Consider the following 57,082-nt stretch of genomic DNA (forward strand, 5'->3'; position numbering starts at 1 on the left):
CAGTCCGTTTCCGTCCCGGCCAGTCCGTCTGGCGTCCCCTTGGTGCATCTCTGCGCCGCCGGTGAAGGGGGTTCTACGGCCAGTGCACAAAACCCGCAAGCACTTTCTTATAGAAAATATGGATTTTTTATGAATTTTTCCATTTCTCTTTATTTTCAATGCGTTGTGTTACCAAAAACTAGCTCAATCTGCGGCGTGGGCGCACGTTAGTGTCTCGAGGGCGCGGAGAGCGACCAAATGTAGTGGTCTCTACTAGCCAAACCACAATCCGCCATGATTCTGCGGCGCGGCATTGGCGACTCGGCCGAGTCGAAACGCCATGTATTTGCCCTCTCCGGCCACTGAGAGTGATTCATCGATTTGCAGCTGCTTACGGGTCAGCTTGTTTGCTGACACAGCGGTGGGATTATACACAGCGCCAGACAAACCAGAACGCCGACAGAATACCCCGCAGGTAGACCGACCATAGCGGCAGTTTCCGTAGAAACCTGTTCACCAACCGACCGGACCCATCCTGGGCCTGCCAGAAAAGTTCGCTGGCATACCTGGTTTGCGCATCGTCATTGGTCAGAGCTTCTTCGACAAGCTCATGCCAGCATAAAGCGAGGCGACCCTATCCCTTTAGCTGCCGTTCCGGACGGCAAGCGCAACCGCTCTATATCTCTGACGCTTCATTGCATTCTCGGCCCGCCCTTCCTGCTTGATCCTCGCCCCGGCATCCTCGACAGTGACTATCGGGCTGGACAAACCCGAACCAGCGGACAAGCTTGTCAAATGTGCAGAATGGAAAGAGCCATGATGAACTTCAATACGCTTCTGTTTGCCGCCGCCGCTTTGGCAGCCACTTCTGCTTTTGCGCAGGATGCGGTGACCTACACAGTCGAGCAAAGCTTCGACGATGTGACCTTCGGATTGGAAAGCGCGATTCTAGATGAAGGGCTGGTGATCGATTCCGTCAGTCATGTCGGTGAGATGCTGGAAAGAACCCGCGCTGATGTCGGATCGGATGTCGTTCTTTACACCAACGCCGACGTCGTGTCGTTCTGCTCTGCCGCGCTGTCGCGCCAAGTGATGGAGGCGGACCCGATGAACATTCAGTTCTGCCCCTACGATATCTTCGTCATGCAACGACCCGAGAGTCCCAACGAGACCACAATCGGCTATCGCAGTTTTCCCGACGGCCCGATGAAAGAAGTCGAAGCGCTTCTTGATCGCATCGCGCGTGCGGCCGTGGGAAAAGACTGATCCCATGAACAGCACAGCCCGCCAAGCGTCTCGGCGGGCTGTGCGAAATTGGACGAAGCAGTGCGCCTCTTGTCCAGTCCTTCGCAGCAAGGTCCCGGCTCGGGGGCCGGGACGCGACGTTTCAGACCTGACCGGCGTGCCCCGGACTTGATCCGGGGCCTTGCAGCCAGTCGTCAGTGGATAACGGCATCGTCAGGCTTGGGACGATTGGATGCGCCGATCCGGTCACCTATAATCAAGCCGTCTGCCCCAGCGCCCACCGATATTGCTGCACCTTCCACCACATCTCCTGCCAGGATCATTTCGGCCAGCGGGTCCTGCAAGGCGCGCTGAATCACCCGCTTCAACGGCCGCGCGCCAAAGACCGGATCATAGCCTTCGTCCGCCAGCCACTTCTTTGCTTCCGCGTCGACGGTGAGCGTGATTTTTCGACCAACCAGACGCTTGAGCAGACGTCGCAACTGGATTTCCACGATTTCGGTCATATCCTCGCGGGCAAGCCGGTCGAAAATGACTGTTTCGTCCAGACGGTTCAGGAATTCCGGGCGGAAATGGGCCCGCACCGCATCCATCACATCACGTCGCGCCGCACCGCTGTCAGCCCCTTCGGGTAATTGGCTGAGCGCCTGCGACCCCAGGTTCGACGTCAGAATGATCAGCGTTTGCTTGAAGTCCACGGTCCGGCCCTGACCATCGGTCAGCACACCATCGTCAAGCACTTGTAAAAGCACGTTGAACACGTCCGGGTGCGCCTTTTCGACCTCGTCGAACAGCACCACCTGATAGGGGCGCCTGCGCACGGCCTCGGTCAGAACACCGCCCTCGTCATAGCCGACATATCCCGGAGGCGCGCCGATCAGACGGGCGACCGAATGCTTTTCCATAAACTCCGACATATCGATGCGGACCATGGCGTTGTCATCGTCGAACAGGAATTCGGCCACGGCTTTGGTCAGTTCGGTCTTGCCGACACCGGTTGGCCCGAGGAACAGGAACGACCCAAGCGGACGATTTTCGTCATTAAGACCCGCACGCGCGCGGCGCACCGCGTTCGCAACCGCCTTGACCGCAGTGTTCTGGCCAACAACCCGGCGATGCAGGTCATCCTCCATCCGCAGCAGTTTTTCACGGTCGCCTTCCAGCATCTTCGAGGTCGGAATTCCGGTCCAGCGCTCGACCACTTGCGCGATCTGCTCGGGCCGCACGGCCTCTTCAACCATGACGCCGTCTTGCTGTTGCGTCTCGGCCGTTTCCAACTGCTTTTCAAGCTGGGGGATCACCCCGTAGGACAACTCACCGGCCTTTGCCAGATCACCGTTGCGCTTGGCAATCTCCAGATCCGCACGCGCGCGATCCAGCTGTTCCTTGATATCGCGGGCAGAGGCAAGCTTGTCGCGTTCGGCCTGCCAGTTCGCAGTCATTTCGGCGGATTGCTCTTGCAGGTCGGCCAGATCCTTTTCCAGCTTTTCCAACCGGTCGCGCGAAGCCTGATCGTCCTCTTGCTTCAGCGCCTCCGCCTCGATCTGCATTTGCAGAATGTTGCGGTCCAGTTGGTCCAACTCTTCCGGCTTGCTATCCACTTCCATACGCAAACGGCTGGCCGCTTCGTCCATCAGGTCGATCGCCTTGTCGGGCAGGAACCGGTCGGTAATGTAGCGATGCGACAGCGTCGCGGCGGCCACCAATGCGGCGTCCGAAATCCGCACACCATGGTGAAGCTCGTACTTCTCCTTGATGCCCCGCAGGATGGAGATCGTGTCTTCTTCCGTGGGTTCTTCAACCAAAAGCGGCTGGAAGCGACGGGCAAGGGCCGCGTCCTTTTCCACATGCTTGCGGTATTCATCCAGCGTCGTGGCACCGATACAGTGCAACTCGCCCCGCGCCAAAGCAGGCTTGAGCAGGTTGGAGGCATCCATCGCCCCATCTGCCTTGCCGGCACCCACAAGCGTGTGCATCTCGTCGATGAACAGGATGATCTCGCCAGCGGCAGCGGTCACTTCGGACAGCACGGCCTTCAGGCGTTCCTCAAACTCACCACGATATTTCGCACCGGCAATCAGCGCGCCCATATCCAGCGACAGCAGGCTCTTGTTCCTCAGGCTTTCAGGCACGTCACCGTTGACGATGCGCAGCGCAAGTCCCTCGGCAATCGCGGTCTTACCGACGCCGGGCTCCCCGATCAAAACCGGGTTGTTCTTCGTCCGGCGGCTGAGAACCTGCATGGCGCGGCGAATTTCCTCGTCTCGGCCAATGATCGGATCAATTTTGCCCTCACGCGCACGCTCTGTCAGGTCGAGCGCATATTTCTTCAGCGCGTCATAGCCGTCTTCTGCCGAAGCGCTGTCGGCGGTGCGGCCCTTCCGAATATCGTTGATGGCTTCGTTCAGCCCCTGCGGCGTCACGGACCCCGCTTCCAGCGCGGTTTTCGCGGAAGATTTCACCATCGCCAGTGCGGTCAGCATACGTTCAACAGGCACGAAACTGTCACCAGATTTCGTGGCCAGTTTTTCGGCCTCGTCCAGAACCTTGCCGGTAGTGCTGTCCAGATAGACCTGACCCGCATCGCCGGAAACCTTTGGAATTTTTGACAGCGCCAGTTCCAAGGCTTCGACAACACGTTCAGGCGAACCGCCCGAGCGTTTGATCAGGTTGCTCGCCAGCCCCTGATCGTCGTCCATCAATGCTTTCAGAATATGTTCCGGGCTCAGCCTTTGGTGGCTTTCCCGCATCGCGATCGTCTGCGCGGCTTGAATGAACCCGCGCGCGCGTTCCGTGAACTTCTCCAAGTTCATCGTCTCTCTCCTTCGTTAAGCGCCCATATCTCACCATGCCTGCAAGGCAGCACATGGCCTGTTTGGGCCTTCCACAATAAGGTGGCGTTACCGCCTCCTCGATTCAAGTCCCTCGCCCCCAGACATTGCATTTTTTGAATGTCATTTGAGGCATCTGTGAAAACTGAAAGCGCCATCACGTCCCGGCCTTCACCTGCGTGCAGCCCCGGCGCACCGGACGGAACTTTGTTGCAGGAAGACTGCGCTGCCAATCGTAATATTCTGGTGTCGCAACACCGATCCTCGCCACTTTGTCAAAGCATGCTTGACCTTCGACCTGACGTACCGGAAAAGACCCAAACCCCCATGTGAAAGGCTTGCCCCATGTCCGATGACCGTTTGATCGTCGCCCTTGACGTACCCAACGCCCTGATGGGGCTGGAACTGACGAAAACCCTGGGGGACACCGTGTCGTTCTACAAGATCGGGCTGGGCATGCTGACAGGTGGCGGCCTGGCACTGGCCAACGAACTTAAACAGGAACACGGCAAACGTATTTTCCTTGATATGAAACTGTTCGACATCGGTGCCACGGTCGAGGCAGCGGTACGCGGACTGTCCCAGTTCGACCTCGATTTCCTGACCGTGCATGGCGACCCGCATGTGGTCTGCGCGGCGCGCGAAGGCGCTGCGGGCAGCGATATGAAGATCCTGGCAGTCACCATCCTGACGTCGCTTGATCGCGCCGATCTGGACGCCTCGCTTATCCGGGCGGGCGATATGTCCGATCTGGTGGCAGAACGCGCCGGGCGGGCCTTCGAGGCGGGTGCCGATGGCGTCATCAGCAGCCCGCACGAAGCGGCTGTGGTTCGTGCGTTGCCCGAAGCGAGCGGCCGGTTGATCGTGACGCCGGGCGTGCGGCCGACAGGCACCGACAAAGGCGACCAAAAACGCATCGCCACGCCGCGAAGCGCCGTTGACGCAGGGGCCGATCACATCGTCGTCGGTCGTCCAGTCTGGCAAGCCGAGGACCCAGCGAAAGCCGCGCGCAAGATCGTGGCAGAACTGGCCTAGGAAGGCCAAACCGACCGTATCGGGAACAAATTCGACCGAATGGGAGTTATTGCATCACAATCAAGGCTCAGGAGGCCGGTACGATGCAAAACCCTCTCGCCCAGATCAGCGAAGTGACCTACAACGCTGCCAGCCAGTGTTTCGAGGCTGTCGTGACCCTGCATATTGGCAGTGCCCTTGTCCACATCGCCAGCGCATTTCATGCGCCCATGAATACATCATTCAAAATTATTTCCGGCGGATTGACCCGTATCGCGTTACGCGACATGGAGAATGGAAATGCGCTTTTGTCGCGCCGCGTCGCCCGTGCCGCAACACGCTACGAACAGGAAACCCCACGCTGGAAGACCCAACTGTCGGGACAGCGCGCTGCCTGACTGCCACGCACCGGTCTAAGTCTTTGAGCGCCAGTCTAAATAACGCGCAAGTTGATCGCGAAAATGCGGGATGGCGTCGGAACGACTAAGAAATTCGCTCGGTTCAATCAGACCCCAGCCCAACCCCTCGTCGCCAAACACGATGTCGGCTGCGGCCTTAGCTGGCATGTGTGCAACAAAGAACCAGACCCGGCCATGGGGCCGCTGATGAGAATGACGCCACACAATTTCGGCCGGATCGATCATCAACCCAACCTCCTCACGCGTCTCGCGTAACGCGCAGGTTTCAGGTGCCTCCCCATCCTCTCGCCCACCGCCCGGCCAATCAAGGTATCCGGGCCAGGGAATCCCCTTGCTGTGGTCGCGGCGGATAACAAGCAATTGCTCTCCGATAAACAGGATAAGCTTTGCCCCACTGAAATTCGTATCGTCTGGCATGTCACTTCTGCTAAAAGGGCGCTGTACCGCTGATAGCAAACCCTACCCGGAAATACGACCATGCCCGCGCTATGCCGTGACTGTCTGACCCGTTTTGACGCCGGACCGCGCTGTGCGGCCTGTCACAGCCGTCGCGTTGTGCAGAATCCAGAGCTGTTCGAACTGTCGATCGCTCATATGGATTGCGATGCCTTTTACGCCAGCGTCGAAAAGCGCGACAATCCAGAGTTGGAAGGCAAGCCCCTTATTATCGGCGGGGGACGGCGGGGCGTGGTGTCCACCGCGTGCTACATCGCGCGGATCAAGGGCGTCCGGTCTGCGATGCCGATGTTTCAGGCATTAAAGCTCTGCCCCGAGGCGATTGTCGTCAAGCCCCGTATGTCCGCCTATGTTGATGCCAGCCGCGCAATCCGCGCGATGATGGATGAATTAACCCCGACCATCGAACCGCTTTCACTGGACGAGGCATTTCTGGACCTGACCGGCACCGAACGTCTGCATGGCGCTCCGCCTGCGGTTATGCTGGCCCGCCTGATCCGGCGGATGCGGAACGAACTGGGACTGACCGGATCCATCGGGCTGTCGCATAACAAATTCCTCGCCAAGCTCGCCTCTGATCTCGACAAACCGCACGGGTTTTCGGTGATCGACAAGGCCGGAACGCAGGCGTTTTTGCGGCCGCGCCCGGTGCGCCTGATCTGGGGCGTGGGGCAAGTTGCGCAAGCCGCGCTCGACAAGGCGGGCATCCAGACATTTGACGACCTGCTGCGCTGGGACCGGCGCGATTTGCACGCGCGGTTCGGTTCGATGGGCGACAGGCTTTGGCATCTGGCACGGGGCGAGGACCATCGTCGGATTTCGGCCCACAGTCCGATGAAGTCGATCTCGAACGAAACCACGTTCAATGAGGACACGTCCGACCCGGATATTCTTGACGGCCACCTGTGGAGGATGTCGGAAAAAGTGGCGGACCGCGCCAAGGCAAAGGCAATGGCCGGGCGCACTGTAACACTTAAACTCAAACGAGCGGATTTTTCGCTGATCTCGCGGCGGGTTACACTGCGCGACGCCACGCAAATGGCCGATACGATCTATCGCACCGCGCGCGGGCTGTTCGATCAGGTCGGCAGCGTCGGGCCCTACCGGCTGATCGGTGCAGGCATTTCAGACCTCTGCCCGGAAGCAGACGCCGACCGAGCGCCAGATCTGTTGGATCCGACAGCCGCGCAACGCGGACAGGCCGAGCGCGCAACCGACCGCATTCGCGCACGCTTTGGCCCCGACGCCATTGTCAAAGGTCGTGCGCTGCGCTGATCTGACTACATCACCTCGTCTTCCTCGTCGGTTGCCGAGATGCCTAGTGCTTCCAACCCGTTTTCCAGATTATCAGACAGATGCGGCGTTCCGATCAGGTAGTCGGCGGTCGGTGTTGTGGCCTCTTGTTTTGCGGTTTGGATCGCCTCTTGCAGATCCTCCACCTCGAAACTGCCGCGTCCTATCCACATGACCGCCACCAGTTCCGCCTGCTCATCCTCGTTCAGCGCGTCGATGAAGGCCCGCAATTCAGCTTCGGCGCGGCCAAGTTCCCGCGACATGACGATGATTTGCGCGACCTTTCGGGTGCTTATGTCCAACATGGCGCATCTCCTCTTTTCCTGCATCTACCCCAGACTGGTGCGCAAAGCCTGCGCCTGTCCTTGATCCTGCGCAAGATGAGCCTACCCGAAAATTCGGAAATACAGCCAATCAGGCATCAACTGCCTGCCGCGGAACACAATAGAGAACAGCCGCGGAAAGCTGCGCTTGAAGGCGCGGCTGTTCATATGCGCAAAGACCTGATCCGCCGCCTCGTCAGGCTCCATCAAGAAAGGCATGTCGAAATCGTTCTTGTCGGTCAGCCGCGTCCGGATGAAACCGGGATTGGTGACTTGCACCTCGACGCCCGTCTTGTGCAGATCGCATCGCATCGATTCCGCCAGCGCAAGGATACCCGCCTTTGACGCGGAATAGCCTATGGCACCCGGCAGCCCGCGAAAGGCCGACAGGCTGGCCGTCAGAACGATATGCCCCGCCCCCCGATCCACCATCTGCGGCACGACTCGGCCTAAAACGCGGAATTGTCCGGTAAAGTTCACATCCGCCATGGCAATCCCGTGATCGTGGTCCCACTCCTTTGCATCCATCGGCCAATAGACACCCGCCAGAAACACCAACCCGTCGATCAGCCCGATCGTTTCGACAGCGGCATCCACGGATGTCTGATCCGCAACATCCATGACCTGGACCTGCGCCACACCGGGCAGTTCGGCGGCCAGTTTCCGCAATGGCTCTTCTCGGCGGCCCGACAAGATCAGGTCTGCCCCTGCTTCACTCATCTTGAAGGCAAGCGCGCGGCCCAACCCTTCGGATGCACCGATGATCCAATAGCGTTTGCCCGCCCAATCCCGCATCAGGAGACCGTCCTGTCTTGATTGGGGTGCATCTGGGCAGACACATCTTGATCCGGCGGCGCGGGACGGTTTCGGTATCTTGCCCCTTTCCACCACAGTTTTAGAGCCTGCCAGTGGATCAGGCCCAGAACCCGCCGGGACCCGAACGGCCGCCGCAGACAGGCCGCGAGAATACCGCGATTGGTCAACCGTTGACGTGGGCCAGTCAAGGTCGCGACCAAGCCGCCATTTCCGGTCAGGTAGTCGATCCAGATGCCGATCCGATCTTCGCGGATGTCGAAGCGAAACGTATAGCTGCCCTCAACCGGCTGAAACGGCGAGACATGCAACAGCTTTGCCGCAGGCAATCGGTCCTGCGACGTGATCGCTGCACCGTCCTCGCGCCTGACCAGATAACTGTGTCGGTCGCCGAACGTGTTGGTCACCTCGGCGATAACTGCACATATGCCGCCAGATGCATCGTGGCACAGCCAAAAACTGACCGGATTGAAGACATGTCCCAGCACACGCGGCTGCGTCAGCAACAGCACCCGCCCCGGCAGGTCCAGATCATGCGCCGCCAACACCTCGCGGACCCATTCCGCACCCCGTCCCTGCTTGGGAACACCGCCATGATCGCTTGCATGCAACGACGTCAGGTTGCCCCGGCCCAGCGAAAACAAAGCAGGCATCTGCGCTGCGTGCTCGGGATCAAGAAGCACATAGTCCACCGAATATCTAAAGGCGTTCTCCACCCCGCCCTTGCGACTGTGGAACGTATGGCCGGGGATATGATCGACGTGTTTCATGCGGCCTGTTCGACCGCATCGCGCGCACGGATCGCCTCGCTGACATCAAGCGCGGATTTCAACCCGTCCTCATGGAAACCGTGCCGCATCCAGGCACCGGTGAACCAGGTTCTGCGGGCTCCGTTCATCGTGCGCACTTCTTCTTGAGCCTTGAGCGCGGCAAGATCAAAGACTGGATGGCGCAGGGTGGTCTGATCATAAATCAGTTCCTCGCGGATCGGGCGAGTTGAATTCAGCGTCACGAACATCGGATCGTCCTGCGGGATCGGCTGGAGGCTGTTCATCCAATAGGTCAGATCGATCCGGTCAAAGTCCCGACGGGCATCCTCGGCATAGTTCCACGAAGACCAACACGCCCGCCTACGCGGCATGATAGCGGTATCCGCGTGCAAGGTCACCTGATTGGGCTGATAGCGGATCGCACCCAAGGCCGCTTGTTCCTGCGGGGTGGCATCCGACAGCAGCCTGAGCGTATCGTCGGAATGGGTGGCAAAGATCACATCGTCAAAGATTTCCCATTCACCGCCTTCGGCACGAATCTCGACGCCAAAGGCGGTGCGCCTCACACCGGCAACCGGCGTGGACGGGCGCAGGGTCACGGCACGGCTGCGCAACGAGCGTTCGAGACGCCGAACGTATTCCACAGATCCGCCCTTCACCGTCCACCATTGATGCTGTCCGGTGTGGCTAAGCAAGGCATGATTCTCGAAAAACTGGATCAGCGCATGTGCCGGAAAATCGAGTATCTTGTCGGTCGGGGTGGACCAGATCGCGCCTGACAAGGGCAGCAGGTAGTAATCGCGAAACCAGTCGCCGGTTTTCAACTCTGTCAGAAAATCGCCCAACGGCTGGCTTCTGTCAGTGGCAGCGTCCAAAGCGCGCGCATTGAAGCGCATGATGTCGCGCACCATTCCGATGAAGCGCGGCTTCAAAAGATTCGATCGCTGAGCAAACAGCGCAGCCATATTGCCCAACCCGTATTCCATCGCACCGCCGTCCAGCGAGGCACCGAAGCTCATGTTGCTTTTCACGACGGGCACGTCGAGTCGTGCGAACAGCTTTGTCAGCGTCGGGTAGTTGGCATAGTTAAAAACGATAAACCCGGTGTCGACCGGCTGATCCCCGTTTCGACCGGCAACGATGGTCCGCGCGTGGCCGCCCAGTTTTTCACCAGCTTCGAACAGCGTCACCCGGTTATCGTCGGCAAGAAAATGCGCGGCCCCTATTCCAGAGATACCGGCCCCGATCACGGCGATGTTTCCTGGGCGGGCCGTACTAGCTTCGAAGGGCATCAAATTTCCTGTCGTTCAAGTTGTCTACAGGCTTGTTACGGCTCGCCTTCGCGATTGGATGTAAAGAAAAATCCGCAATGTTGATCCGACCGACACTGACAAGCGTATTCATGGCATGTTAAGCAACGCTGAACACTCAAGGCCGCAGCCAAAGCACGTCTGTTTCACGCAGATGCCACAAGCTGCGCATCCAGTTACGACGCCGGAGAAGATTTGCGTGAAAGGGACAAAGCGCAGCAACGCGACCGACTGGGTAGATCATGTGCGGCGCATTCGTGACCGTCAGGATCAGCAGGCGTTCCGCGAGTTGTTTGAGCATTTCGCGCCGCGCGTGAAAGGGTTCGTGATGCGGGGCGGCACCGATGCCGCCTTTGCAGAGGAATGCGCGCAGGACGTGATGGCCACGCTCTGGCGCAAGGCGCACCTGTTCGACCCCAGTCGCGCCAGCGTGTCGACATGGGTTTTCACGATTGCACGGAACCGCAAGATTGACCTGATCCGCAAGCAACGCCGCCCGGAACCCGAAGATCTGACCTGGGGTCCCGAGGCCGAACCGGACCAAGCCGAAGTTCTGGGACTGCAACAGGAAACCGAAGAACTGGGGCGCGCGATCGCCGCCTTACCCGAAAAACAGCGCAACTTGATCGAAAAAGCGTATTTTGGCGATCTCAGCCACAGCGAGATCGCAGAGCAAACCGGCCTTCCGCTTGGCACGATCAAATCTCGCATAAGACTGGCGCTCGACCGTTTGCGCCACGCAATGAAATGACCACGACGATGATAAAACACCATATAGCCGATGATCTGCTGATGCGTTATGCGGCGGGCACGCTGCCCGAAGCGTTTGATCTGATCATTGCCGCGCATATTTCTATGTGCGACGAATGCCGCGCGTCGGCCGAAAGCCTTGATGCCATCGGTGGAAACCTGATCGATAGCTGCGGCACGCAGGCCATGTCGGATGACAGCTTCACCCGGACGCTCGACCTGATCGGGTCTGACGCGTCCATCCCGCCCCGTCGCAACAGTGATCCGTCATTGCCTGTGCCATTGGCCGATTACGTTGGCGGGTCGCTCGCATCGGTGAAATGGCGTCCAGTCGGGATGGGCGTGAAGCAGGCGATTCTGCCTACAGGCCCAGAGGCTACGGCACGATTGCTGTTCATTCCGGCGGGCACGGCAGTGCCGGATCATGGCCATTCGGGGACAGAGCTGACCTTGGTTCTGCAAGGCGCGTTCGAAGATGCGACCGCGCGATTCGAGAAGGGCGACGTGGAAACTGCCGATGCTGATCTGGAGCACACGCCGATAGCCGACATCTCTGAGGATTGCATCTGCCTGGCCGTCACCGACGCCCCGTTGCGGTTCAAGGGTTGGTTGCCGCGCCTTGCGCAGCCTTTCCTCAAGATCTGATCCTGCACCGCCCGGCGTACAAAAAAACCGGCAAAGGACTATGCCCTTGCCGGTTGTTCTGTTTTTTGGAAAGCTGATTCAGCCTTTCATCGAATCCCAGAAGTTCTTGACCGATTTGAAGAACGTCGAAGATTCTGGGTTGTTCTCTTCGCTCAGGTTTTCAAACTCGCGCAGAAGTTCCTTTTGACGGCTGGTCAGGTTAACCGGCGTCTCAACTGCAAGCTCGATGAACATGTCACCGGCAGAACCGCCCCGCAAACCGGGCATTCCTTTGCTGCGCAACCGCATCTGCCGTCCGGATTGGCTGCCTGACGGAATTTTGACGCGGCTGCGTCCGCCGTCGATTGTCGGCACCTCAATATCCCCACCAAGTGCTGCTGCGGTCATTGAAACCGGAACCCGGCAAAACAGATTATTTCCTTCGCGCTGGAAAATATCATGCGCCGACACTTCGATGAAGATGTACAGATCACCCGGAGGCCCGCCGCGCAGGCCCGCCTCGCCCTCACCTGCCAACCGAATACGGGTGCCCGTTTCGACGCCCGCAGGAATATTGACGCTCAGCGCGCGCTCTTTCTGAAGACGCCCGTTGCCGCCGCATGTTGTGCAGGGGTTCTTGATAATCTGGCCCAGACCGGAACAGGTTGGGCAGGCGCGCTCGACCGTGAAGAAACCTTGCTGTGCGCGGACTTTGCCCATACCGGAACAGGTCGGGCACGTCGTCGGCTCTGCACCGCCTTCGGCACCTGATCCACTGCAAGACCCACATTGCACCGAAGTCGGCACATTGATGGTTTTCTGCAATCCATTGAAGGCTTCTTCCAGCGTGACGCGCAGGTTGTAGCGCAGATCCGCACCACGGGCCGCGCGCTGTCGACCACCACGGCCACCACCGTTGCCCATGAAATCGCCAAAGAGATCATCGAAAACATCCGAAAAGGCGCTGGCAAAATCACCCTGCTGGCCGGAATGGAAGCCGCCGGGCCGTCCGCCACCGCCGCCCATGCCACCCTCAAAAGCGGCGTGGCCGAAGCGGTCATAGGCCGCCTTTTTCTCGGCGTCCTTCAGGACCTCATAGGCCTCGTTCACTTCTTTGAACTGGCCTTCTGACTCGGGATTGTCGGCGTTGCGATCGGGATGCAGTTCCTTGGCCTTACTGCGATAGGCCTTCTTGATCTCGTCCGCAGCAGCGCCCTTCTTGATCCCGAGAACATCATAATAGTCGCGTTTCGACATTGTCGTTCTCCTTATCGCGGAACGAAACGGGCCGGCCCGATGTGCGGACCGGCCCCGAATGTTCCGCAGGCGCGGCCTTAGGCCCGCTTGCTGTCGTCAAGATCCTCAAAGTCGGCATCGACGATATCATCGTCGGCACCGCCTGCATCATCAGCAGCAGAAGGACCGTCTTCACCGGCTTCCTGACTGGCCTTGTAGATCGCTTCACCCAGCTTCATCGCAGCTTCGGTAACGTTCTGGATACCCGATTTAATCTTATCCGCGTTTTCGGTTTCCATTTCGTCTTTCAGCGCGGCAATGGCCAACTCGATCGCCTCGACAGTTGTCGGATCAACCTTGTCGGAATGCTCTTCCACCGATTTCTCGGTCGAGTGGATGAGGCTTTCTGCCTGGTTCTTCGCCTCGACAAGCTCCTTACGGGCCTTGTCTGATTCGGCGTTTTCTTCGGCTTCGCTCACCATCTTCTCAATGTCGGCATCCGACAAGCCACCCGATGCCTGAATGGTGATCTTGTGCTCTTTGTTGGTGCCCTTGTCTTTGGCAGACACGGACACGATACCGTTCGCATCGATGTCGAAGGTCACTTCGATCTGGGGTAAGCCGCGCGGCGCGGGAGGAATATCCTCAAGGTTGAACTGGCCAAGGATCTTGTTGTCGGCCGCCATCTCACGCTCGCCTTGGAACACCCGAATTGTCACGGCATTCTGGTTGTCCTCGGCGGTCGAGAAGACCTGGCTTTTCTTCGTCGGGATCGTGGTGTTGCGGTCGATCAGACGGGTGAACACGCCACCCAGCGTTTCGATCCCCAGCGAAAGCGGGGTCACGTCGAGCAGCACAACGTCCTTGACATCGCCCTGAAGAACACCGGCCTGAATGGCGGCACCCATGGCGACGACCTCATCCGGGTTCACACCCTTATGCGGCTCTTTCCCGAAGAATTTGGTGACTTCCTCGATCACTTTCGGCATGCGCGTCATACCACCGACCAGAACGACTTCGTCGATCTCGGACGTGGCGATACCGGCATCTTTCAACGCAGCGGCGCAGGGCTTCATCGATGCTTTGATCAGATCACCCACAAGGCTTTCCAGCTTCGCGCGGGTCATCTTCATCACCATGTGAAGCGGCTGACCGTTGGCGCCCATCGAGATGAACGGCTGGTTGATCTCTGTCTGGCTGGAGCTGGACAGTTCGATCTTCGCCTTTTCGGCCGCCTCTTTCAGGCGCTGAAGGGCCATCTTGTCTTTGGTCAGATCGACCTGATGCTCTTTCTTGAACGCATCCGCCAGATAGTTGACGATCCGCATGTCAAAGTCTTCACCACCAAGGAACGTATCGCCATTGGTCGATTTAACCTCAAACAGACCGTCGTCGATTTCCAAGATGGTCACGTCAAACGTACCGCCGCCAAGGTCATAGACCGCGATAGTGCGCGCTTCTTTCTTGTCGAGACCGTATGCCAACGCAGCGGCTGTCGGCTCGTTGATGATCCGCAGCACTTCAAGACCGGCGATTTTGCCCGCATCCTTGGTGGCCTGACGCTGGGCATCGTTGAAGTAGGCAGGCACGGTAATCACGGCTTGCGTGACGTCTTCGCCAAGATAGGATTCGGCAGTCTCTTTCATCTTTTGCAGAATGAAGGCCGAAAGCTGGCTGGGCGAATATTTCTCGCCTTTGGCGCGCACCCAAGCGTCGCCGTTACCGCCATCGATCACTTCGAACGGCATATTCTTGCGGTCTTTGGCCAAATCCGCGTCGTCATTCCGACGACCGACCAGACGCTTGACGCCGAAGACGGTGTTTTCAGGGTTGGTGACGGCCTGCCGTTTCGCGGACTGACCCACGAGGCGCTCGTCATCTGTAAACGCGACGATCGACGGCGTGGTGCGCGCACCTTCCGCATTCTCGATCACGCGTGGCTGCGATCCATCCATGATGGCGACGCAGCTGTTGGTGGTTCCAAGGTCGATACCAATAACTTTGGCCATGTTGCGATCCCTTTCTTATTCAAGGCGATGACACGAGGTCAGGACCCTTTATGGCATCCCTGCCCCGTTGGTTGTGTAACGCGCCAGAGTTGGCCACCCTGACCCGCGCTTCGCAGGGTATATAAGGAGGCACAATTGACGCTGCAAGCGCCGCAAACCCGGTCATCCAGCAAATTTTTCGGATTTCCGTTGCGCGAGAGCATCCAACGGGGCGAAATACCGGCATGGAACCCTCGCTCACCCTGCGCGGCATTGACGTCTATCGCAGCTATCTGGACCGCCCAGAGCAAGCGGCGCTCGTCGACGACATCCGCGGCATCGTCACAGCAGCGCCCCTGTTTTCACCGGAAACCCGCTGGGGCAAGAAAATGTCAGTGCGCATGACGTCAGCAGGGCGATTCGGCTGGATTTCCGATCGAAGCGGCTACCGCTACGCCGAAAAGCATCCGAACGGCGAGGCATGGCCACCGATCCCTGAACGCGTGCTGGACATATGGCGGGCTTTGGCGAACAACCACCGCCTGCCCGAATGCTGCTTGGTCAACTGGTACGGCGAGGGTGCACGGATGGGATTGCATCAGGACCGTGACGAAGCCGACTTCAGCTTTCCCGTCCTGTCAGTATCGCTGGGCGATGAGGGCCTGTTCCGAGTCGGCACCGATGCACGCAAAGGCCCGACAGAATCTTTCTGGCTGCGCTCCGGTGATGTGGTGGTGATGGGCGGAGCGGCGCGCCTGACATATCACGGCGTGGACCGGATACGCTTTGGTTCTTCGACACTTCTTCCGCAGGGCGGACGGATCAACCTGACGCTACGGGTCGTGACGTGATCGAGATGACCGCAGCCATGAAGAATTCCGATATGGTTACCTGCGTGCCGCCCAGGAGGCTGAGGCTTTCTTGCGAGTATAGAACTCTCCCATAAGGCCGATCACCATCAGCACAGCCCCAAGGATAAACGCGTATTCCCAGTTGGAGTTACGCGGATTGTAGTTGATGAAAGCATAGCCTCGGGATTGGTCGATGGCATGGAACAACGGGTTCCAGTCGAAAAGTTTCAGCATCGCTGGTGGCAGGGTGTTGGCCACGAACATCTTGCCCGAAGCAATCATGTTGGCGCGTTGGTAAATCGTGCTGATGATGCTGACAGGTGTCGGGAACCACGGTCGCAGCGCCAGAAACACCATGCCGATCGCCGCGCCGGTAAACCAGGCCAACAGCAACATTGCCATACACCCGACGGGATCGTGAATATCCTCAAGCAAGTCCGGATTGACCAGAACGTCATAGGCAAACAGTATAACGAACAGTGACAGAATCTGAATATACAGCGCCGAAACCATCGCTGAACAGATCACGATGGCGGTGTTCATCGGCGCATGCTGCATCATCGGACTTGTCGGTCCCTCTGCTCCCGATACCGCGCCCAGTGTCTTCACATGGGTCATAAACAGGAAAACCCCTGTCATAATATAGACCATGAAGTCGCCCGAGATACCGGCACCGCGCAATCCCAGGATGATGAACATGAAATAGAACGCCATCACGAAAATGATCGTCTGAAGCATGTTGATCAACAGCGCCATAAACGCATTGCCGTGCGTCTTGCGCACCGATCTGACGCTGCCGTGATAAATCAGCTCTGCAATATTGATGGCGGATCCGAAAGTGGACCGCGGCTTGGATTGTTGAAACATCGGCACACTGCTCCGGGTCGGGGGAACGCCAGCTGTCTGGACTTCTTGCCGTTCCGCCTGCGCGCTATCATAAAGGGCCAGACCCTGCTAATCAATTAATCCGCCCAACATTTGCATGCCGGTGGCCGAAGGAGACTGGAATTGAACTACGAAACCCTGACCCGCGTGATGCGCAAACTGTCGCTCGAAGCCGGCGATCTGATTATGGACATCTACAACGCCGACGATTTCGGCGTGAAGGTCAAATCCGATGACAGCCCGGTCACAGCGGCAGATGAGGCGGCGGACGCGCATATCTCTGCGGGCCTGCGAGACGCATTTCCCGACGTAGCGTTGGTCACCGAAGAACAGGCCGCAAGCCATTCTGTCGACGCGCGGACCTTTCTGATCGTCGATCCGCTGGACGGCACAAAGGAATTCATCAACCGCCGGGGGGATTTCACCGTGAACATCGCGCTGGTTGAAAACGGCGTGCCCACGCGCGGCGTCGTCTATGCGCCGGCAAAGGGGCGCCTGTTCTATACCGGCTCCACCGGTGTTTCGGTTGAAGAGACCGGTGCGTTCGACAAGGACGAGCCAGGCGAAACCACCCAGATGAGCGTTACAACACCCGATAATGACGGATTGATGATCGTCGCGTCTAAATCGCATCGTGATCAGGCAACCGATGACTATATTGGCAAATACAACGTCAAGGACATGACCAGCGCCGGATCCTCTCTGAAATTCTGCCTTGTCGCAACTGGCGAGGCTGACATTTACCCGCGCCTTGGACGCACGATGGAATGGGACACGGCTGCCGGGCACGCCGTTTTAGCCGGCGCAGGCGGGCGCGTCGTGCGTTTTGATGACCACACCCCGCTGGCTTATGGCAAGGACGGATTTGCCAATCCGTTCTTCATTGCCTACGCCCCCGGCGTGACCCTGCAAGACGCCTGAAAACAGAACGTCGGCGGAGCGCATGCATGTCCCACCGACGTTCTTTTGGGGCACCACGCGCTTGCCATGCCTGCGCATTTCATATCTTCACCTATGTGTCGTGACGCCGAAACAATAATCCCCGTTGCGTCAAATGCGCGCAAAATGCTCCGCAATTCCCCTGAAACCAAGGTAATTGCGGTAGTTTTTCAGTATGAATGTTAGGTATTTCTAGTCTAAGAAGTGTTCGAAACAATTTTTGACGTTATGTGACGTTGCCCAGATCAGGAGAAACGGTATGCGAAACAAGGTTACCAAAGCGATTTTCCCGGTTGCTGGACTTGGCACACGATTTCTGCCCGCAACGAAGTCTGTACCGAAAGAGATCATGACATTGGTCGATCGCCCGCTGATCCAATACGCTATTGACGAAGCGCGCGCCGCCGGGATCAAAGAATTCATCTTCGTGACCTCACGCGGCAAAGGCGCGCTGGAGGATTACTTCGATCAGGCACCGCAATTGGAAAGCGAGCTTCGCAAGAAGGGCAAGACAGAGCTGTTGGACGTGCTGAAAAGCACCAATATGGAATCTGGGGCGATCGCCTATCTGCGTCAACACAAGGCGCTTGGGCTTGGTCATGCTGTGTGGTGCGCCCGCCGCCTGATCGGAAATGAACCTTTCGCTGTGATGCTGCCCGACGACGTGATCGCTGCTGAAAAACCCTGCCTCCAGCAGATGGTAGAGGCCTATGAAGAGGTTGGCGGGAATATGGTCGCGGCGATGGAAGTTCCTCGGGACAAGGCCAGCTCCTACGGTGTGCTCGACATTCAGGAAGACATGGGCGCGATGGTATCGGTCAAAGGCATGGTCGAGAAACCCGACCCTGGCACGGAGCCGTCAAACCTTGCTGTTATCGGTCGTTACATTCTGACACCTAACGTGCTAGGTAATCTCAATAAAATGCGCGCAGGTTCCGGCGGAGAAATTCAGCTTACCGACGCCATTGCCCAGGAGATCGGGAACGACGACGGCGTCTACGGCTTCCGCTTTCGCGGGCAGCGCTTTGATTGCGGCTCCAAGGCTGGTTTTCTGCAAGCGACCGTTTCGTTCGGCCTTGCCCGTGACGATTTGAAAGACGACCTCCGCCGCTTCCTGACGCAAGTTGTTGCAACGGAGAAAGCCGCCGAGTAGCCCGTCTTGGCACCTGCCCGCATAGCCGGTGATGCGGCCGCGACATTATTCTCCCGCGATGGCTTTGGGCTTTGTGTCGCAGGACACAGTTGGGCTTGACGGCCGCGCCCCCAGAGGCTTGCGGACAAGTCACCTTAGGCAATCGGGCGATCCTGATTGTCCGCACCGAATTTTGAAAGCGGCTTTCATTCACTGCAACGCAGGGTGGCGGGATTATGGACGCTTACTTTTTTGTAAGCTGAGACGCACGACCCTCTCACGAGACAGTTGTTTGAACTAAACTGGTCCTTAATACGAAATCAGGCGACAGCTCAATGTGGTCAGAAGCGGTCGACAACAGGACGGAGCGGTCATCCGGAAAGGTGGAATGTGGGCCGACAGACGTGGCAAGATCTTTGGATGGGCTACAAGCTGCGCTGGAAACGCCGCAGGCTGCTGCTTCGGGCGCTGCGCAAAAGGCATCAAATGCGGTGCGTTGCTGACCGCACAGGCACCATGGTCTCCACCGACATTCTGCTATTTGCCACGGTGCGAAACGAAGCGCTGCGGCTGCCCTTCTTTCTGGAGCATTATCGTAAGCTTGGCGTCGCGCATTTTCTGATCGTCGACAATGGCAGCACCGACGAAACCCAAATTCTTTTGGCGGATCAGCCCGATGTGTCGCTGTGGCAAACCCCCGCCAGTTATCGTCTGTCGCGCTTTGGCCTTGATTGGCTGACATGGCTTATGATGCGTCACGGTCATCGCCATTGGTGCCTGACTGTCGATGCCGATGAACTTCTGATCTATCCGAACTGGCAAACCCGCCCACTGCCCGCGCTGACGGAATGGTTGGACGAATGCCAAACTCCATCATTTGCTGCGATGATGTTGGATATGTATCCAAAAGGCCGCGTTGATACCTACAGTTATGCGCCGGGGCAGGATCCGTTGGAGATTGTGCCGTGGTTCGACCACGGCAATTACCGGATCCAGATGCAGCCGCATTTGAGAAATCTGTGGATTCAAGGCGGTGTCCGCGCGCGAAAGTTCTTCGCCGACACACCGCAACGCGCGCCTACAATGAACAAGACGCCGCTTGTCCGCTGGCACCGACGCTATGCCTATCTGAACTCGACTCATGCGCTGTTGCCGCGCCGTCTGAACCAGGTCTATGGCGAGGCGGAAATCCTGTCGGGGCTGCTGCTTCACACCAAGTTTCTCGATACGATCGTCCAGAAGTCCGAAGAAGAGAAGGCGCGCCAGGAACACTTCAACAACAGCGCAGTCTATGAAGATTACTATGAGGCATTGATGCAGGCCCCTGATCTTTGGTGCGAGCATTCAACCCGCTACATCAGTTGGCGCCACATGGAGGCACTGGGCCTCATGTCGCGCGGCAACTGGATGTGAGACGCAACAGGTTTACGATCCGTCGCGATATGCCTATGTTTTGAATTAACAATACCAGAATGGCCGTTCTGCCCCCAACCAAAGCGGTTCTTAACTTGTTAAGTCAAATACGACAGTGCGTTAATCAGTGCAGAGTAGAAGGAGAGCGGCGGCGTGAAACTGTCGCCATGAGGGGCATGAATTGAAGTTGATCAATTCATATCGGCGGCGATTGAAGCGCAAACAATTTCAGATGCGCGCGCGCCGCAAAAGCCTTGGCTTGACGATTGCAGCGGACCGAACCCGAGCGATCCGGGACAACGATATGCTCTTGGTCTCAACGATGCGCAATGAACTGGTCCGGCTGCCGTATTTTCTAGAATATTATCGAGATCTTGGCGTTCTCCACTTCCTGATCGTCGACAATGACAGCAGTGATGGCACGCGCGAGTATTTGCAGGATCAGCCCGACATCTCTCTTTGGACCACGAAAGACAGCTACAGGGCCGCCCGGTTTGGCGTTGATTGGACGAATTGGTTGCTGCGCAGATATGCCCATGGTCATTGGGCATTGGTGGTGGATCCGGATGAATTCTTCGTCTTCCCGTTCTGCGATACCCGACCGATCCAGGCGCTGACCGATTGGCTGGACAGCTCCTCGGTGCGGTCTTTTGGCGCGATGCTTCTGGACATGTACCCCAAAGGACCGCTGAAAAAACACCCCTACACTGCCGGGCAGAACCCGCTGGAAATCGCGCCGTGGTTTGATGCCGGGAACTACACCATTCAACGTAACCCCGACTTTTGGAACCTATGGATCCAGGGTGGGCCGCGTGCGCGTGTGTTCTTTGCGGACAAGCCGAAACAGGCACCAGCGCTTAACAAGGTGCCGTTGGTCAAATGGGACCGACGTTACGCCTATGTCAGCTCCACCCATATGCTGTTACCGCGCGGGTTGAATATCGTGTACGATAAAAGTGGTGGTGAAAAAGCCAGCGGCATCCTGATGCATATGAAGTTCCTCAACACCTTCGCTGCCAAAGCCGAAGAAGAGCTGAGCCGAGGACAGCATTCCGCCAAGTCAAAGGAATATATCGCCTATGCTGATCGGCTGCGGCATAATCCAGACATTTGGTGCGAATTCTCTGAGAAGTACATTAACTGGAGACAGTTGGAAGTTTTGGGTCTCATGTCGAAAGGTAACTGGGCATGACTGTCGGCATCATCATGCTTGTGCACACCGCATTCGATCGGGCCGAACAAGTGGCCCGTCACTGGGCTCGGGCGGGCTGTCCCGTGGTGATTCATGTCGATAAAGCGCTGCCGCTCGCTCGGTATGAAAAATTCGCTGCGGCCCTGTCTGACGTCGCAACGCTGAAATTCGCGCCGCGCCACCGTTGCGAATGGGGCACATGGGGTCTTGTTTCTGCCGTTCAGGATGCCAGCGAGATCATGCTGTCCTCTTTCAAGGAAATTCGGCACGTCTATCTGACCTCCGGTGCGTGCCTGCCATTGCGCCCCGTCGAAGACCTGATCTCTTATCTGGCAGAGCGACCTCAGACCGATTTCATCGAAAGCGCGAATGTCGCGACGGTGCTTTGGCCAGTTGGTGGGCTGGACGAGGAACGCTTCACCTTAAGGTTCCCGTTTTCGTGGAAAAGGCATCGCTATCTGTTCGATAAGTATGTCGATCTTCAGCGCCGTATCGGGTTCAAGCGAAACATACCCGACGGAATCGTGCCGCATATGGGAAGCCAGTGGTGGTGCCTGACGCGACAGACACTATCAGCCATTCTGCAAGATCCCAAACGGCCCGTGTTCGACAAGTATTTCAAACGGGTCTGGATACCGGACGAGAGTTACTTTCAAACACTTGCGCGCCGTTATTCCGTTGCGCTGGAAAGCCGCTCTTTGACACTGTCCAAGTTTGATTTCCAGGGCAGACCTCACATCTTTTACGACGACCATTTGCGGCTTCTGCGGCGGTCGGACTGTTTCGTTGCACGCAAGATCTGGCCGCGCGCGAATAAACTCTACGATGCATTCCTGGCCGCGCCCCGCAACGACATGAACAGAATCGAGCCAGATCTTGGCAAGGTTGATCGCATCTTTGCCAAAGCGGTGCAGCGCCGGACCCGCGGACGTTCCGGCCTATATATGCAAAGCCGTTTTCCGCGGAGTGGTTACGCCAGCGGCACCGCTGCAAAATATTCTGTTTTTCATGGGTTTTCCGACCTGTTCGAAGATTTTTCAGACTGGATGAACCGGACAACCGGAACCCGTTTGCACGGCCACCTGTTTGCACGAGATCGCGTTGAATTTGCGGGTGGGAAAACCATCGTGGCAGGCGGCCTGTCTGATAGCGCCGCATTGCGCGATGCCAATTGTGCCGCCTTTTTGACCAATCTGCTGTGGAACACGCGCGGCGAACGGCAATGTTTCCTGTTTGGACCAACCGACGATCAACGGATTCGCGAAACCATCGCTTTCGATCGCAACGCGCAAGTGTCCGTCATCAGCGGCGCATGGGCCATTCCGCTGTTCAAATCCAATGTCGATTTCGCCGACATCCGCAAAGATGCGACCAAGCTACAGCAGGTCGAAGCCGAACATCTTGCGATCTTACGCAGCCCGGAGGCCAAAGCGCGGGTCAGGATTTGGACCTTGGCAGAGTTCATCGATGCGCCAATTAGCTTATTGCAAACCATCATCGATGAGATGAGTCAGAAACCATCGCGACAGCTGGCAGAAGCGCCCCGGATGGCCGACCTGACCGGATTTGGTCAATTCCTTCAAAACTTGAAAAATCAGGGTGTCCAGCCCAACTTGACAGGCAACTTTCCGGTAAATCCTGAACCGATGAATGCACAATCTTTGCCTCAAAAACCGTATCTGGTACGATAGAGGATGGCCGCGCAATTCGACTATTTCGTGGTGTTTGCAGAGATGCGCACCGGGTCCAATTTTCTCGAGGCAAACCTTAACCAATTCGACGGCCTCACCTGTCATGGCGAAGCCTTCAACCCCAGTTTCATCGGCTATCCAAATTCGGAAGACATGCTAGATGTCACCCTTGCTCAACGCGACCGTGACCCCGGTCACCTGATCGAGGTCATCCGCGACCAAACCAATGGGATTGGCGGATTTCGCTTCTTCCACGATCATCATCCCGGCGCGCTTGATCTGATCCTGAACGATCCACGATGTGCAAAGATTGTTCTGACACGCAACCCGATCGAAAGCTACACAAGCTGGAAGATCGCCAAAGCCACCGGCCAGTGGAAGCTGACCAATGTCGAGAAACGAAAAGACAGTCCTGCCTGGTTTGATGCCGAAGAATTCAAAGAATACCTGCCCCGCTTGCAAGCATTTCAGGTTCGCCTGCTTAAGGCGCTGCAAACGACGGGCCAGACCGCCTTTTACGTCGCGTTTGAGGATTTGCAGGACATTGCGGTGATGAACGGGCTGGCAGCGTGGCTGGGCGTGGCTGACCGTCTTGAAGGGTTGGACAAAAAGCTGAAGCGTCAGAACCCCGAACCGCTTGCCGACAAGGTTGCGAATTTCCCGGAGATGGAAGCTGCCTTGGCCAACCTGGATCGCTTCAACCTGACGCGTACGCCGAATTTCGAACCGCGGCGCGGCCCGCAGGTTCCCCGTTATGTCGCCGCGCCAGCCAGCGCGCTGCTTTACCTGCCGATCCGGTCGGGCCCGGAAGAAGTGGTACTGGACTGGCTGGCATCGCTGGATGGCGCTGGCAGGAACGCGTTACAGACTCGGTTCTCGCAAAATAGCCTGCGCAAATGGATGAAGGCAAAGCCCGGCCATCGCAGCTTTGCCGTGATCCGGCATCCGCTATTGCGCGCCCATACCGCGTTCTGCACGAAAATCCTGGCCCGCGGACCGGGCAGTTTTGCGAAAATTCGGCGGGCCCTGCAACGTGTCCACGGATTAGACCTGCCGGATGATCCGTCAGATCCGCGCTACGACGCCAACGCTCACCAGACCGCGTTTGCTGCGTTTCTGAAATTCTTGAAGGCCAACCTGAATGGTCAGACCGCTATTCGTGTGGATGCCCATTGGGCCAGTCAGGCGCAATGTCTACAAGACATGAGCACTTTTGCCCTCCCTGACATGATTGTACGAGAGGAGGAAATGTCCGTTTATCTTCCTGCCCTTGCCATGCAGGTCGGCCACCATGCGCCACACGACACCGAAGACGCCAGCCCGGATGTGCCTTTCACCCTGCAAGAAATCTACAGTGCCGAGCTTGAGGCACTGGCACGCGACGCTTACTACCGTGATTATTTGATCTTTGGCTTCAGCGATTGGAGCCCCTGAGAACCATCGTCAGCAACGACTCGCCCCAGCTAAGGAGCCGCCCGCGCAAGGTTTCAGTTATGTCTCTGGGCAGCTACGCGATAGCGACCGACTCGCCTTCGGTCAGGATCGTGTACAGCGTCGCAGCATCCGGATTGGCTCGCAGTTTTGCGCAAACTGACGCCTCCCGCAACGTCCGCGAAACCAACGCCAAAGCCTTGAGATGTTCAACGCCGGCATCCTCGGGCGCGAATAATCCAAAAACTACATCGACCGGTTGTCGGTCGACGGATTCGAAGTTGATCGGCTTGTCCAACAGGATAAAGACGCCGACCACGTCAGACAGTTCCGGAATGCGTGCATGCGGCAGCGCAACGCCTTGCCCCACACCCGTTGGGCCAAGGCTTTCACGCTCCATCAGCGCCTCGACCGCCGCCGGGGCGCTGATGCCGTAAGCAGCCTCTGCCAGGTCAGCCAGATCATGCATCAATCGTTTCTTGCTGGAAGCTGCGCCAATAACCTTGACCGCCTCCGGTTTCAAAAGCTTGAGAAAGTTCATTACATGCCTGTCTTACCGGCGCTTTGACACAGCCTGCTGGCGTGCTGCCGAAGTGGTCGATTACGGGTCGATCCAGCCGATATTGCCGTCTTCACGGCGGTATACGACGTTCACCCCGTCCTTCTTTTCGTTTCGGAACACAAGGACCGGCGCACCGGCAAGCTCCATCTGCATGACCGCCTCACCCACGGTCAGAGAGGGTATCTTGGTTTCCATCTCTGCCACGATGATCGGTTGCAACGTGTCTGTTTCCGACTCTTCCGACTCAGAATCGCTGGCGAGGATATACGAGGCCGCCCCGAAAAGTTCAACGGGTACCGAACGGTCCTTGTGATGGTCTTTCAAACGGCGCTTGTACCGCCGGAGCTGTTTCTCCATCTTCTCGGCGCAATCATCAAAAGCCGAATATATTTCAGTGGCATAGGCCTTGGCAGTCGCGGTCAGTCCGGTCGACAGATGCACCGTCGCCTCGCAGACAAATTCATGGGCGCTCTTGGAAAAAACGACATTCGCGTCGGTTGGGCGTTCTGCATATTTCTGAACAACCGAGTTCAGCTCGTTCTTTACATGTGTTTGCAGGGCTTCGCCGACGTCAATATGTTTGCCTGTGATCTGGTAGAGCATCCTGAGATCCTTCTTATCTGACACTTCGGACATGAGACGCATGGCGATGTCCATTATACGTCAGGTCCAAAGCGGGGAAAAACATCACTGAAAAGAGCATTGGCTTTCCTCCGGAGAAACCGAGATGCAGAGCATGATGGTCTTTCTCAGTGTTGTCATGGTCCCATTTGAGGCGAGACGCAGGTCAACTGTCAATCGAATCCGGCCCGGAACCGCGCAAATTTAGTTGAAAACTTGCCCTTGACGTTGGGCGATCGGCGACGTCATGAGATCTTGAAATTATCACCGAGATAGACGCGCCGCACGTTTTCATTCTGGACAACCTCTTCCGGCGTCCCGGACATCAGCACCGTACCGTCATGCAGGATGTAAGCACGATCAACGATTTCCAGCGTTTCGCGGACGTTGTGATCGGTGATCAGCACGCCGATGCCGCGTTTTTTCAGGTCGGCAACAAGATGACGGATCTCATTGACGGAAATCGGGTCGACGCCAGCAAACGGTTCGTCCAGCAGCAGATATTTGGGATCGGCGGCCAGGCAGCGGGCAATCTCGACCCGGCGACGCTCGCCCCCTGACAGGGCCAATGCTGGCGCACGGCGCAAATGCTCAATGGAGAACTCGCTCAGCAATTCCTCCAGGCGTTCGCGCTGCTTGTGGTGGTCCGATTGGCTGATGTCCAGAATTGCCGCAATGTTGTCCTCGACCGAGAGGCCACGAAAAATCGACATTTCCTGTGGAAGATAGCCGATGCCATATTTTGCACGGCGGTACATTGGCAGGTAGGTTGCGTCGCGCCCGTCGATCGTGACTTGCCCACCTTCCGGACTGACCAGACCTGCGATCGCATAAAATGTCGTGGTCTTGCCAGACCCGTTGGGCCCAAGCAGGCCCACAACCTCGCCGCGCCGTAAATTCAAGCTGACATCGCGGATCACCACGCGCTTGCGATAACTTTTCCGCAAGTGTTCAACACGCAATCCGTTTCCGCCCTCGGTCACTTTCAGTTCCGGGGGCGTCATTACTGATCGCCGTTTTGCAGAATGGTCTTCACCCGACCGCTCATCTGCGCAGTGCCCGCGTCCAGATCGACGCGCATACGCTCTGACGTGACGGCACTTGGGCCTTGTGTCAGCAGAACGTTTCCAGCCATGTCGATGGTTCCGCCGTCGATGTCATAATCGGCGCGCTCGGCCTCGGCCGCATCCTCTCCACTGACAAGGGTCACGCCGCCGGTCGCTTCAAGCCGGTCGATCTTGCTGTTGTCTTCCGCGAAGACCACCAGAACCCGCGGTGCCGCAAGCCGCATGTCGCCCTGACCGATGACGACGTTGCCGGTATAAAGTGCAGTGCCATCCGATTGATTGACTGAAAGGTTGTCAGCCGTGACCTCAACAGGGCCGGAACTGTCCTGACGAGACGCGCCAAACGCGACATTGGCCCCCTGCGCGTAAACCGGCAACGGCAGGATGAGAGCAAGCGCCAAAAGCGCGGGACGGATCGGCAACATGGGTCAGTTCTTTCTAGTTTTGCGGATCGTATACCAGTTTTACACCATCGGTGAACAGCAAACGGACATCCTCGCCATCGCCGATCGTTTCTATGCGCATTCGGCCAGCATTGAGTGTTCCGGCAGGGCCCGTCGCTTCGACCGGTCCGGTGCTTTCCGCCTCGATCCGACTGAGTGAGGCGGAAAGCTCTTGCGTTGTCATAACATAGCCGGTTGAGCTTTCGATCAACACCTCACCGGACAATATTGCCGTGTCGTCAAGATCGCTGAACGTGGCGCTGTGGGCGTTCAGCATGATCTGACTTTCGTCCTTCATCTTCATGCGCGCGATCACAGAGGACGCAAAGGCGCGGCCCGGCTCTTCCGGGTCGGGGCGCGCGCTTTCGGCGGTGATGGTCAACAAGGCACCGCTGCTTGTCGCGCCCGAGAAATAAGGTGCCGTCACCTGCTGCGATGACGCACGGTCGGCCATCTCTGCATCACTGAACGGCAGGTCCGCGCCTGGGTCGATTTCTGTCGACAGCAAGAACACCGTCGACAACAAACCCAACGCGATAAGCGGCAAGAGGATCTTCAACCAAGCGATGACGCGTGAATATGTGCCGCTTGACCGCGCCATTCCAAGGCCGATCAGTGCGAGAAGATGTCGATTTCGGGCCAGCCGGCAAGGTCCAGCTTCGCCCGCATCGGCAGGAAGTCATAACATGCCTGCGCCATTTCACTGCGCCCTTCGCGTGCAAGCATCATGTCCAACGCCTCGCGCAGACGGTGCAGATACAAGACGTCGGAAGCCGCATAGTCGATCTGCGCGCGGCTCAATTCATCAGCTCCCCAATCGCTCGATTGCTGTTGTTTGGAAATGTCGATGTTCAGCAGTTCTTGCAACAGGTTCTTGAGCCCATGTCGGTCCGTATAGGTACGCACCAGTTTGGATGCGATCTTGGTGCAGTAGACCGGTGCCGTCAGCGCGCCAAACGCATTGTATAATGCAGCGATGTCAAACCGCCCGAAATGGAACAGCTTCAGGACCTCTGGATCCTCCAGCATCCGGCACAGGTTCGGCGCTGCGTTTTGACCCTTGGCGATCTGGACCAAATGCGCATTGCCGTCGCCGGCAGACAGTTGTACGACACACAGCCTGTCACGATGCGGATGCAGGCCCATCGTCTCGCAATCAATTGCAACAACAGGCCCAAACTGCAGGTCATCAGGCAGATCGCCCTGATACAGAGTATTGGCCACGACTTCGCTCCTGCTTCATAATCCGGTTGATGCGAAATAGTCCTTCGCTATGCCGCTTGCAACCGCGGTGAAGGATCAAAAACTGACGCCATTACACGTCACATTGTCGCCGAATCGTGTCAGCGCTGTCGTGAAGTAGCAGCAGCGATTCGGAAAATTGGTCACGAAGCCGATCAACTTGACACATTTTCTGTAACATATCGTAAGATTTGTAGTGTCTCGCTGCATCTCTGGTTTTTCCCGGCCGCGTCCCTACTCGCCTTTTTGTAGAGTCCTTTTTGTCCATTTACCGTCAGCATGACGTGATCGTTACCACATGCGTCGTACCTACTCTCGGGACCTCCATGGCTCTGTTTTCGTCAGAGCTTTGGTAGCTAAGCGTCCACTTTACCCAAAAAATCAAAGGAAAGCGTTAGAAAACTAGACTGTTTATCCTCCTTTGGAAAAAACGGCGATCTCGCACTCGATCGGACATTCGGAAATCCGGCTTGAAAGCGAACGAAATCGTGACGCAAACCTACCGGATTTCCCCTTCAAGAAAGTGCGCCGTGCACCTAACTAACCCGTCCGGCAGTGGCCGTTTCGGCGGTGATTTTCAACCCAGAGATGTGTGATCGCTCGCCTGTTGATGGAAACAATCGTGGTCGCCATAAGTCCATCAGATGAACGAATTTAATGAGAAATTTTCTTAGTTCGTCTGAATGCACTTGGGGGCTGGTGTGTGTCGTTTGGAGTGAGGGTAAGTTTTGTAAAACCCATTGATGCCAAGATCGTCCAACATGCCGTTATACGGCGTCTTGTTGGTTCACTGTATCGCATGTTGCGATGCAATGATGTCGCTCTTGGTGGGTTCTACGGATGATTTGTTACCCATAGTTGTGTGCCTTCTGAGAGGACTTTTTTTGTGACCTTGCATATGAGAAATATGTTGCCGAACGCTGAACCTGAAGTGTTCATTGATCGGCCAATCGTGATCCGTTCTGCGCGCCGACCGTTTTATGAAACTTCCGGCAAACGCTTTTTGGACATCGTTCTGGCAATTATTGCCATCCTGCCACTGCTGGCGATCATGGTGATCCTTGTGCCCTTGATCCTGCTGGATGGCGGAAGCCCGATCTATTTTCAAAAACGCATCGGCCGGAACGGCAAGACCTTCCGGATGTGGAAGCTGCGGAGCATGGTGCCGAACGCGGATCGCGCATTGTCCGCCTTTTTGGACGAGAACCCCGCAGCGCGCGCCGAATGGGATCATAGTCAAAAGCTGGTCCATGATCCGCGCATCACTTTTGTTGGGCGCTTTATCCGCAAGACCTCCTTGGACGAGCTACCCCAGCTTTGGAACGTCCTGAAGGGCGACATGTCTTTGGTTGGTCCGCGGCCTATGATGCTGTGCCAGCGTCGCCTTTATCCTGGAACGGCCTATTACGCACTGCGTCCGGGTATCACCGGGTTCTGGCAAATTTCTGCTCGGAACAAATCGAGCTTTGCTGACCGCGCCTCCTTTGACGCGGACTACCTGAACGACCTTTCGATGCGCACCGACCTGAAGGTCATGCTGCGCACAGTAGGTGTGGTCCTGCGCGGTACTGGCTGCTGAGCTCTACCATCCGAGCCAACAAAGAGGGTCGCTATTTCGCGGCCCTTTTTGTTTCCGGTTAAGGTTTGCGGCGCAACGCTTCGGACCGCAACTCTTTCATCAATTCCTTTAATACCTTTTGATACAGCTCGTTTGGCAATTCACCATCTTCGGTGAATTCCCTTGTCGGGCCGGCAAGGTGCATCTCCGGACCAGGCAACACATGCGGCCGGAATGGGTTCAGGCACAGACGCAGCACCCATTGAGACCTTTCGCCCCCTGCCCGACCGGCCGCAGAGGACATCACAGCAACCGGCTTGTCCCTCCAGGGGTTGCCTTCCGTGCGGCTGACCCAATCAAGAGCATTCTTCAAAACGCCTGATATCGCCTTGTTATACTCTGGAGTAGAGATCACCACAGCGTCCGCAAAGGCGATCTGATCCGCCAAAAGCTGCACCTCGGGTGGAATACCCGGTCCATCCTGAATGTCCTGATCAAAAAGCGGCAGATGTAGATCGGCCAGCATGAATTGCGCTGTCCCGAAATGGCGCGCAGCCTGATGGACAAGCTTTGTATTGGTCGATGCGGCACGCAACGAGCCGGATATTCCCAGCAGGGCAAGTTCGGTCATATAAGTCCTCTGAACAGGTTGTCGTCCGAACGTAGCTGGGGTGCGGCCCAGTGCAAGACCCTTGTCGGCTTGCACTCGCCGGATCAGTGTCCCAAGGTTTGCCAAACCTTATCAAACTCGGAGCGGCAGATGAAACGGCACGGCGGTCAAATCCTCACGGATCAGCTTGTAAAACTCGGTGTCGAGCGGGTGTTCTCTGTGCCAGGCGAAAGTTTTCTTGCCGCGCTCGACGGGCTTCATGACAGTGGTATCCAGAACGTCGTGTGCCGACACGAGGGCGGCGCCTCAATGATGGCTGAGGCGCATGGCAAGCTGACTGGTCGACCCGGTGTCGCTTTCGTAACGCGCGGGCCGGGGGCTACGAACGCCAGCGCCGGCATACATGTCGCGCGACAGGACAGCACACCGATGGTGTTGTTTGTCGGCCAGATCGCCCGCGGACACCGTGACCGAGAGGCGTTCCAGGAAGTCGATTATCGCGCCATGTTCGGATCACTGGCGAAATGGGTCGCGGAAATCGAAGAGACCGCCCGCATCCCTGAATACGTCGCGCGGGCCTTCCGTGTTGCGACCTCCGGAAGGCCCGGTCCGGTCGTGTTGGCGCTGCCAGAGGATATGCTGTCAGCCGGCGCAGAGGTGCCGGATTTCTCCGGCACGGGTGCCGCCATCGGCCGACCGGCGCACGAAGACGTACAGACGCTGCTGGACAAGCTGCATCGCGCCGAGCGGCCCTTGGTCGTCGCAGGCGGTCCCGGCTGGAGCGCGGCGGCGGCATTGAATCTCGCGCGGTTTGCTGAAACGCAGAATATCCCGGTCGCTGTCAGTTTCCGCAGGCAGGGGCATCTTGACAATCGTCATGCCTGTTATGTCGGCGATCTGGGCGTCGGTGCCAACCCCAAGCTGTCACGGCGGGTCCGCGACTCGGACTGCTTATTGCTACTTGGTACGCGGTTCGGTGATATTGAAACGGCCGGCTATACCCTGCCCGACCCCGCCGACACGAACAAATCGCTTTTGCATGTGCTGCCTGATCCGGATGAGATCGGTGCCGTTTATGGCGTGGAAGCGTCGTTGGCCTGCGCCGCCCCTGCCGCCCTTGAGGTGCTGGCAGAACTGCCCGGCAATCAGGGCTGGCCCGAATGGACCGCCTCTGCCCGCGCCGATTATGAGGCATGGCGCGAACCTCAGGAAACCCCCGGCGCAGTGAAACTGGAACAAGTGCTGCGCTGGATGTCCGACACGCTGCCCGATGATGCGATCATCACCAACGGAGCCGGTAACTATGCGGCATTCATCCACCGCTATTACCAGTTCCGCCAATATGATGCGCAGCTGGCGCCCACATCCGGCTCTATGGGATATGGCTTTCCGTCGGCGATCGCGGCCAAATTGCAGCACCCGGACCGGGTGGTGGTATGTCTGGCGGGCGACGGCTGCTTCCAGATGACATTGAACGAGATGTCGACAGCACGGCAGCACGGCGCTGCAGTGATCACGATTGTGGTCAATAACGGGCGGTACGGGACAATCCGGATGCATCAGGAAAAGACTTATCCCGGTCGTGTTTCCGGGACAGAGATGGCTAATCCAGACTTCGCGGCGCTGGCGCGCGCCTATGGCGGGCATGGCGAGCGCGTGGAGACCACTGAAGCCTTTGGAGAAGCATTTGCGCGCGCGCGCGCATCGGGCCTGCCATCTGTGATCGAGGTGGTCACTGATCCGGAGATGCTGTCAACGACGATGACAGTCAGCCAATTCCGGGCATTGGGCGAGAAGGCAAAAGGCTGACGCCCCCGCCTTCTCAGGAAATTTGCGCTTTACCGGACCACATAGACCGAGGATTTTGCAAATCGAACGACGCGCGCCGCATTTGGTCCCAAAAGGTAATCCTTGAGGTCCGGTTTATGCGCGCCCAGCACGATCAGTTCGGGCGTTGTCTCTCGGGCGACTTTGAGGATTTCCTCGTAGGCTTTTCCGGTCGACACGATGTGGCGCACGTTTTTTGCATTTTCCGCGCCCAGAATATTTTCAACGAACTTGTGCAGCTCCTGACTGACGTGCTTCACCGCTTTTTCGTGATGATGCGCCTCGAAGAAGCCAGCAACCATGCTGCTGCCGAAATCAGGCACCACGGTCACCACATCCAATGACGCGCCATCCAGAACCGCCAGCTGCGCCGCGCGCTCTAGAACCTGCACCTCCTGTCCGGTTTCGTTGATGTCCACCGCGCACAAAACAGATTTACTCATGCGATAGCTCCTTCGGTTTCGCGACCACTACGCGCATGTTGCAAATAGGCAATCAAACCCAGCAAGAGAAGTGTCGGAATGAAGATAAGCTCTTTCGGCCATTGGTCGGCGGGCACCCGAACGCGGGTGATTTCCACAGGATTATCACCGTAGAAATCGAAGCTGCCAAGCACATCAAAGAAAGGCGACGTCGGGAACGGCTCTTCCATCACGGTGCGCCCCTCCTCATCCTGGACCAGGACAATGCCCTTGCCGTCCAGACGTTCGGCACCTGTGCCCTCGCTTTCGATATTAAGAACCAAGGTTGTCTCCGACGCTTCCCCGGACAGGAAGTCCGGTCCGAAGACCCGGATCCGGGCGACATCGCCGACTTCGGCCTCGTCCAGAACCTGTTCAAGCTGCGACGCTTCGAAATCCGCGTAGGGCGGCTGGAACCTGTCCAGCACAATTCCCGGCCGGAACAGAACGAAGGCAATCAGCACCAGTGCGACGCTTTCCCAGATCCGCGACTTGGTGAGGAACCAGCCCATCGTACCCGCCGTGAAAACAAGTATGGCGATGGTCGCGACAATGAAGATGATGATGCCCTGCACCCATCCCACGTCGATCAGCAGAAGATCGGTGTTGAAGATGAACATGAAGGGCAGCGCCACGGTCCGCAGGCTGTAGAAGAAGGCGATGAACCCTGTGCGGATCGCATCCCCGCCAGACACCGCAGCAGCGGCAAAGCTGGCAAGCCCCACGGGCGGCGTCACATCCGCCATGATGCCGAAGTAGAACACGAAGAGGTGCACCGCGATAAGCGGAACGATCAGCCCCGACTGTGCCCCCAACTCCACCACAACTCCCGCCATCAGCGAACTGACGACGATGTAGTTGGCGGTCGTCGGCAGGCCCATCCCAAGGATGAGGCTGAGGATACCCACCATAACCAGCATCAGGATCAGGTTCCCGCCCGACAGGAATTCGACCAGATCGGCCATGACCTGACCCACACCGGTCAACGTCACCGTGCCGACGATCACGCCCGCAGTGGCGGTTGCCAGACCGATGCCGATCATGTTGCGCGCGCCGTCGATCATTCCGCTGATAAGATCCAGAACACCCAGCTTGAAGGCGTTGAATACTTCGCTTTCGCCGCGGAACATCGCTTTCAGCGGTCGCTGCGTCAGCAAGATGCCAAACAACAGGAAGGATGCCCAGAATGCGGATAGACCCGGCGATTTCTGCTCGATCATCAGGAAATAGACCAGCACGATGATCGGCAGCAGGTAATAGAGGCCGGATTTGTAGATTTCGCCCACCACCGGCAGGGTCACGTCTTCGGAATTGGGGTCGTCAGGTTCCAGATCCGGAACCTGTGCTGCGAGGTACAACAACACGAGATAGGCTGCAAAGGTCAGTGCTGCCAGAACCCATGCCGCGCCCTCGGGCATCAAGGATGTGACAAGGGCAACCGGATATTTCGTGCCGTAGCACAGCGCCGCGAAACCCACGAAGAACGCCGCCATACCGCCGACGGTCTTGCCCATGCTGACAACGCGATCGCCCAGCGTCGGCATGTTCAGCTTTACCGCTTCAAGATGCACGATATAGACCAGCGCGATGTAGGAAATCACCGCAGGCAGAAAGGCATGCGTGATGACCTCGACATAGGAAATGCCGACATATTCAACCATCAGGAAGGCTGCGGCCCCCATGACGGGCGGCATGATCTGACCGTTCACCGAAGAAGCAACCTCAACCGCGCCGGCCTTTTCAGACGAAAAGCCCACGCGCTTCATCAGCGGAATGGTGAATGTCCCGGTTGTGACCACGTTGGCAATTGAAGAACCCGAAATGAGGCCGGTTGCCGCAGAGCCGACAACAGCCGCTTTCGCAGGGCCACCGCGCAGGTGGCCAAGCGCGCCGAAAGCCATCTTGATGAAGTAGTTGCCCGCACCCGCCTTGTCCAACAGCGCGCCGAACAACACGAAGAGAAAGACGAATTTCGTTGAAACCCCCAGCGCGATCCCGAACACGCCTTCCGAGGTGATCCACATGTGGCTCATCGCCTTTTGCAGCGAGGCACCTTTCCAGCGGATGACTTCCGGGACGGCAGCGGACGCACCGAAGAAAACATATAGCAGGAAGATCGTGGCGATGATCGCCATGGCCGGGCCAAGCGCGCGACGCGCACCCTCGAACAGGATAATCAGTCCGGCCAGCGCGAACCACTTGTCAGTGTCGTCAGCCAGGCCACCGGACGAGACGATCTTTTCATAGAAGAAATAACCATAAAGCGCGAGGAACGCGCCGAAGAGGCCCATGGCCCAGTCCTGAATCGGAATATAATGTCTTGGGCTGGATTTCAGTGCCGGATAGGCCATGAACGCCAGGAAGACTGCGAATGCCAGATGGATTTGACGCGAATTGTTGATGATATCGCCCGGAAGCAGAAGGTTTGACACTGGTGATGCCAGGAGAACCTGGAAAAGAGACCAGACCAACGCCACAACAGCCATGAACAGTGCAACGCTGCCTTGCGGACTGCGCGCGCCGGAATCTGACGATGTAACGAGATCCTGTAGCTCTTCTTCGGACAAAGCCCGGTTCTTGGTATCGGCCATCCGTCAGCCTCCTATTGGCGAAAAATATACTCTAAACGAATTCGGGGGGCGCAATCGCCCCCCGATATGGTCAGCCAATCATTCGATCAGGCCAGCCTCAGTGTAGTATTTCTCGGCACCCGGATGCAGCGGCGCGGAAAGACCGTCATTTGCCATCTCTTCCTTGGTGAGATTGGCGAAAGCCGGGTGCAGCTGCTTGAAGTCGTCGAAGTTCTCGAAGACCGCAGATGTCAGAGCATAGACCGCATCCTCGGACACATCAGCCGAAGACACCAAGGTGGCACCAACACCGAAGGTTGTGACGTCCTCATCCGATCCACGGTACATACCACCCGGGATCGTCGCGACGCGGTAGAACGGATAATCCGCGACCAGTTTATCAACGGTTTCGCCAGTTACGTTAACCAGGACGGAATCGCACGCTGTGGTGGCTTCCTGAATGGACCCGGAAGGGTGACCGACCGTGTAGACCATCGCGTCAATCTGGTTGTCGCAAAGTGCTGCGGACTGTTCTGCCGCTTTCAACTCTGTCGCCAAAGCGAAGTCTCCAGCGCTCCAGCCCATTGCCTCCAACAGAACTTCCATCGTCGCGCGCTGGCCGGACCCGGGGTTGCCGATGTTCACGCGCTTGCCCTTGAGGTCCTCGAAAGAGGAGATGCCTGCATCGGCGCGCGCCACAACTGTGAACGGCTCTGGGTGAATCGAGAATACCGAGCGCAGACCTTCAAACGGTTCGCCGTCGAACTGCTCGACACCTTCATAGGCATTATACTGGATGTCCGACTGTGCGACGCCGAATTCAAGCTCGCCCGCGCGGATTGTGTTGACGTTGTAAACCGAACCACCCGTCGACTCTACAGAGCAACGGATGCCATGATCCTTGCGGCCCTTGTTGACCAGACGGCAGATTGCACCTCCGGTCGGGTAATAGACACCGGTCACGCCGCCGGTCCCGATGGTGATGAAATCCTGCGCCATCGCAGCAGGTGCCATCGCGACCCCCGCGACCATGACAGCAGCGCCCAGTCCCAATTTGTTAAACATAGATATACTCCTTTACGTTGGTTCCAGTTTCTTGATCAGATCGACCGAACTCTTGCAGGGTCCGGTTTTGCACTTCGATGTTTCGCGCACTCGCCAAGACATCACGGTTCATGTTGTCGTTCGACATAGTGAACATCGTCCCCTCGAACGCCAGGTTCGCGACGCATATGTGGAGGTCGTTTGGCATAACTATCCGAACGATGACCGCATGGATTGCAAAGGTCAACGCCAGAGATGCACTGTGATCCGTCGAGATGACGGCTACGGCCTCCCGGCGGTGATCCGGCATTTCAGCAAAAGCCACGCATTCGGCGAAAGAGGTTTTTGTCGCTTGCACCAGAACATTTTGCTTCTGAAAACGCCGCGCAAGCGGGCGACCAACCGCGCGCGGCCGTTCGGAAATTCGTGATGCGTGCTGGGCCGATCTGCGGCGCGGCGCGTTCTGTCGCGTCTCGCGACCCCGGCAAACCTGCTTCTTGGGCACCCGGAAAGAAGGCGACGCCATAAAAGTGCCGAACGTCGAGAGCGGGCGCACGGAATCGTTGCCCACCCCAAATCGGCGGCGGTCAATACCCTCTGCATGGCTATGTCCAATGACAAAGCTCGCAGTGCATTTTACAGTTCTTCTGCGAGTCCAACCTGTGCTTTCAGGCATGTCTTTTTTTCTCCCCCCAAGTCGAAATCTACGCACCCGGCTCGTCACCTGTCAACAATTAGGCCCATGCTATTTCTGCGTGAGTATGCGGGCATCCGACCCTTGATTCGTCCCCATGCCTCCGCAAGATCACCACCCGTCTTTGTCGAAAACGCTCTGGGCAGACGGGTGCCTTGGCCAGCTTTCGGCTTGTTTCGACACCGTTTTCCGAAAGTTGTCGAAGACGCAGGCAACATTGACCCCGAATTGCCAGCGCGCCCATGCACCGCGCGATGAACGACGCGCCCAATGTGCGATGTGTTATGCATCGGGCCCGTGCAACTGAATGTTCGTCGCACAACGGCGTAATTTGGTTGCAGGCGACCACTGGACCTTTATGCGACTTTCCGCTCTGCTGGGGGCGACGCAACAGGAGGCCCACATGCCAGAACTGGAAACCCGCATTGCCGCAGGACGTGGCGATCAGCCCGCAGATACCGTGTTGCGTGGCGGCAGGATTCTGGACCTCATCACAGGCGAATTGCTGGACGGCGACGTGGCCATTCTTGGCGACACCATCGTCGGCACCTGTGACAATTACGAGGGCCGCGAGGTGATTGACGTCAGTGGGCTGATACTGGTGCCAGGCTTCATTGACACGCATCTGCATATTGAATCGTCCTGCATCACGCCCTTTGAATTTGATCGTTGTGTTGCGCCGCGCGGTGTGACCACCGCCATCTGTGATCCGCATGAGATCGCCAATGTCGTGGGCACCGATGGCATCCGCTATTTCCAGCAGGCCAGCGAACACACGGTCATGGATATCAAGGTTCAGCTGTCCTCTTGCGTGCCCTCCACGCATATGGAAACCGCCGGTGCTGAAATCCTGGCCGAGGATCTGGCCGGGCTGATGGGCCTCCCGTCGGGCATCGGGCTGGCCGAATTCATGAACTATCCTGGCGTCATTCACCGCGACCCGCAGGCGATGGCCAAGCTGCGCCTGTTCGAAGGTGGCCATGTGGACGGGCACTGTCCGCAACTCTCGGGGCGCGACCTCAACGCCTATATCGCTGCGGGGATCGGCACTGAACACGAGGCGACCACGGCCGAAGAGGCCCGTGAAAAGTTGCAAAAAGGCATGCGCGTGCTGATCCGCGAAGGGTCTGTTTCCAAGGATCTGCACGCGTTGCAGCCCGTGCTGACAGAACGAACAGCGCCTTACATGTGCCTGTGCACAGATGATCGCAACCCGCTGGACATCGCTGAATATGGCCATCTTGATTACATGATCCGCACGCTGATCGCGCTTGGCACGTCGCCGATCGCGGCCTATCGCGCTGCGTCCCTGTCAGCGGCAGAGGCGTTCGGCCTGAAGGATCGCGGGCTGATCGCCCCCGGCAAGCGTGCCGATATCGTGGCGCTGAACAGCCTGGAACAGTGCGACGCCCAAATGGTGTTTTGCGGCGGGGTGCGCGTCGGCACCGCCGCTTTTGACGCACGAGGTCATGTCGAACCCGTCGGCCGCGCCTCTGTCACTGCGCCAAAGCTGACAGAGGCAAGTTTCCGCAGCACCGGAAACCGCGAAGCAACCGATGTGATCGGCATTGTCGAAGGCAAGATCATCACCCAGCATCTGACCGAAGACATTGCCATCGTCGATGGTGACAAGGCCCCCGATACCACCCGCGACCTGATCCGCATTGCGGTGGTCGAACGGCACGGAAAAAACGGCAATATCGCCACCGGCTTTGTCCGTGGATTCGGGCTTCAGAAAGGGGCAATTGCCTCGACCGTCTGCCACGATCATCACAATATCGCCTGTGTCGGCGCGGATTATGCCGACATGGCGGTGGCGGCGAACCGGCTGGCAGAGATCGAAGGCGGGTTTGTTGTCGTCTGCGATGGAAATATCCTGGCAGAACTCGCCCTGCCCGTCGCGGGGCTGATGAGTCTTGCACCATTCGAAGAGGTCCGCGACCGGCTGACGGACCTGCGCGCAGCGGCCAAAGAGCTTGGTGTCGTGCTGGAAGAACCCTTCCTGCAACTGGCCTTCCTTGCCCTGCCCGTCATCCCGGCACTGAAAATCACCGATCGCGGTATGGTCGATGTGACGAAGTTCGAAATCATTCCGGGCTGACCCACGAAATGACGGAAAGCCGAACCTTCTGTCAAAAATAAACCACAATCATTATTGAAGTTGTGACGCAATTCGCGTCAGGGCATATTCCACCACGACAAACATTCTTTAACGAGGCATTAATATGACGGTAACGGTCAGCGTTTCATCCCGCAATCTCGACTACTTCGACGATTTCGACCTCAGTGCGCTGGGGGCGCTGTCTTTCGACGACTCTTTGGCGTCGTTCGATCCGGTATTCGGCGATGACCCTGACGTCTCGCTGTCGTCAAACAGGCTGTCATTCAGTGATAATGGCTATGCGATGAACATCCTTGGTCGCGGCTTTGCACCGACCTCATCGATCGAGGCGCTGAGCCGCGCGTTTGAAGATGGAACCGTCCGGGGGACAGTCTCGGGATTGACCTTCACAGATCACGGGACCGAAGTTCTGGGCATCAGCCTTACACCGTCGTCCTTACAGGTCCGGTATGACGACATCAGACTGGACATCAGAGGGGCGCTGCCGACCAGCCTGCCAGACATACTTGAAACCATGTTTGCGATCATTTCACTGTCGGATTCAGAGTACCTGACCGATGCGGAAATCGCCGAACAGACCGCGGTGCTTGCCGCCTATCAGGTCACCAGCCTGTCACTTTCGCAATCCGGCACCGAACTGATTTCGGCAAGCTTCAGCCGGAATACAGTGAGCGTTAGAATCGACGATTTCACACTGTCGGTCAACGGACGGTTCCCAACCGATCTGGGAAGTGCAGTGCCGATGCTTAGCTTGTTTGGCGACGACGTAAGCGGGGACTCGAGCGCATTGAGCGGCCTTCGGATCGACAACGTGATCCTGCGTGCGCCTGACAATACCGAAATCCTCCGCGCGACCGGCGACTTCATTTCTGACCTCGACGACCCAAATGCGGACGAAATCTATCTGGTTGACGGGTTTGTCTTTGATCATATGGAAATCGACGTGCCGCTTGGGGCGCAGATCAGCAACTATATGCAATCTGACTATGGCAGAGCCTATATCGCCGGTCTTGCCGGAGACGACACCATCGTCGGCAGGGATGGCACGGAAACTCTGAACGGCAACAAGGGCGACGACGTCCTGACGTCGACGGGCCCGTCCACAACGCTTCTGGGTGGCCTCGGCAATGACCGCCTGAACGGATCACGCTTTGCCGACATCATGCTGGGCGGCGACGGCGAGGATACGATCATAGGCGGGGATGGCAACGACTCGATCATGGGCGGTGACACAAGCGGAGACCGGCGTGACGATGTGTTTGCGGGCCGTGGCAATGACCATATCGACGGCGGATATGGCAATGACAGATTGCATGGCGACGATGGCAACGACACCATTATTGGCGGCTTCGGCGCAGATACGCTCCATGGCGGCAACGGCGATGATGTCCTGAGCGGATCGGATTGGGGTGACAAGATCATCGGCGGCGACGGCGATGATTTCATCAATGGCGGCTTTGGTCACGATCGGCTGCACGGCGGCACTGGTGCCGACCTGTTTTTCCATGCCGGGATCAAACTTCACAACACGGATTGGGTGAAGGACTACAACGCCGCGCAGGGTGACGTTTTGCTCAGCGGCATCCGCGGATCTTCAGCCTCGGATTACGTTGTGAATTTCGCGATCACGCCAGGGGCGGACGATCCCAATGTCGCCGAAGCCTTCATCGGATACAAACCCACGGGGCAAAAACTCTGGGCATTGGTTGATGGCGGCGATCAGACCGAGATCAACATACAGATCGCCGGCCAGATCTACGACCTGCTGGCCTAAATCTGAGCGGACCATATGGCGCGGCTTGGGAACCCCTCCGGAACCGCGCCACGCTTGAATTGAATTTACAGACCGGTTTCCTTCGCGATCTGCGCGCGGGACTTGCGGGCCCGCTCTGTCGCGGATTTCAACTGGCCACAGGCGGCCATAATGTCCTCGCCCCGGGGGGTTCGGATTGGCGAGGCATATCCGGCCTTGTAGATAATATCCGCAAACGCGTGAATGCGGTTGTTTGACGACCGTTCATATGGCGCGCCCGGCCATTCGTTGAACGGGATCAGGTTGATCTTGGCGGGGATGCCCTCGATCAGCTTGATCAGCCGATGCGCGTCCTCGTCACTGTCATTCACCCCTTTCAGCATCACATATTCAAACGTTATCCGTTCAGAGTTCGAAAGACGCGGGTATTCACGCAGCGTGTTCAAAAGCGTCTCGATATTCCAGCGCTTGTTGATCGGCACCAGCTTGTCGCGCACCTCGTCCGTGGTGGCGTGAAAGCTGACGGCCAGCAGACATCCGATCTCTTCCGCCGTCTTGGCAATCTCGGGAACGACTCCGCTGGTTGACAGCGTGATGCGGCGGCGCGACAGCGAAATCCCCTCGGGGTCCATCGCAATCTTCATCCCGTCGCGGACGTTCTCAAAGTTATATAGCGGCTCTCCCATCCCCATCAGAACGATATTGGACAGAAGGCGGGGGCCAGCGTCGTTAGCACCGACACCGGGTTTCGGCCATTCGTCCAGGTCGTCTCGCGCCAACATGATCTGCCCGACAATCTCTGCTGCGGTCAGGTTGCGGACCAGCTTTTGCGTGCCGGTGTGACAGAACGAACAGGTCAGCGTGCACCCGACCTGAGAGGAAATGCACAGCGTCCCGCGATCCGTCTCGGGGATATAGACCACCTCTACTTCATGCCCGCCCGCAATCCGCACCAGATATTTGCGCGTGCCGTCATTCGACACCTGCCGTGTCACCACCTCTGGCAGTGAAATCACGAAGGTCCGGGCCAGCATCGCGCGGTAATCCTTGGACAGGTTGGTCATCTGGTCGAAATCGCGCACGCCCCAATGATAAAGCCATTGCCAGATCTGACCGGCGCGCATCTTGGCTTGCTTCTCCGGTGTGCCCGCCTCGATCAGCGCGGCGCGCAGCCCGTCCCGCGTCAACCCGACAAGATTCACCGGCCCTTCCGGCATCTTGCGTGGAATGGTGGCAACGTCTTGCGTGATCGGCGCGCTGGCGGGCATGGTCTACGTCCTTTGAAGGTGGATGCGGGTACATATAGGATTCGCGCGGCAAAGCCAAAGGGCCAAGTACGAAAAGGCCCTTCCGATGCGGAAAGGCCTGCTTCATTGTCACAGTGGCATACGGAAAGCGTTAGCTGGCGCAGCGCTTTTCGGCATCCTCGATCGCGGCGGTGAACCCCAGCAAGGAGAACGTATCCTTGGTCTGTGTCCCGCGCGAAGATTGTGCTGTCAGCACGGCATCGGCCCCGCGCTTCATCGCAGCCACGATCTTGCCATCATCCTGCGGCGATGCGGGCCAGGCCCATTCGCCATCGGTGATCAGTTCGAATTCCGTGCCGCCAATATTGACGTTAACGGTTGATCCGCCCGCGAAGGGATACCCGCCGGTAAAGGCCAGCTGTCCCTGCACTTCGGCACCGGGGCGGTAAAACACCATAAGCAGAATGTCGCCTCGGGTCACGGCCACAACGCGCCCACCCTTGGTGTTGACGCTTTCCTTGTAGGTCGTGACGGCCCAGCATTCGCGGGGGTCGTTGCCCTCAAAAACGCTCCAATCGGTGATCGCGTTGACCTGATTGGTGCTTTCTTGCTGCGCGGCAACGCCAGTCGCGGCCAGTGCCATGAAAGCCGCGGCTGCCAAACGCGCAAAACGTGAAATCATATGTCCAGCCTCCAGCTGTCCTAAGCCTCAATTACGTTCGGATGTCCCAACCGTCCAGCGGCCTTTGATTATTGCGGGAAACACCCGTTTCCTTCTCGATAAAAGCATTCTAGCCTGAATCGCGATACGGACGAAAGACCCCGGCGGCATAAATTCGCCGTGACCGCGCCCAGACTGCAAAGGCCCGCCTATGACCCAACCTCAACCAATCTGCGAAGCGTGGCGCGGCCCCTTGCTGGAAAGCCAGCATCTGGGGCACATCGTGGTATGCGATGGCTCCGGTCAGGTGGTTCAGGCGATTGGCGACCCCGAAGCCGTGATTTTTCCGCGCAGTTCGTGCAAGATGGTCCAGGCGCTGCCCTTGGTGACCTCCGGTGCCGCCGATGCGCTGGGTTTAAGCGAAACGCGTCTGGCGCTGGCCTGCGCCTCGCATTCCGGCGCGCCGCTGCATGTGACAGAGGTCAATCGCTGGCTTGCGGACCTTGGTCTTGGCGATGACGACCTTCGCTGCGGGACCGAGCCAAGCCGCGACAAGGCCCTGCGCTTTGAGATGATTCGCGACGGTCGGAAACCTTGTCAGGTACATAACAATTGTTCGGGCAAACATGCGGGATTTCTGACGCTGTCGCAGCATATTGGTGCAGGCGCTGACTATGTCGACCCGGATCATCCCGTGCAGACGGCCTGCCGCGACGCATTTGAAGAGGTCACCGGCATGACTTCGCCGGGCTTTGGCATTGACGGCTGCTCGGCGCCGAATTTCGCGACGTCAATGCATGCGCTTGCCCGTGCAATGGCGTTTTTCGCTACAGCCCACAGCCGGAACGACACGCTAAGCCGCGCCGCTGCCCGTCTGGCCGCCGCCATGCGCGCCTGGCCGGAACATGTTGCGGGAAAGGGCCGCGCCTGCACTTTGCTGATGCGGGCCGCGAAAGAGCCGCTTGTCGCCAAGACCGGGGCCGAGGGTGTTTTCATCGCCATTCTGCCGGGCCGCGGCATGGGCATTGCCGTCAAGGCGGCTGACGGTGCCACTCGCGCTGCCGAATGCGCCATCGCCGCGACATTGGTTCAGATGGACGTTTTGGATGCGGACCATCCGGATGTCGTGAACTTCATGACACCGACATTGCTGAACCGGCGCGGGCTGGAAGTCGGCTTTGTCCGCCCTCCGCACACGCTTTTTCCGGCCTGAAATCTACGACACAAATTCCGACTTTGTATAGCCTTGCAGGTAAAGCAGCGCTGTCAGATCACCGTGATTGATACGGAGATCGCACTGCGCCTGCACGCTTGGTTTGGCATGCAACGCCACACCGGTCCCGGCGCGGCCCAACATGCCGAGATCGTTAGCCCCGTCACCCACCGCGATCACATCCGCCTCTGCAATCCCCAGCCTTGCAGAGATCTGTTCCAGCGCCTCGATCTTGGCTTCACGTCCCAGAATGGGCCGCCCAACGTCGCCGCTCAGCTTCCCATCCGCGACAATCAACGTATTCGCGCGATTTTCGTCGAACCCCAATAGGGATGCGACCCGCTCGGTGAAAGCGGTAAATCCGCCAGAAACCAGCGCCGCATGGCCGCCCTGCGCCTTCATCGTCGCGACCAGTTGCGCGCCGCCGGGCATCAGCGTGATGCGCGCGTCCAATACCTTGTCGATCACCGCGACATCCAGCCCTTCAAGCAGCGCCACCCGTTCGGTCAGCGCGCCTTCGAAATCCAGTTCGCCGTTCATCGCGCGTGCGGTGATGTCCCTGACATGGGCACCGACACCAGCCTCTTCGGCCAGTTCGTCGATGCATTCCTGCTGGATCATGGTCGAGTCCATATCGGCAAGCAGCATTTTCTTGCGCCGGCCTTTTGCGGGCAAAACAACCAGATCGACACCCTGCTGTTGAAGATCCTCCCAGACCTGCCAGATATTGTCCGGCACCTGTTCCATCGCGAACTCCGCCGCCTCATCCGGTGCCAGCCAATTGACATCCGAACCGCCCCAGGCATTGCGCAACGCTTCTGCCAATGCCGGGTCCAAGCCACCCTGACGCGCGATCAAAACTGCTATATGCATGGTCGGCTCCGCTTAAACTGATGCCCCTGCTTAACCATGTGCTGACATAAACCTCCAGCCCCGAGCCCGATCCGGCTCCTGAATTTCCGTCTCCGTCACGCGGGCGCATGCAATGAACCCGCCATCTTGACGCAGAACTTCTGGTTCCGCGTCGGGACGGGGTTCTTTTCATCGCAGTTACCGCAATCCGGTCAATGGGTGCTTGACCCAAAACCCGGCAAATCGAACCCAAACTTGACGCAAAAGGAAAATCGCCCTGACTGAAAGGGACCTCTGTGATGATTACTCACATAAGCATTAAAGTGGTGAGCCGTGATGGGTTCGAACCATCGACCTACTGATTAAAAGTCAGTTGCTCTACCAACTGAGCTAACGGCCCACTAGGCGGCGTATCTAGAAAGAGAGATGGGGACCGTCAACCCCGAAAATCCTCTTTTCCTTTCGAAAGGTAAATAAGTTGTCCCGAACGACGACGGACCAAGGGGGCTGTGCTCGTGACAACGCTTCACCCCAAAAGCAAACTCATTCACGCAGATCCGATAAAGGGAGACCTTGTAAGCGATGATGCGGCTTATCCAGACACATACAGGACGGATATTTCGGGTTCTCCAGTCACGCGTCCATTAAAGCGGCATGGGCCATCATATCGCCGCCCCGATGCCCGCTGTTCTTGCTCCTTGCGCAGAAAGGTGCGATTTCATGGGCGCAACCCTCTGACGGCGCTTCCGATACCTTTCAGCAGACACGAGGACACGACAGAATGACTGGCTATATTTTTGACGCCCCGAAGGTAAACGCGATCCCTGTGATCGGGATGTCCGCGCGTTTTCCGATTCACCGGATCTTTTGTGTCGGTCGCAACTATGCCGCCCACGCGGCCGAAATGGGCAATGAAGTGGATCGCGACGCGCCGTGGTACTTTACCAAGACGCCTTCGGCTTATGTGGCAAGCGGCAGTACCGTTCCCTATCCGCCGGGCACCCAAGATTTCCATTACGAGATGGAACTGGCAATCGCGATCGGCGCACCGGCTTTCCGTGCCAGCCGTGACGAGGCCGCCCGCACAATCTTTGGCTACGGCTGCGCGCTCGACATGACGCGGCGCGATTTGCAGCAAGTGGGCAAGGACCACCGCCGCCCCTGGGATCTGGGCAAGGACGTGGAAAACGGCGCGGTCTTCGCGGCGCTCAGTCAGGCAGAAGATCTGGGTGCATTGGGCCCGCAGCGCATTCATCTGGAAGTCAACGGCGAGACGCGTCAGGACGCCACCCTCGCCGAGATGGTCTGGTCCGTTGACGAAATCGTCGCGCACCTGTCCACCTATTATCATCTGCGTGCTGGGGATGTCATTCTGACAGGAACGCCGGCTGGCGTGGGGCCGGTGGTTGCGGGCGACCGCATCACTGGCGGCATAGACGGGCTGGAGCCAATTGCGCTGACGCTGAGCGAACCTGAATGACCATCACAGCGGGGCATACCCCAACCGCCGCCTGTGCTAACGTCCTCTAGCGCTTTGATGTTTATTCAGAAATCGCTATGATCTAAAACAGGTTGGAAAGCCCTCGGCGCGCCGGGGAATGATGTCCGACGACGCAGGAGGGTTGCTTGGCCGACGAGATGCTGAAAATCGCGCTGGATGGCGACATCGCAACGCTGACGATAGACCGCCCCGACAAACGCAACGCCATGTGCGATCAGTTGTTAAGGGAGATGGACGCCTTCTTTTCCAACCCGCCAGAGCGGGCAAAGGTGGCGATCCTGACCGGGACCGGGGGGCATTTCTGCTCTGGTCTCGACCTGGAGGAACACACGGCCCGCAGTGGCGAAGATACGCTTTATCATTCACGGCACTGGCACAGCGTGATGGACAAGATCCAGTTTGGCCGCTTGCCAGTCGTTTCGGCGATGTACGGCGCTGTCATCGGCGGCGGGCTTGAGATCGCGGCCGCCACGCATGTGCGTATTGCCGAACCGTCGACCATGTTCCAACTGCCGGAAGGCCGTCGCGGCATCTTTGTCGGCGGCGGTGCCACTGTGCGCGTAGGGCGCATACTCGGGGCCGATCGCATGACAGAGATGATGCTGACCGGGCGCAAATATTCCGCCGACGAAGGCCTGGCGCTTGGCCTGTGTCATTACAGCGTGAGCGAAGGCGAATCCATGGCGCTTGCACGCGAATTGGCGGGCAAGATCGCGCGCAATGCACCAATGTCCAATTTTCTGATGATGAATGCGATCTCGCGGATCGACGATATGTCAAAGGCAGACGGGCTTTTTGCCGAGAGCCTTTGCGCCGCGCTGTCCGTGACCACGCCGGACGCGGCCGAAGGGCTTCGGGCCTTCCTGGACAAACGCGCGCCAAACTTTCGCTGAACGCCAAGTCGAACCCCCAGGCCGTCCCTTGTGGCAGAGAAATACCCGGCCCGGTCTTGGCCGGGGCCTCTGCACCCCTTACCTAAGCGACAACCGGAGGTTCTCATGCAGCAATTTTCCCTTCTCGACCTGTCGCCCATTCCCGAAGGTGGCTCCGCAGCCGATGCCCTTGCCAATACCGTCGATCTGGCGCGTGCCGCGGAACGTGCGGGCTATCATCGCTATTGGCTGGCCGAACATCACAATATGCCCGGCATCGCCAGTGCTGCCACGTCACTGGTCATTGGCCATGTTGCCGCCGCGACCAAAACGATGCGGGTGGGCGCTGGCGGGATCATGCTTCCCAACCATGCCCCGCTCGTGGTGGCCGAGCAGTTCGGCACGCTGGCCACGCTTTACCCCGGACGGATCGACCTTGGCCTTGGCCGTGCGCCGGGCACCGACATGGCGACCGCCCGCGCGCTGCGCCGCCACATGGCACCCGAGGACAGCTTTCCGCAGGATGTGCAGGAGCTACTGGGCTATTTCGCCGATCCGGCAGAGAACGCCCCGGTCAAGGCCATCCCCGGCGAAGGGACGCATGTGCCGGTCTGGATTCTAGGGTCCAGCCTGTATGGTGCGCAATTGGCGGCCTATCTGGGTCTGCCCTACGCGTTCGCGTCGCATTTCGCACCCGCGATGCTGGAGGAGGCGCTGGCCACCTATCGTGCCACGTTCCGGCCTTCAGTTCACCTTGACCGCCCGCATGTCATGGTCGCCGCAGGGGTCTGCGCCGCGGAGACGGACGAGGAAGCGGCATTTCTGAAATCCTCGCAGATGCTGGCCTTTGCCCGGCTGCGCACCGGCCGCCCCGGTAAGCTGCCGCGTCCGGTGACGGATGTCACGCAAGAGATCCCGCCTGCGATCATGGCGCAGGTCGGTCACGCGCTGTCTGTGTCGGCCACCGGATCGAAGGAAACCGTCGCGCGGCAGCTGTCAGCAATCATCAAGACGCATCAACCGGACGAGCTGATGGTCACGGGCATGATCCACGATCCCGCCGCGCGCATCCGGTCCTTCGAAATCGCGGCAGATGTCCTGAAAGGCCTGCGCGTCACCCCTGCGGCGGCGTGATTTTACCATCCGCTTGACCTTCCGCATCCCCTGACAGAATCTGCGCGCGACCGCGCAAGGAGATCTCCATGACCAAGTCCCCCATCGATCCACAACTGCTCGACCGGCTGGCAGAGGTTGCCGTACGCACCGGGCTGAACCTGCAACCGGGTCAGGACCTTGTGCTGACCGCCCCTGTAGAGGCCCTGCCGCTGGTGCGCCGCGTCGCCGCTGCCGCATATCGCGCAGGGGCCGGGCTGGTCACGCCGATCCTTTCCGATGCCGAGGTCACGTTGGCGCGGTATCACAACGCCACTGACGACAGCTTTGATCGCGCGCCCGGCTGGCTGTACGAAGGCATGGCAGCCGCCTATGACAAAGGTGCCGCGCGGATGGCCATCTCTGCCGAAGATCCGATGATGCTGGCTGACGAGGATCCCGAAAACGTATCCCGCGCAGGCAAGGCCAATTCGATCGCCTACAAACCCGCGCTCAGCAAGATCTCCAATTTTGACATCAACTGGTCGATCGCCAGCTACCCCTCGGTCGGATGGGCACGGCGTGTGTTTCCCGACCTGCCGGAAAATGAGGCGGTGGCCAGGCTGGCCGATGCGATCTTTGCAGCATCGCGGGTACAAAATGATGACCCCGTGGCGGCATGGGCCGACCATAACGCCGCGCTGCGGACGCGCACCGAATGGCTGAACAGCCAGCGGTTTGGCGCACTGCATTTCACCGGGCCGGGCGCGGACCTGACCGTCGGTCTGGCCGATGGTCACGAATGGCATGGCGGTGCCTCCGAGTCGAAGAACGGGATTGTCTGCAACCCCAACATCCCGACCGAGGAAGTCTTTACCACACCCCACGCCGCCCGCACCGAAGGCCATGTCCGCGCCACGAAACCGCTGGCGCATCAGGGCAGCCTGATCGAGGATATCGAGGTGCGCTTTGAAGGCGGTCGGATCGTCGAGGCCAAGGCATCCCGAGGAGAGGCCGTGCTGCACAAGCTGCTGGACAGCGACGAGGGTGCGAGACGCCTGGGCGAAGTGGCGCTGGTGCCGCATAGCTCGCCGATTTCGCAATCCGGCCTGCTGTTCTACAACACGCTATTTGACGAAAACGCCGCCTGCCACATCGCGCTTGGGCAGTGCTATTCCAAATGCTTCCTGAACGGGGCAGAGCTTTCGGAAGAGCAGATCACCGCGCAGGGCGGCAATTCCAGCATGATCCATGTCGACTGGATGATCGGCGGGGCAGAGACGGATATTGACGGCATCTTGCCCGATGGCACCACCGTGCCGGTGTTCCGCCAAGGCGAATGGGCGCAGTGATCCGACGAGTTCTCCGCAGGGAACCTGCTTTGCCGGATCGCATTTTAGAGAAAAGAGGGGCATAGAGGCGGCGCTGGCGCCTTTTCTTCAACGTCGGGGGAGCGGTCGGCACTTGCAGCCGCAACGCTCTTGACCGGTGGTGAAGCCTTGATAGGTTCGCGCGGTCTGCCCCGTGCGATTTGCGACGTGACGGCAGAACAAAGGACGATACAGACGATGACGCAAGCAGACTGGATCGCCGTCGATTGGGGCACCTCGAACGTGCGGGCCTGGATCTTTGACGAACGGGGCGAGGCGTTTGCCACGGCGTCCAGCGACAAGGGCATGGGATCGCTTGATCCGGCGGAGTTTGAACCGGCTTTGATCGAACTGGTCGGCCAATATCTTCCCGAGACTGGCAAAGTGCCGGTGATCGCCTGCGGCATGGTCGGCGCGCGGCAAGGCTGGGCCGAGGCGCCCTACGCCACATGCCCCTGCCCGCCGCCGGGTCTGGCGGATGCCGTGTCTGCAACCGCTGCGGACCCACGGCTGGACGTATCCATCCTCCCCGGCGTCAAACAGTCCGGTCCAGCGGATGTGATGCGCGGCGAAGAAACCCAGATCGGCGGATTTCTGGCGACAGAGCCGGGTTTCGACGGCATCCTTTGCCTGCCCGGCACGCATACCAAATGGGTGCATATCAGCGCGGGCGAGATTGTCAGCTTTCGCACCTGCATGACCGGAGAGATCTTTGCCCTGTTGTCGCGGCAATCGGTGCTGCGGTTCGCCGTGACGGGCGACGGCTGGGACGCGCAGAGCTTTCGCGCTGCGGTCAGCGATGCCATGTCATCGCCACAGAACTTCAGCGCGTGGCTTTTCGGCCTGCGCGCAGACTCCTTGTTGAACGGAACCGGTGTGGATGTATCGCGGGCGCGCCTGTCCGGCCTGCTGCTTGGCCTCGAACTGGCGGGCACCAAACCCTATTGGCTGGGACGTGATGTGGTGATTATCGGCGCGCCTGCGCTGACCGATCTTTACGTCACGGCCTTGGCGGAACAAGGCGTCTCTGCGCGGTTTATGGACGGCGCCGACCTGTCGCTTGCAGGCATCCGCGCCGCCCGCGCACAACTGGAGAGCAAAACATGAGCCGGGAAATCATTGCCATTCTGCGCGGCGTGCAGCCAGACGAGGTGTTGGAGATCGGCCGCGCGCTTGTCGATGCGGGGATTGACCGCATCGAGGTGCCGTTGAACTCGCCTGACCCACTGACGTCGATCGAACGTCTTGCGTCCGGTCTGGAGGGGCAAGCCACCGTGGGTGCCGGCACAGTGCTGACGCCAGAGCAGGTGACGGCGGTTCACGACGCGGGCGGCACGATCATCGTCTCCCCCGATTGCAACCCTGCTGTCATCGACCGGACGAAGGCGCTGAACATCCTGTCCTATCCGGGGGTCGCGACACCGACCGAGTGCTTTACCGCGCTGCGCCACGGTGCAGACGGGCTGAAGTTCTTTCCGGCCTTCCTGATCGGCACCAAGGGGCTGTCGGCAATATCGGCGGTACTGCCGCAGGGCACGAAAACCTATGCGGTTGGAGGCGTGGGTCCGGATAATTTCGCCGAGTGGTTCGCCGTTGGAGTGTCCGGTTTCGGTCTGGGCACAGGAATCTACAAACCCGATTTTTCCGCGAACGATGTCGCAGAGCGGGCGCGAACCATCGTTGCGGCCTATGATCGCGATGTGCCTGCCGGGTGAGCCAGCAGACAGACCACAATGAGAACCCGTCACACCGCATTGAAAATCGACCTTGGCATCACGAATTCCGCACGACCGCACCGCTCGGCTGGAATAATGCACTATCCTCCGGATCGCCAGGACGTTCATCTGTCAGAGCATTCCGTAGCGGACGTCAAGGATCTGAAACAGGAACAGCGCGCCCCATGCCCCTAACTACTGCACCCGGCCCCACTGCACTGATCGTGGCGCATGGAAGCCCCTCTGATCCGGAGGGACAGGAACGCGCGCTGGCCGATCTGGCCGCGCGCGCCGCAGCGCATTTGCCCGGCTGGCAGGTTTCCAGCGCGACGCTTGCCTGCAAAGGGCGGTTCGAAGAGGAATGTGCGCGGCTCGGCACGCCGATGATTTATCCGTTTTTCATGGCCGAAGGCTATTTCACGCGCAATGTGCTGGCCCAAAAATCCGCCGATTTGGGCCTGACCATGCTGTCGCCCTTCGGCGTGGACCCGTCCTTGGAAGACGTTGCCGAGACGGTCTTGCGTGATCGGCTTGGGGCGCTGGGTTGGGAGGTCGCGGAAACCGATCTGCTGATCGCAGCACATGGCAGCGCGGTTTCCAAAACCAGCCGCAACAGCGCACAACGCTTCGCTAAGAAAATGATGGCGCGATGCGGTTTTCGCAGCGTCGTGACAGGCTATGTCGAAGAGCCGCCGTTTCTCGCAGACGCGGCCCGAGATCTGGGCGCACAAAGCATATGCCTTGCACATTTTGCGCTCCGCTCCGGCCATGTCGAGATCGACCTGCCCGAAGCGTTCGAAGCCGCCAATTTTCGTGGCCCGGTATTGCCGCCGATGATCGAGTGGCCCGAAACGCCCGAACTGATCGCAAACAGCCTTCTGGCCGCGCATGCATCCTTGCCAGCGGGCCGACCGTCCTGATCGGGCGGGCTTTGACCCGCGCAATTCAAGCGTCTTTGCTGCGCTCTGTAGCTGGGTGACAAGATTTAGTCTTGAAGCGTGTTTCCCCTGCCCCGGCACGCGGTGCCTTGTGGCGGACTATCAGCGCCTCACGTCCTGCATGCAAGACGACCGGACGGCGATGAAAATCTGCGGATCCGGGACTTGAAATCGCCGATTGCCCCACCCAATTATTTCAGTGTCGGAACGCTGATGATCAGGTTCCGGCGCAACTCACGGCCTGTCCGCAATTGGAAGGCCGCTATAGGTATCGCTCAATGGAGGATGACCATGCGAAGCTTTGATCTTGCACCGCTCTATCGTGCAACTGTCGGATTCGATCAGATTGCCGACCTTATGGACCGCGCCCTGGCCAATGATGTCAGCCAGTCCAGCTATCCACCCTATAACATTGAAAAAACCGCCGATGACACCTACCGCATCTCCATCGCGGTTGCCGGCTTTAGTGACGCCGATCTGTCGGTCGAGGTAAAGGAACAGGCGCTTGTCGTGTCCGCCCGCAAAGCCGACGATGAGACTGCGCACAGTTACCTGCACCGAGGCATCGCCACCCGCGCGTTCGAACGCCGTTTTGCGCTTGCCGATCACGTCCGGGTCATTGGGGCCAGCCATGCTGACGGTATGTTGCATATCGACTTGCAGCGCGAAATCCCCGAAGCGCTGAAACCGCGACGGATCGAGATTTCCCGTCAGAGCAAGGCGATCGACAAGGACGTCGTGGACGCCCAATCGGTGAACTGACCTTGCGCTGAACCGGACAGGGCCAGCCTTTCCCGCCTAAGCATATGCTTATTGAAGGCCCGGCGCACCGTGACGCGTCGGGCCTTTTGGTTTTGTCCATCATGCGGCGGGCGCGGCAGGTTTCGCTTCTGTGCTGGACATGCGCAGAACAACCGTGCCTTTGCGATGGCGCGTTTCGACGGCACTGTGTGCCTCGACAAAATCAGCCATGGGATAGACCGTATCGACGACGGCGCGCAGATCGCCCGCAGACAGCCAACCTGCCAGCAGTTGCATGTGTTCACGACGATCGCCGCTAACCCCGATCCGGATGCGCCGACCTCCGTGAAACCTCGCCCAAAGCGCCTGCCATAACTCTTTCATGCCAAAGTTCAGCGGGATGAACTGGCCCTTGGGCTTCAACGCGCCGCGAATGCCCTTGAAATCTGTCGCTCCTACAGTGTCGAACACGACATCGTAGCGATTGGTCGCATCGGTGAAATCCTCGGCGCGGTAATCAATCATTTCGTCGGCACCAAGGTTCCGCAGCAAGAGATGGTTCGCCGCACTGGCGACACCGGTCACATGCGCCCCCATCCGTTTGGCAATCTGCACGGCATAACTGCCCACACCGCCCGAAGCACCGATAATCAGCACGGACTGGCCCGGCGTGATTCTGGCAAAATCGCGCAGGAATACCAACGCAGACAAGGCACCGAACGGGGTGGCTGCGGCCTCTTCATCGGTGATGGTGTCAGGCGTGTGGACGACCGCCCCATCCTGCGCAATGGTCAGAAATTCTGCGTGTGCGCCCTTGCCGGACACTCCGAAAACCCGATCGCCCGGCACGAACCCGTCCACGTCTTGTCCGGCTTCGACCACCTTTCCGGCGAAAACACCGCCAAGGATCTTGTTGCGCGGACGAAACAGCCCGAACATCAACCGACCCGGCACCGCCAGCACACCCGGAAATTCCGCGGCACGCAGCCGCCAATCGGCCGTGGTGACGCTGCTGGCCGTGACCCTCACCAAAAGCTCTTTTGCGTTTGGCACCGGCTGCGGCACCTCGGATATCCTTAGGACATCCGGGGGGCCGTAACGATCTTGGACAATTGCTTTCATCATATTCACCTAAGGTTAAACATCGCTTGCCTATGTAGTTAACCATGCGCAAGTACCGCGTAAATTGACCAGAAGAGCAGGTATGCTATGCATTATTGCATGGATTGGCGAAATGTAAACTTTGACTGGAATCGCGCGCGCGCCTTTCTGGTCACAGCCGAAGAAGGCTCTTTGTCGGCAGCCGCGCGTGCGCTTGGCGTGGCACAGCCGACGCTTGGCCGTCAGGTGACTGCGCTTGAGGAAGAACTGGGTGTTACTCTGTTCGAACGCGTGCCGCGCGGGCTGGAACTGACAACTGCCGGGCTTGACCTTGTCGAACATGTTCGCGCCATGGGTGATGCCGCAAACCGCGTATCGCTGGCGGCAACCGGTCAGTCGGTCACGGTCGAGGGGCAAATCACCATCACCGCGTCCGAAATTTATTCTGCCTATCTGTTGCCGCCCATCCTTGCACGTTTGCGCGAAATGGCACCGGGGATTGAAGTTGAAGTCGTGGCAAGCAACACGATCCGCGATCTCAAGAAACGCGAAGCTGACATTGCAATCCGCAACGCCCGTCCGACACAACCCGATCTGATCGGCAAATTGGTGGCAGAGGATCACGCGACGATTTATGCGACTCCCAGCTACCTTCAAAGCCTTGGCGATCCGCAAAGCCCCGAAGAACTAAAAGATGCCGATTTCATCGGGCTGGAGAATCTCGACCAGCTGATTGAGGGCCTGAATGCGCAGGGGTTCGATCTGGCGCGCCGCAACTTCCCGATACAGACCGAAAACCACCTGGTGCATTGGCAAATGGCGCGGCACGGTCTGGGCATCGGCATCGGGCCCTGCCATCTGGGCGACCGCGACCCCGGCCTTGCCCGTGTCTTGCCAGAGGCAGAGCCGATCAGATTTCCGATCTGGCTGGTCGCACACCGCGAATTGCAAACCAGCCGCCGCGTGCGACTGGTTTATGATTTGCTGGCCGAAGAGTTGCCGACGCTTTTAGGTGACTAGCATCCAAACTTTTCGGTAGATCAGCACATTTCCATTGAAGGCTTTGCACCAAACTCTTCCGGTTGAGCGTCTTCTGTCGTCTATCGAACGGATCTTTTCCAAGTATTTCAGAAGCGCGAGAATGGGCGGCGCAAGCGCCCCGCCCGCCCAAACCCGATCAGACCGACAGACAGACATATTTCATCTCAAGGTAGTCCTCGATGCCGTGATGGCTGCCCTCACGACCCAAACCGGACTGCTTGACCCCGCCGAACGGTGCCAGCTCGGTCGAGATGATGCCCGTGTTCACGCCGACGATGCCATATTCCAGCGCTTCAGCCACCTTGTAGACCCGGCTTAGATCCTTGGCGTAGAAATACGACGCCAGCCCGAAGATCGTGTCATTGGCCATGGCGATCACCTCGTCTTCATCGGTAAACCGGAAGAGCGGTGCCAATGGACCAAAGGTTTCTTCGGTGGCAAACGCCATCTCGCGCGTTGCCCCCGTCACGATGGTCGGGCCAAAGAAATTGCCCTCCATCCCATCTGCCTCACCGCCGAAGATGACCTCGGCACCCTTGGCCTTGGCGTCCGCAATATGTTCCTGAACCTTGTCGATCGCGCCGGCATTGATCAGCGGCCCCAGATCGGTGCCCTCTTCCAGCCCGTCGCCCACCTTCATCGCGGCGACCCGCGTGCGCAGTTTTTCGGCAAAGGCGTCATAGACCCCGTCCTGCACATAGATCCGGTTGGCACAGACACAGGTCTGTCCATTGTTGCGGAACTTGCACATGATCGCGCCTTCGACGGCTGCGTCCAGATCGGCATCGTCGAACACGATGAACGGCGCATTGCCGCCCAGCTCCATCGAGCATTTCATGACCTGATCGGCGGCCTGTTTCAGCAGGATGCGCCCCACTTCGGTCGACCCGGTAAAGGTCAGCTTGCGGATGCCGGGGTTCTCGCAGAATTCCTTGCCGATCTCCGAAGAGCTGGACGACGTCACGACAGAGAATACCCCCGCCGGAATGCCCGCACGTTCGGCAAGAACAGCCATGGCGATGGCCGACAGCGGGGTTTCCTTCGCAGGGCGCGCCACAAAGGCGCAGCCCGCGGCCAGTGCAGGCCCGGCCTTGCGCGTGATCATCGCGTTGGGAAAGTTCCACGGCGTGATCGACGCAGCCACCCCGATGGGCTGCTTGATGACCATCAACCGCTTGTCGCGCTGGTGGCCGGGGATCATCTCGCCGTAAATACGCTTGGCCTCTTCGCCGAAGAACTCGATGAATGCGGCGCCGTAGGCAATCTCGCCCTTGGCTTCGGTCAGCGGCTTGCCCTGCTCGGCGGTCAGGATCGTGCCCAGATCGTCCTGATGCTTCATCATCAGATCGAACCATTTGCGCATCACCGCGGCACGCTCTTTACCAGTCCACTGCGCCCAGGCCTTCTGCGCGCTTTCGGCCTGTGCAATGGCATCGGCCACCTGCGCACGGCTGAGGTCGGCGACCTGTGCGATCACATCGCCTCGGGCGGGGTTGGTGACGTCAAACGTCCCGTTATCGCCCTCGATCCATTCCCCGCCGACATATCCGCGCGTTTCCAGAAGGCCGGGGTCCTTCAG

The 57,082-nt window shown here is 58.5% G+C and carries 53 protein-coding genes and 1 tRNA gene (1 of these 54 cut by a window edge); 28 read left to right on the forward strand and 26 right to left on the reverse strand.

The window, feature by feature from the left end; genetic code table 11:
- Both ACN0WV_RS08775 and ACN0WV_RS08780 read left to right on the forward strand, forming a co-directional pair.
- Window positions 1-210, forward strand: a 210-nt coding sequence (locus tag ACN0WV_RS08775; protein WP_417605114.1) for a hypothetical protein, incomplete at its 5' end; no start/stop codon positions are given.
- Window positions 211-795: 585 nt separating this feature from the next.
- On the forward strand, window positions 796-1,245 hold the full coding sequence (locus tag ACN0WV_RS08780) for a DUF302 domain-containing protein (RefSeq protein ID WP_084352899.1): 450 nt from the start codon (window positions 796-798) through the stop codon (window positions 1,243-1,245).
- Window positions 1,246-1,418: 173 nt separating this feature from the next.
- Here the strand turns inward: ACN0WV_RS08780 and clpB are convergent, their stop codons facing one another.
- The gene (clpB, locus tag ACN0WV_RS08785) at window positions 1,419-4,037 is read right to left on the reverse strand and encodes an ATP-dependent chaperone ClpB (RefSeq protein WP_417605116.1); all 2,619 of its coding nucleotides are present in this window, start codon (window positions 4,035-4,037) and stop codon (window positions 1,419-1,421) included.
- Window positions 4,038-4,400: 363 nt separating this feature from the next.
- Here clpB and pyrF point away from each other — a divergent pair, with 363 nt between their 5' ends.
- Entirely contained in the window at window positions 4,401-5,090 is a 690-nt protein-coding gene (gene pyrF, locus ACN0WV_RS08790) for an orotidine-5'-phosphate decarboxylase (protein WP_417605118.1), read from the forward strand.
- 83 nt (window positions 5,091-5,173) lie between these two features.
- Window positions 5,174-5,467, forward strand: coding sequence for a hypothetical protein (locus ACN0WV_RS08795; protein WP_084352896.1), 294 nt, complete (start codon window positions 5,174-5,176; stop codon window positions 5,465-5,467).
- Between the two features lie 15 nt (window positions 5,468-5,482).
- On the opposite strand, the gene ACN0WV_RS08800 is transcribed toward ACN0WV_RS08795, so the two are convergent.
- Complete coding sequence (locus tag ACN0WV_RS08800; RefSeq protein WP_417605120.1) at window positions 5,483-5,905, reverse strand: NUDIX hydrolase; 423 nt, start codon at window positions 5,903-5,905, stop codon at window positions 5,483-5,485.
- A gap of 60 nt (window positions 5,906-5,965) precedes the next feature.
- Between ACN0WV_RS08800 and ACN0WV_RS08805 the strand changes: the two genes are divergently transcribed.
- Window positions 5,966-7,219 carry a DNA polymerase IV gene (locus tag ACN0WV_RS08805; protein ID WP_417605122.1) on the forward strand — a complete coding sequence of 418 codons (1,254 nt, stop codon included), beginning with the start codon at window positions 5,966-5,968 and terminating at the stop codon, window positions 7,217-7,219.
- 5 nt (window positions 7,220-7,224) lie between these two features.
- Here ACN0WV_RS08805 and ACN0WV_RS08810 read toward each other — a convergent pair whose 3' ends face one another.
- From ACN0WV_RS08810 to ACN0WV_RS08825, 4 genes are all read right to left on the reverse strand, one after another.
- Window positions 7,225-7,542 carry a DUF3775 domain-containing protein gene (locus ACN0WV_RS08810; protein WP_084352893.1) on the reverse strand — a complete coding sequence of 106 codons (318 nt, stop codon included), beginning with the start codon at window positions 7,540-7,542 and terminating at the stop codon, window positions 7,225-7,227.
- Between the two features lie 81 nt (window positions 7,543-7,623).
- Window positions 7,624-8,355, reverse strand: a complete 732-nt coding sequence (locus tag ACN0WV_RS08815) for an SDR family NAD(P)-dependent oxidoreductase (protein WP_417605124.1) — start codon at window positions 8,353-8,355, stop codon at window positions 7,624-7,626.
- Complete coding sequence (locus ACN0WV_RS08820) at window positions 8,355-9,143, reverse strand: DUF1365 domain-containing protein (RefSeq protein WP_417605126.1); 789 nt, start codon at window positions 9,141-9,143, stop codon at window positions 8,355-8,357. The genes ACN0WV_RS08815 and ACN0WV_RS08820 overlap by 1 nt, the downstream gene beginning before the upstream one ends.
- Entirely contained in the window at window positions 9,140-10,435 is a 1,296-nt protein-coding gene (locus ACN0WV_RS08825; protein ID WP_417605128.1) for an NAD(P)/FAD-dependent oxidoreductase, read from the reverse strand. Before ACN0WV_RS08825 ends, ACN0WV_RS08820 begins: the two co-directional genes overlap by 4 nt.
- 217 nt (window positions 10,436-10,652) lie before the next feature.
- Between ACN0WV_RS08825 and ACN0WV_RS08830 the strand changes: the two genes are divergently transcribed.
- The gene (locus ACN0WV_RS08830; RefSeq protein ID WP_417605130.1) at window positions 10,653-11,204 is read left to right on the forward strand and encodes a sigma-70 family RNA polymerase sigma factor; all 552 of its coding nucleotides are present in this window, start codon (window positions 10,653-10,655) and stop codon (window positions 11,202-11,204) included.
- The gene (locus tag ACN0WV_RS08835; protein WP_417605132.1) at window positions 11,201-11,848 is read left to right on the forward strand and encodes a ChrR family anti-sigma-E factor; all 648 of its coding nucleotides are present in this window, start codon (window positions 11,201-11,203) and stop codon (window positions 11,846-11,848) included. Before ACN0WV_RS08830 ends, ACN0WV_RS08835 begins: the two co-directional genes overlap by 4 nt.
- A 78-nt stretch (window positions 11,849-11,926) precedes the next feature.
- Here ACN0WV_RS08835 and dnaJ read toward each other — a convergent pair whose 3' ends face one another.
- Both dnaJ and dnaK read right to left on the reverse strand, forming a co-directional pair.
- A complete protein-coding gene (gene dnaJ, locus ACN0WV_RS08840; RefSeq protein ID WP_084352887.1) occupies window positions 11,927-13,084 on the reverse strand; it encodes a molecular chaperone DnaJ in 1,158 nt (385 codons plus the stop codon).
- A 77-nt stretch (window positions 13,085-13,161) separates the two neighbouring features.
- Window positions 13,162-15,072, reverse strand: a complete 1,911-nt coding sequence (gene dnaK, locus ACN0WV_RS08845; RefSeq protein ID WP_417605134.1) for a molecular chaperone DnaK — start codon at window positions 15,070-15,072, stop codon at window positions 13,162-13,164.
- A gap of 224 nt (window positions 15,073-15,296) precedes the next feature.
- Between dnaK and ACN0WV_RS08850 the strand changes: the two genes are divergently transcribed.
- The gene (locus ACN0WV_RS08850; protein ID WP_417605135.1) at window positions 15,297-15,902 is read left to right on the forward strand and encodes an alpha-ketoglutarate-dependent dioxygenase AlkB family protein; all 606 of its coding nucleotides are present in this window, start codon (window positions 15,297-15,299) and stop codon (window positions 15,900-15,902) included.
- Between the two features lie 36 nt (window positions 15,903-15,938).
- On the opposite strand, the gene ACN0WV_RS08855 is transcribed toward ACN0WV_RS08850, so the two are convergent.
- A complete protein-coding gene (locus tag ACN0WV_RS08855; RefSeq protein WP_084352884.1) occupies window positions 15,939-16,769 on the reverse strand; it encodes an ABC transporter permease in 831 nt (276 codons plus the stop codon).
- Window positions 16,770-16,910: 141 nt separating this feature from the next.
- On the opposite strand from ACN0WV_RS08855, the gene cysQ reads away from it, so the two are divergent.
- The 6 genes from cysQ to ACN0WV_RS08885 all read left to right on the forward strand — a co-directional run bounded on the left by cysQ (window position 16,911) and on the right by ACN0WV_RS08885 (window position 24,588).
- Window positions 16,911-17,708 carry a 3'(2'),5'-bisphosphate nucleotidase CysQ gene (cysQ, locus tag ACN0WV_RS08860; RefSeq protein WP_417605136.1) on the forward strand — a complete coding sequence of 266 codons (798 nt, stop codon included), beginning with the start codon at window positions 16,911-16,913 and terminating at the stop codon, window positions 17,706-17,708.
- Between the two features lie 277 nt (window positions 17,709-17,985).
- A complete protein-coding gene (gene galU, locus ACN0WV_RS08865; RefSeq protein WP_084352882.1) occupies window positions 17,986-18,879 on the forward strand; it encodes a UTP--glucose-1-phosphate uridylyltransferase GalU in 894 nt (297 codons plus the stop codon).
- A 399-nt stretch (window positions 18,880-19,278) separates the two neighbouring features.
- Entirely contained in the window at window positions 19,279-20,271 is a 993-nt protein-coding gene (locus ACN0WV_RS08870; protein ID WP_417605137.1) for a glycosyltransferase family 2 protein, read from the forward strand.
- A gap of 232 nt (window positions 20,272-20,503) precedes the next feature.
- Window positions 20,504-21,463 (forward strand): glycosyltransferase family 2 protein, encoded by a 960-nt coding sequence (locus ACN0WV_RS08875; protein WP_417605359.1) that lies wholly within the window; start codon window positions 20,504-20,506, stop codon window positions 21,461-21,463.
- A complete protein-coding gene (locus tag ACN0WV_RS08880; protein WP_417605138.1) occupies window positions 21,460-23,154 on the forward strand; it encodes a DUF5927 domain-containing protein in 1,695 nt (564 codons plus the stop codon). The genes ACN0WV_RS08875 and ACN0WV_RS08880 overlap by 4 nt, the downstream gene beginning before the upstream one ends.
- A gap of 3 nt (window positions 23,155-23,157) precedes the next feature.
- On the forward strand, window positions 23,158-24,588 hold the full coding sequence (locus tag ACN0WV_RS08885) for a sulfotransferase family 2 domain-containing protein (RefSeq protein WP_417605140.1): 1,431 nt from the start codon (window positions 23,158-23,160) through the stop codon (window positions 24,586-24,588).
- Window positions 24,589-24,661: 73 nt separating this feature from the next.
- Here ACN0WV_RS08885 and ACN0WV_RS08890 read toward each other — a convergent pair whose 3' ends face one another.
- From ACN0WV_RS08890 to ACN0WV_RS08915, 6 genes are all read right to left on the reverse strand, one after another.
- Window positions 24,662-25,126, reverse strand: coding sequence for a PTS sugar transporter subunit IIA (locus ACN0WV_RS08890; RefSeq protein WP_084352878.1), 465 nt, complete (start codon window positions 25,124-25,126; stop codon window positions 24,662-24,664).
- Window positions 25,127-25,186: 60 nt separating this feature from the next.
- Entirely contained in the window at window positions 25,187-25,750 is a 564-nt protein-coding gene (gene hpf, locus ACN0WV_RS08895) for a ribosome hibernation-promoting factor, HPF/YfiA family (protein WP_084352877.1), read from the reverse strand.
- Between the two features lie 263 nt (window positions 25,751-26,013).
- Window positions 26,014-26,772 (reverse strand): LPS export ABC transporter ATP-binding protein, encoded by a 759-nt coding sequence (gene lptB, locus ACN0WV_RS08900; protein WP_084352876.1) that lies wholly within the window; start codon window positions 26,770-26,772, stop codon window positions 26,014-26,016.
- Entirely contained in the window at window positions 26,772-27,260 is a 489-nt protein-coding gene (locus ACN0WV_RS08905; RefSeq protein ID WP_417605142.1) for an LptA/OstA family protein, read from the reverse strand. The genes lptB and ACN0WV_RS08905 overlap by 1 nt, the downstream gene beginning before the upstream one ends.
- Window positions 27,261-27,273: 13 nt before the next feature.
- Window positions 27,274-27,792 (reverse strand): LPS export ABC transporter periplasmic protein LptC, encoded by a 519-nt coding sequence (lptC, locus tag ACN0WV_RS08910; RefSeq protein ID WP_417605361.1) that lies wholly within the window; start codon window positions 27,790-27,792, stop codon window positions 27,274-27,276.
- A gap of 98 nt (window positions 27,793-27,890) precedes the next feature.
- Window positions 27,891-28,502, reverse strand: coding sequence for a ribonuclease D (locus tag ACN0WV_RS08915; RefSeq protein ID WP_417605144.1), 612 nt, complete (start codon window positions 28,500-28,502; stop codon window positions 27,891-27,893).
- A gap of 925 nt (window positions 28,503-29,427) precedes the next feature.
- Here ACN0WV_RS08915 and ACN0WV_RS08920 point away from each other — a divergent pair.
- Complete coding sequence (locus ACN0WV_RS08920; RefSeq protein ID WP_417605146.1) at window positions 29,428-30,099, forward strand: sugar transferase; 672 nt, start codon at window positions 29,428-29,430, stop codon at window positions 30,097-30,099.
- Between the two features lie 58 nt (window positions 30,100-30,157).
- Here the strand turns inward: ACN0WV_RS08920 and ACN0WV_RS08925 are convergent, their stop codons facing one another.
- A complete protein-coding gene (locus ACN0WV_RS08925; RefSeq protein ID WP_084352871.1) occupies window positions 30,158-30,709 on the reverse strand; it encodes an NADPH-dependent FMN reductase in 552 nt (183 codons plus the stop codon).
- A 129-nt stretch (window positions 30,710-30,838) separates the two neighbouring features.
- Between ACN0WV_RS08925 and ACN0WV_RS08930 the strand changes: the two genes are divergently transcribed.
- Window positions 30,839-32,497, forward strand: coding sequence for a thiamine pyrophosphate-binding protein (locus ACN0WV_RS08930; RefSeq protein ID WP_417605148.1), 1,659 nt, complete (start codon window positions 30,839-30,841; stop codon window positions 32,495-32,497).
- Window positions 32,498-32,526: 29 nt separating this feature from the next.
- Here the strand turns inward: ACN0WV_RS08930 and ACN0WV_RS08935 are convergent, their stop codons facing one another.
- The 4 genes from ACN0WV_RS08935 to ACN0WV_RS08950 all read right to left on the reverse strand — a co-directional run bounded on the left by ACN0WV_RS08935 (window position 32,527) and on the right by ACN0WV_RS08950 (window position 37,161).
- On the reverse strand, window positions 32,527-32,958 hold the full coding sequence (locus ACN0WV_RS08935) for a universal stress protein (RefSeq protein ID WP_084352869.1): 432 nt from the start codon (window positions 32,956-32,958) through the stop codon (window positions 32,527-32,529).
- Window positions 32,955-35,567 carry a TRAP transporter permease gene (locus ACN0WV_RS08940; protein WP_417605150.1) on the reverse strand — a complete coding sequence of 871 codons (2,613 nt, stop codon included), beginning with the start codon at window positions 35,565-35,567 and terminating at the stop codon, window positions 32,955-32,957. The genes ACN0WV_RS08935 and ACN0WV_RS08940 overlap by 4 nt, the downstream gene beginning before the upstream one ends.
- Before the next feature lie 78 nt (window positions 35,568-35,645).
- Window positions 35,646-36,611, reverse strand: a complete 966-nt coding sequence (locus ACN0WV_RS08945; RefSeq protein WP_084352867.1) for a TAXI family TRAP transporter solute-binding subunit — start codon at window positions 36,609-36,611, stop codon at window positions 35,646-35,648.
- A complete protein-coding gene (locus ACN0WV_RS08950; RefSeq protein WP_417605152.1) occupies window positions 36,604-37,161 on the reverse strand; it encodes a hypothetical protein in 558 nt (185 codons plus the stop codon). The genes ACN0WV_RS08945 and ACN0WV_RS08950 overlap by 8 nt, the downstream gene beginning before the upstream one ends.
- 526 nt (window positions 37,162-37,687) lie before the next feature.
- Between ACN0WV_RS08950 and ade the strand changes: the two genes are divergently transcribed.
- Complete coding sequence (gene ade / locus ACN0WV_RS08955; RefSeq protein WP_417605154.1) at window positions 37,688-39,385, forward strand: adenine deaminase; 1,698 nt, start codon at window positions 37,688-37,690, stop codon at window positions 39,383-39,385.
- Window positions 39,386-39,509: 124 nt separating this feature from the next.
- Window positions 39,510-41,180 (forward strand): calcium-binding protein, encoded by a 1,671-nt coding sequence (locus tag ACN0WV_RS08960; RefSeq protein ID WP_417605156.1) that lies wholly within the window; start codon window positions 39,510-39,512, stop codon window positions 41,178-41,180.
- Window positions 41,181-41,245: 65 nt separating this feature from the next.
- Here the strand turns inward: ACN0WV_RS08960 and rlmN are convergent, their stop codons facing one another.
- Together rlmN and ACN0WV_RS08970 are read right to left on the reverse strand one after the other, a co-directional pair.
- Entirely contained in the window at window positions 41,246-42,427 is a 1,182-nt protein-coding gene (rlmN, locus tag ACN0WV_RS08965) for a dual-specificity RNA methyltransferase RlmN (protein ID WP_084352863.1), read from the reverse strand.
- A 130-nt stretch (window positions 42,428-42,557) separates the two neighbouring features.
- Complete coding sequence (locus ACN0WV_RS08970) at window positions 42,558-43,088, reverse strand: invasion associated locus B family protein (RefSeq protein ID WP_412780699.1); 531 nt, start codon at window positions 43,086-43,088, stop codon at window positions 42,558-42,560.
- A 190-nt stretch (window positions 43,089-43,278) separates the two neighbouring features.
- On the opposite strand from ACN0WV_RS08970, the gene ACN0WV_RS08975 reads away from it, so the two are divergent.
- Window positions 43,279-44,280, forward strand: coding sequence for an asparaginase (locus tag ACN0WV_RS08975; RefSeq protein WP_417605158.1), 1,002 nt, complete (start codon window positions 43,279-43,281; stop codon window positions 44,278-44,280).
- Between the two features lie 3 nt (window positions 44,281-44,283).
- Here ACN0WV_RS08975 and serB read toward each other — a convergent pair whose 3' ends face one another.
- Window positions 44,284-45,153, reverse strand: a complete 870-nt coding sequence (gene serB, locus ACN0WV_RS08980) for a phosphoserine phosphatase SerB (protein WP_417605160.1) — start codon at window positions 45,151-45,153, stop codon at window positions 44,284-44,286.
- 303 nt (window positions 45,154-45,456) lie between these two features.
- Window positions 45,457-45,532, reverse strand: a tRNA-Lys gene (locus tag ACN0WV_RS08985).
- Window positions 45,533-45,913: 381 nt separating this feature from the next.
- Here ACN0WV_RS08985 and ACN0WV_RS08990 point away from each other — a divergent pair.
- The 8 genes from ACN0WV_RS08990 to ACN0WV_RS09025 all read left to right on the forward strand — a co-directional run bounded on the left by ACN0WV_RS08990 (window position 45,914) and on the right by ACN0WV_RS09025 (window position 53,382).
- Window positions 45,914-46,612, forward strand: coding sequence for a fumarylacetoacetate hydrolase family protein (locus ACN0WV_RS08990; RefSeq protein ID WP_084352860.1), 699 nt, complete (start codon window positions 45,914-45,916; stop codon window positions 46,610-46,612).
- A gap of 158 nt (window positions 46,613-46,770) precedes the next feature.
- A complete protein-coding gene (locus ACN0WV_RS08995; protein WP_417605363.1) occupies window positions 46,771-47,526 on the forward strand; it encodes a crotonase/enoyl-CoA hydratase family protein in 756 nt (251 codons plus the stop codon).
- 105 nt (window positions 47,527-47,631) lie between these two features.
- A complete protein-coding gene (locus tag ACN0WV_RS09000; protein ID WP_417605162.1) occupies window positions 47,632-48,639 on the forward strand; it encodes an LLM class flavin-dependent oxidoreductase in 1,008 nt (335 codons plus the stop codon).
- 68 nt (window positions 48,640-48,707) lie between these two features.
- Window positions 48,708-49,949, forward strand: a complete 1,242-nt coding sequence (locus ACN0WV_RS09005) for an aminopeptidase (RefSeq protein ID WP_417605163.1) — start codon at window positions 48,708-48,710, stop codon at window positions 49,947-49,949.
- Window positions 49,950-50,165: 216 nt separating this feature from the next.
- Window positions 50,166-51,074, forward strand: coding sequence for a 2-dehydro-3-deoxygalactonokinase (locus ACN0WV_RS09010; protein WP_417605165.1), 909 nt, complete (start codon window positions 50,166-50,168; stop codon window positions 51,072-51,074).
- Complete coding sequence (locus ACN0WV_RS09015; RefSeq protein WP_417605167.1) at window positions 51,071-51,682, forward strand: 2-dehydro-3-deoxy-6-phosphogalactonate aldolase; 612 nt, start codon at window positions 51,071-51,073, stop codon at window positions 51,680-51,682. Before ACN0WV_RS09010 ends, ACN0WV_RS09015 begins: the two co-directional genes overlap by 4 nt.
- Window positions 51,683-51,867: 185 nt before the next feature.
- Window positions 51,868-52,602 (forward strand): sirohydrochlorin chelatase, encoded by a 735-nt coding sequence (locus ACN0WV_RS09020; RefSeq protein ID WP_417605169.1) that lies wholly within the window; start codon window positions 51,868-51,870, stop codon window positions 52,600-52,602.
- Between the two features lie 309 nt (window positions 52,603-52,911).
- Window positions 52,912-53,382 (forward strand): Hsp20 family protein, encoded by a 471-nt coding sequence (locus tag ACN0WV_RS09025; protein ID WP_084352909.1) that lies wholly within the window; start codon window positions 52,912-52,914, stop codon window positions 53,380-53,382.
- Between the two features lie 99 nt (window positions 53,383-53,481).
- Here the strand turns inward: ACN0WV_RS09025 and ACN0WV_RS09030 are convergent, their stop codons facing one another.
- A complete protein-coding gene (locus ACN0WV_RS09030) occupies window positions 53,482-54,483 on the reverse strand; it encodes an NAD(P)-dependent alcohol dehydrogenase (protein WP_417605171.1) in 1,002 nt (333 codons plus the stop codon).
- A gap of 99 nt (window positions 54,484-54,582) precedes the next feature.
- On the opposite strand from ACN0WV_RS09030, the gene ACN0WV_RS09035 reads away from it, so the two are divergent.
- Window positions 54,583-55,482 (forward strand): LysR family transcriptional regulator, encoded by a 900-nt coding sequence (locus ACN0WV_RS09035; protein ID WP_417605173.1) that lies wholly within the window; start codon window positions 54,583-54,585, stop codon window positions 55,480-55,482.
- A 157-nt stretch (window positions 55,483-55,639) separates the two neighbouring features.
- On the opposite strand, the gene ACN0WV_RS09040 is transcribed toward ACN0WV_RS09035, so the two are convergent.
- Window positions 55,640-57,082, reverse strand: the 3' portion of a protein-coding gene (locus tag ACN0WV_RS09040; RefSeq protein WP_417605175.1) for an NAD-dependent succinate-semialdehyde dehydrogenase. 33 nt of this gene lie beyond the right edge of the window; the window shows 1,443 of its 1,476 coding nt (coding positions 34-1,476); its start codon lies off the right edge, out of view; the stop codon is at window positions 55,640-55,642.

The sequence above is a fragment of the Primorskyibacter flagellatus genome (assembly GCF_048268605.1).
Classification (GTDB): Bacteria; Pseudomonadota; Alphaproteobacteria; order Rhodobacterales; family Rhodobacteraceae; genus Primorskyibacter; species Primorskyibacter flagellatus.

Bases quoted from the DNA above. Each gene is read 5' to 3' on its own strand.
- ACN0WV_RS08970 (WP_412780699.1), bottom strand. From the start codon at position 43,088: ATGATTTCACGTTTTGCGCGTTTGGCAGCCGCGGCTTTCATGGCACTG.
- ACN0WV_RS08990 (WP_084352860.1), top strand. From the start codon at position 45,914: ATGACTGGCTATATTTTTGACGCCCCGAAGGTAAACGCGATCCCTGTG.
- ACN0WV_RS08795 (WP_084352896.1), top strand. From the start codon at position 5,174: ATGCAAAACCCTCTCGCCCAGATCAGCGAAGTGACCTACAACGCTGCC.
- ACN0WV_RS08835 (WP_417605132.1), top strand. From the start codon at position 11,201: ATGACCACGACGATGATAAAACACCATATAGCCGATGATCTGCTGATG.
- ACN0WV_RS09025 (WP_084352909.1), top strand. From the start codon at position 52,912: ATGCGAAGCTTTGATCTTGCACCGCTCTATCGTGCAACTGTCGGATTC.
- rlmN (WP_084352863.1), bottom strand. From the start codon at position 42,427: ATGCCCGCCAGCGCGCCGATCACGCAAGACGTTGCCACCATTCCACGC.
- ACN0WV_RS08820 (WP_417605126.1), bottom strand. From the start codon at position 9,143: ATGAAACACGTCGATCATATCCCCGGCCATACGTTCCACAGTCGCAAG.
- ACN0WV_RS09020 (WP_417605169.1), top strand. From the start codon at position 51,868: ATGCCCCTAACTACTGCACCCGGCCCCACTGCACTGATCGTGGCGCAT.
- ACN0WV_RS08960 (WP_417605156.1), top strand. From the start codon at position 39,510: ATGACGGTAACGGTCAGCGTTTCATCCCGCAATCTCGACTACTTCGAC.
- clpB (WP_417605116.1), bottom strand. From the start codon at position 4,037: ATGAACTTGGAGAAGTTCACGGAACGCGCGCGCGGGTTCATTCAAGCC.
- ACN0WV_RS08925 (WP_084352871.1), bottom strand. From the start codon at position 30,709: ATGACCGAACTTGCCCTGCTGGGAATATCCGGCTCGTTGCGTGCCGCA.
- ACN0WV_RS08870 (WP_417605137.1), top strand. From the start codon at position 19,279: ATGGGCTACAAGCTGCGCTGGAAACGCCGCAGGCTGCTGCTTCGGGCG.
- ACN0WV_RS08825 (WP_417605128.1), bottom strand. From the start codon at position 10,435: ATGCCCTTCGAAGCTAGTACGGCCCGCCCAGGAAACATCGCCGTGATC.
- ACN0WV_RS08890 (WP_084352878.1), bottom strand. From the start codon at position 25,126: ATGAACTTTCTCAAGCTTTTGAAACCGGAGGCGGTCAAGGTTATTGGC.
- ACN0WV_RS08855 (WP_084352884.1), bottom strand. From the start codon at position 16,769: ATGTTTCAACAATCCAAGCCGCGGTCCACTTTCGGATCCGCCATCAAT.
- ACN0WV_RS08810 (WP_084352893.1), bottom strand. From the start codon at position 7,542: ATGTTGGACATAAGCACCCGAAAGGTCGCGCAAATCATCGTCATGTCG.
- dnaK (WP_417605134.1), bottom strand. From the start codon at position 15,072: ATGGCCAAAGTTATTGGTATCGACCTTGGAACCACCAACAGCTGCGTC.
- ACN0WV_RS08780 (WP_084352899.1), top strand. From the start codon at position 796: ATGATGAACTTCAATACGCTTCTGTTTGCCGCCGCCGCTTTGGCAGCC.
- ACN0WV_RS08880 (WP_417605138.1), top strand. From the start codon at position 21,460: ATGACTGTCGGCATCATCATGCTTGTGCACACCGCATTCGATCGGGCC.
- ACN0WV_RS08935 (WP_084352869.1), bottom strand. From the start codon at position 32,958: ATGAGTAAATCTGTTTTGTGCGCGGTGGACATCAACGAAACCGGACAG.
- ACN0WV_RS08815 (WP_417605124.1), bottom strand. From the start codon at position 8,355: ATGCGGGATTGGGCGGGCAAACGCTATTGGATCATCGGTGCATCCGAA.
- hpf (WP_084352877.1), bottom strand. From the start codon at position 25,750: ATGCTCTACCAGATCACAGGCAAACATATTGACGTCGGCGAAGCCCTG.
- ACN0WV_RS08800 (WP_417605120.1), bottom strand. From the start codon at position 5,905: ATGCCAGACGATACGAATTTCAGTGGGGCAAAGCTTATCCTGTTTATC.
- ACN0WV_RS08885 (WP_417605140.1), top strand. From the start codon at position 23,158: ATGGCCGCGCAATTCGACTATTTCGTGGTGTTTGCAGAGATGCGCACC.
- ACN0WV_RS08920 (WP_417605146.1), top strand. From the start codon at position 29,428: ATGTTGCCGAACGCTGAACCTGAAGTGTTCATTGATCGGCCAATCGTG.
- ACN0WV_RS09005 (WP_417605163.1), top strand. From the start codon at position 48,708: ATGACCAAGTCCCCCATCGATCCACAACTGCTCGACCGGCTGGCAGAG.
- ACN0WV_RS09000 (WP_417605162.1), top strand. From the start codon at position 47,632: ATGCAGCAATTTTCCCTTCTCGACCTGTCGCCCATTCCCGAAGGTGGC.
- ACN0WV_RS09015 (WP_417605167.1), top strand. From the start codon at position 51,071: ATGAGCCGGGAAATCATTGCCATTCTGCGCGGCGTGCAGCCAGACGAG.
- serB (WP_417605160.1), bottom strand. From the start codon at position 45,153: ATGCATATAGCAGTTTTGATCGCGCGTCAGGGTGGCTTGGACCCGGCA.
- ACN0WV_RS08850 (WP_417605135.1), top strand. From the start codon at position 15,297: ATGGAACCCTCGCTCACCCTGCGCGGCATTGACGTCTATCGCAGCTAT.
- ACN0WV_RS08975 (WP_417605158.1), top strand. From the start codon at position 43,279: ATGACCCAACCTCAACCAATCTGCGAAGCGTGGCGCGGCCCCTTGCTG.
- ACN0WV_RS09010 (WP_417605165.1), top strand. From the start codon at position 50,166: ATGACGCAAGCAGACTGGATCGCCGTCGATTGGGGCACCTCGAACGTG.
- ACN0WV_RS09030 (WP_417605171.1), bottom strand. From the start codon at position 54,483: ATGAAAGCAATTGTCCAAGATCGTTACGGCCCCCCGGATGTCCTAAGG.
- dnaJ (WP_084352887.1), bottom strand. From the start codon at position 13,084: ATGTCGAAACGCGACTATTATGATGTTCTCGGGATCAAGAAGGGCGCT.
- ACN0WV_RS08805 (WP_417605122.1), top strand. From the start codon at position 5,966: ATGCCCGCGCTATGCCGTGACTGTCTGACCCGTTTTGACGCCGGACCG.
- ACN0WV_RS08875 (WP_417605359.1), top strand. From the start codon at position 20,504: ATGCGCGCGCGCCGCAAAAGCCTTGGCTTGACGATTGCAGCGGACCGA.
- ade (WP_417605154.1), top strand. From the start codon at position 37,688: ATGCCAGAACTGGAAACCCGCATTGCCGCAGGACGTGGCGATCAGCCC.
- ACN0WV_RS09035 (WP_417605173.1), top strand. From the start codon at position 54,583: ATGGATTGGCGAAATGTAAACTTTGACTGGAATCGCGCGCGCGCCTTT.
- ACN0WV_RS08930 (WP_417605148.1), top strand. From the start codon at position 30,839: ATGAAACGGCACGGCGGTCAAATCCTCACGGATCAGCTTGTAAAACTC.
- galU (WP_084352882.1), top strand. From the start codon at position 17,986: ATGCGAAACAAGGTTACCAAAGCGATTTTCCCGGTTGCTGGACTTGGC.
- ACN0WV_RS08905 (WP_417605142.1), bottom strand. From the start codon at position 27,260: ATGTTGCCGATCCGTCCCGCGCTTTTGGCGCTTGCTCTCATCCTGCCG.
- ACN0WV_RS08995 (WP_417605363.1), top strand. From the start codon at position 46,771: ATGCTGAAAATCGCGCTGGATGGCGACATCGCAACGCTGACGATAGAC.
- ACN0WV_RS08940 (WP_417605150.1), bottom strand. From the start codon at position 35,567: ATGGCCGATACCAAGAACCGGGCTTTGTCCGAAGAAGAGCTACAGGAT.
- lptB (WP_084352876.1), bottom strand. From the start codon at position 26,772: ATGACGCCCCCGGAACTGAAAGTGACCGAGGGCGGAAACGGATTGCGT.
- pyrF (WP_417605118.1), top strand. From the start codon at position 4,401: ATGTCCGATGACCGTTTGATCGTCGCCCTTGACGTACCCAACGCCCTG.
- ACN0WV_RS08945 (WP_084352867.1), bottom strand. From the start codon at position 36,611: ATGTTTAACAAATTGGGACTGGGCGCTGCTGTCATGGTCGCGGGGGTC.